The following is a 54308-nucleotide window of genomic DNA, read 5'->3' on the forward strand; positions in this document are numbered from 1 at the left end:
CCGGCAGGGCTTGCCCGTTGCCGGTGCAACGACCATAGGCGCGTCGTACCGCCCGTGATCGCAGTTTCGCATGAGGTGTCTTTTCCGCGCCGCCATGTGCGCGAACGACCGACTTTTCAGGATGGTTGAACCATGTCCAGATTTCCCATGCCGGCGCAGACGCGTCGAGCCTTTCTTGCATCGGCAGCCGCGAGTACGGCGGGTGCGGTGCTTCCCGTGTTGTGGCGGTCGCCCGTCCATGCCGCGGCTCCGCACGAGGTGCAATTGCGGGTGGCGCCGGGTCGTACGCGGCTTATGCCCGAACCATCCGGCGAGATTGCCGCCTGGTGCTACGGCGGGACTGTTCCCGGTCCCGAGATACGGGTCCGGCAGAGCGAGCGGCTGCGGGTCGTGGTCGAGAACGGCCTCGCCGAGGAAACGACCGTGCACTGGCATGGCGTGCGCGTGCCGCACGCCATGGACGGCGTCCCGCACCTCACCCAGAAGCCGATCGGAGCGGGAGAGCGCTTCGTCTACGAATTCGATGCGGTCGACGCCGGCACCTTCTGGTATCACCCGCACCAGCGGAGTTTCGAGCAGGTCGAGCGCGGGCTTTACGGACCGCTGATTATCGAGGAACGCGAACCGGCGCACGTCGACCGCGACGTGACCTGGATGCTCGACGACTGGCGATTGACCAAATCGGGCGCAATCAGCGAGGATTTCGGCAACCGGCACGACATCCACCACAACGGCCGCGTCGGCAACACGGTTACCATCAACGGTCGCGTGCCGGATACCTTCGCCGTCAGGGCGGGTGAGCGCATCCGCCTGCGGTTGATCAACGCCGCCAATGCGCGCATCTTCAGCCCCGACTTCACGGATCTTCAGCCCATCGTCATCGCGCTCGACGGCCAGCCGGTCGCGCCATACCCGCCGGATGGCGGGCTGGTGGTGCTTGGCCCGGCCATGCGCGCCGACCTGATCCTCGACATGACGGGCAAGCCCGGTAGACGGGTTTCGATCTTCGACCGGTTCTACGAAGGGCTGGAATACAAGCTCGTCGATATCGCTTATTCCGACACTCCGCTCCGCGAGGGCGCGCCCGACTGGCCGCTGGCCTTGCCGGCCAACCCGCTACTGGAGCCGGACCTGGAAACCGCGTCCCGCAACGAGGTCGTTTTCACCGGCGGCATGATGGGCCAGATGGTCGCCCAGGGCATGGGTGAAATCATGGGCCCGGGTGCGCCGGGCGGCATGACGCGCGACATGAATTCGATGATGGGCGGAGGGATGATGCAGATGATGAATTCCAGCACTGCTTGGTTCATCAATGGCATCGCCGCCGACCAGGCTCGCCACGACATGAAACCGGCGCTGACGCTCGCGCGGAACAAGAGCCATGTCATCGCCATGACCAATGCGACAGCCTGGCATCATCCGATCCATCTCCACGGCCATTCGTTCCGGGTGATTTCCCGCAATGGCCAGCCCACCCGTCATCGCGAATGGCAGGACACAGTGCTGGTTTCGCCCCGCGAAAAGGTCGAGATCGCCTTCGTCGCCGACAACCCCGGCGACTGGATGTTCCACTGCCACATTCTTGAACACCAGGCTGGTGGCATGATGGCGGTCTTCCGCGTCGCCTAATCGTCCGAAAAACCGAAAGGAGAAAAACATGTCCAATATTCTGAAAGCTCTCGCCCTTGCGTCCTTGCTCTCCAGTGCCGCTCCGGCGCTTGCCGGCGAAAAGGACGTCACGCTTTACAAGAACCCGCAATGCGGCTGCTGCGAAGGCTATGCCGATTATCTCAGGGAGAACGGCTTCGCGGTCACCGTCAAGCCGACGCACGACCTTTCTGCCATGAGCCGGGAAGCGGGCATTCCGGCGGAAGCCGAGGGCTGCCATCTTTCCTTCATCGACGGCTATGTGGTGAGCGGCCATGTGCCGGTCGGCACGGTCAACAAGCTCTTGACCGAGCGGCCCGACATCAAGGGCGTGACGCTGCCTGGCATGCCAATGGGCTCCCCCGGCATGAGCGGCACGAAAGAGGGTCCGTTCGAGATTCTCGAAATCCAGAAGTCTGGTGGGACCGGCGGCGTCTACGCCAAGGAATAGGAGGCTGCGATGATGGAAGGCACGAGCGGAATGATGATGTGGGGCATGAGCTTCGTGTGGCTGCTCGCCGTGCTTGTGCTCGTCCTTGGGGTGGCCGCACTGGTCAAGTACCTGTTCTTCGGCGGCGGCAAATGAAAAGGACGTCGGTCCTCTTCTCGATGCTCGGCATGGCTGCGGCCGTCCTTGGATTTTCCTGGCCCTGGCTCGCGGACCGGATGGCCGGTGGCGCCTCGGCTGCCACTGTCGCGCTCGGAAAGACGATCTATGCCGAGCGTTGCGCCACCTGCCATGGCGCCAACCTCGAAGGACAACGCGACTGGAAAAGCCCGCTGCCTTCGGGACGCATGCCGGCACCGCCGCACGATGCCTCCGGCCACTCCTGGCATCATCCGGACGGCGTGCTCTTCCGTGTCACCAAAGAAGGAGCGGCCGCAGTCGTCGGCGGCGGCTACGAGAGCGACATGCCGGCATTTGCGGTTGTGATGACTGACGACGAAATCCGCGCCGTGCTCACCTTCATCAAGAGCACTTGGCCTGAACGGGAACGGCAATATCAGGCGGAGATGAGCCGCCGGGAGCAGGAGCAGGCGCGATTGGACCGCGCCCCGCCAAATCCCTCCTCGACTGGAAAGCATGGGCTATGAAAGCAAGAATCCTGATCGCAACGCTTTTTCTGTTGCTGGCCGCCGCGCCGCCCGCGCGGGCGCATCATCCGGGCGCCGATCTCGACGAGATGATGGGCAGTGAGGAGAAGTTCTTTCAGATCATCGACGAACCGGCTGCGCCGCCGTTCGAACTGGCCGACGCGAACGGAAAGGCCGTCCGCCTTTCCGATTTCTCGGACAAGATCGTCGTGCTCTACTTCATCTTCGCGAGTTGTACCGATCTGTGTCCAATCCATTCCGAGGTGATCGCGGACATTCAGCGCAAGGTCAACGCTACGCCGATGAAAGACAGGGTGCAGTTCCTGGCAGTGACGACCGACCCGGTAAGGGACACGTCCGAAGTCCTCGAGGCCTATGGTCCAGCGCATGGATTGGATGCGGGCAACTGGATGTTTTTGACGACACGGCCGGGCCAGCCGGATGACACGACCCGGAAACTGTCAGAGGCTTACAATGTACGCTTCGAGCCGCTGGAAGACGGCCAGCAGATGCATGGGGCCGTCACCCACGTCATCGATCGCGGCGGACGCTTCGCTGCCAAGTTCCACGGCCTCAGGTTCGACCCGCTGAATATGGTTCTTTATATCAACGGCATCACCAACAACGTCCGGAAACCGGCAAAACCCGAGCCCGGCTGGTGGGACAGGCTCAAGGTAATGTTCCGATGAACATTGACCCACTGAAAAGGCACTTTCGGCGATGCCGCGGTTCACGACAACATATCCATGAGGAAGCGCTGCAAGGCATGAATGATCGCGGTTCCTCATCAGAAGCCTCTAGGGAATCAGAACCGAAATGGTCCTCCCGGTCCTAGCCTACAACATCATCCGCAGCATCAACCTCAGATCAGCCCAACCCGCATAGGGCTGCATCATCGAAACGACCCCGCCAATCAGCGGGATCGTTTCTATTCTCACACAGCCTGCGCAGCGCCCTTTAAATTGCTTATCCGGTACCCGGCATCAGCTGTCGAGGAAGCTCCGCAGCTTGCGCGAGCGGCTCGGGTGCTTGAGCTTGCGCAACGCCTTGGCTTCGATCTGGCGGATACGCTCGCGGGTGACCGAGAACTGCTGGCCGACTTCCTCCAGCGTGTGGTCGGTGTTCATGCCGATGCCGAAGCGCATTCTGAGCACGCGCTCTTCACGCGGGGTGAGCGAAGCAAGCACCCGCGTCGTCGTCTCGCGCAGATTGGCCTGGATCGCCGCGTCGATCGGCAGGATCGCCATCTTGTCCTCGATGAAATCGCCGAGATGCGAATCCTCCTCGTCGCCGACCGGCGTTTCGAGCGAGATCGGCTCCTTGGCGATCTTCAGCACCTTGCGCACTTTTTCCAGCGGCATGGCGAGCTTCTCCGCCAGTTCCTCCGGCGTCGGCTCGCGGCCGATCTCGTGCAGCATCTGGCGCGAGGTACGCACGATCTTGTTGATCGTCTCGATCATGTGCACCGGAATGCGGATGGTACGCGCCTGGTCGGCGATCGAGCGGGTGATCGCTTGCCGGATCCACCACGTCGCATAGGTCGAGAACTTATAGCCGCGGCGGTATTCGAATTTGTCGACCGCCTTCATCAGGCCGATATTGCCTTCCTGGATCAGATCGAGGAACTGCAGGCCGCGATTGGTGTATTTCTTGGCGATGGAAATGACGAGGCGCAGATTGGCCTCCACCATTTCCTTCTTGGCGATCGCGGCTTCGCGCTCGCCCTTCTGCACCTGGTTGACGATCTTGCGGAATTCCAGGATCGAGATCGCCGTTTCGGTGGCGAGGTTCTGGATCTCGGCGCGCAGGTCGCGGATCGCGTCCTTCTCGTTCTTGGTGAATTCCTTCCAGCCGCGCGAGGTCAGATTGCCGATCGAGCGCGTCCAGTTGGGATCGAGTTCCGAGCCCTGATACTCCTTCAGGAATTCCTCGCGGCGCACGCCATAGCTTTCGGCCAGCCGCAACAGCTTGCCTTCGTTCTGCACCAGGCGCTTGTTGATGTCGTAGAGCTGCTCGACCAATGCCTCGATGCGCGCCGTGTTCAAGGACAGCGACTTCACCGCCTTGATCAGCTGATCCTTCAGCTCCTTCAGCCGGCGGTCCTGGCTGGGGGACAGCGTGCCGGCGGCAGCCAGCCGGTTCTCGACCTGCTGGTCCTGCAGCTTGCGCAACTTCTTGTAGGTGTCGGCGATGACGTCGAGCGTCTCCATCACCTGCGGGCGCAGCTCCGCTTCCATCGCCGCCAGCGACAGGCTGGCTTCGTCCTCGTCTTCCTCGTCGTCATCAGTCAGACCGCGCGTGTCGCCGCCGACATTGGTGATGTCGTCCTCGTCCTCGCGCGAACGGCGCGGCTTGTCCTCGGTCTTGGCTTCCTCGATCCGCTCGACCACCGGCGCCTGCTTGGCCTCCGGTCCGGCATAGGTCGCTTCGAGGTCGATGATCTCGCGCAAGAGGATCTTCGATTCGTTGAGCTCGTCACGCCAGATGATGATGGCCTGGAAGGTCAGCGGGCTTTCGCACAGGCCCGCGATCATCGTCTCGCGGCCAGCCTCGATGCGCTTGGCAATCGCGATTTCGCCCTCGCGCGACAGAAGCTCGACCGAGCCCATTTCGCGCAGATACATGCGAACCGGATCGTCGGTGCGATCGGTCGGCTCTTTCTTGGTGGTCGTCGCGGCAACGGCGGTACCGGTCTGCTCGGCCAGTTCGTTGGCGTCTTCCTCGGCGTCGGCAGCCGCGTCGGCGGCTTCGGGCTCCTCGCCCTGCTCGTCGTCCTCGACCACGTTGATGCCCATGTCGGAGAGCATGGCCATCGTGTCCTCGATCTGCTCGGAGGTCACTTCCTCCGAGGGCAGCACCGAATTCAGTTCGTCCATGGTGACATAGCCGCGCTTCTTGGCGGCTTTGATCATCTTCTTGACAGCATCGTCGGAAAGGTCGAGCAGAGGGCCATCGGTGGCGCCTTCACGTTCGGTCTCGACCTCTTCCTTTTCTTTTGTCGCCATTCTTTATTTTCTCCAAGCGGCCAAGGATCAAGCCGCGTAAGCTGCCGTACCGGTTAAATCAGATGCGCTCGCTCTAGAACGCGCTTGCCCGGGCCCGTAACTGCATCTCTCGTTAAGTCCAGATTAACCCTGGTATCTGTGGCAGGCTGACTGCCTGTCCAGTGACCGGTACCTCACATCGCTGCATTTCCCGTCGACGCCGGCACGGGTTAACGTTTCGAATCGTCCTGATTCCGTCATTCTGCCCGAAGGTCAAGCGCCTCTCGCATGATTCGCATGAAAAAAGCGAATCAATTACCCGACTTAAAGCGCCGCGGCTGATTCGACGCGCAAGCACGGTTCTGCACTTTCACTCTTTCGTAACCTTCGACCTACACCCGCCCGGCCCTGCCCGAAGACACGCCGAACCCTTCGATCAGCGCTTCCGTTGCCTGCACATCACGAAATTGCGCCTGGATCTCGACGAGATGCCGGTAGTTTTCGTCCGTGGGATCGCTGGCGAGCGCCGCTTCCGCCTGTTTCAGCTCCTTATGTAAGGTGCGCGCGCTGCGCTGCAAGTGGAGCGCCTGGCTGAAGGCGTCGCGGGCATCGTCAAGTCCGGCTGTTTCCAGCGCCGGCCATTGCCGCGCCCGTTTGATCAGCGCCACCACGCGCGCCCAGATCTCGCCGCAGCCCGCCCGTTCGATGGTCGCGATCACCGCGTTGCGGTCGTTGGCCATGTCATGCGCCATCGCATCGAGAATGGCCGCATGCAATCGCTTCAGATCGGTGTTGGCGAGGTCGAGGAACTCGACATGTGCGAAATTCTCGTCGATCAGCGCCGGATGATTGACAAGGGCTGCGATGATCGTCGCCTCGCGCACCGACATCCCCTCGCCGCCGCGCTTGACCAGCGCCGAGCGGCCAAGGCTTTCGGTAATCGCGGTGCGTCCACCGGCATTGCCGCCGCGTGCGAACTGTCCGCCAGGAGCTGAGCCCTTGCCCTGAAAGCGCCCGCCGGGCCGGCCATCTTGCCGCCCCCCTGGATAGCCTTGGCGCGCGCCACGCTGGGTGCCGAAAAAGCTTAGCACCCGCTCGCGCATTTCCTGTTGGTAGTGATAGCGCAAGCTCTCGTCGCGGATGCGGCTGGTCAGTTCGCGCAGCGTCTTTTCCAGTTCCGCCCGCCGCTCCGGCGTGTCGAAGATGCCGCCGGCCGTTTCGCGCACCCACAAAAGGTCGGCGAGCGGCCGCGCCTCGGAAAGCACGGCGCGAAACGCGTCCGGCCCATCGGCCTTGACCAGATCGTCGGGGTCCTTGCCTTCGGGCAGAAGCGCAAAGCGCACCGAGCGGCCTGCCTGGACCGCCGGCAGCGCCATGTCGGCGGCGCGCCACGCCGCCTTCAGTCCGGCCTGGTCGCCATCGAAGCACAGCACCGGCTCGCCGGCCATCCGCCACAGGAGTTCGAGCTGATTTTCCGTCAGCGCGGTGCCGAGCGGCGCCACGACATTCTCGAAACCGGCCTGCGCCAGCGCAATCACGTCCATATAGCCCTCGACGGCGATGACCGTGCCGCCCTTGGCCAAGTCCTTGCGCGCCCGGGCGAAATTATAGAGCACGTTGCCCTTGTGGAAGAGCTCGGTGTCGGGCGAATTCATGTATTTGGCAAGCGCATCGGGTGCCAGCGCACGCCCACCAAAGGCGATTGTCTTGCCTCTGGAATCCGGGATCGGGAACATGATGCGGTCGCGGAACCAATCGTAGGAAACCGGAACGTCGTCGCCATGGCGCACCAGCCCGCAGGCCTCGATATCGGCCTTGGGCACGCCCTTGGCTGCAAGATGCTCCTTCAGCGCGTTGCGGCTGTCGGGCGCATAGCCGAGCCGGAACGACTGCTGCGTCGCCGGCGTCAGCCCTCGGTCGCGCAGATAGGCGCGGGCTTTTGCGCCTTCCGGCCCTTGCAGCCGCTCCTGGAAGAAGGCGGTCGCCATTTCCATGATTTCGGTCAGGCTGGCGCGTTCCTTTTCGCGCCGTTCCTCCTGGGCATCGCGCACCGGCATCGGCACGCCGGCCATGTCGGCGATCTTCTCGACTGCTTCGGGAAAGCTCATCCCGTCGAGTTCGGTGAGGAATTTGAAGTGGTCGCCCGAAACCGAGCAGCCGAAGCAATGGTAGCGGCCCTTCTTGTCCTCGCAATGGAAGGACGGGCTCTTCTCGCCATGGAAGGGACAGCACGCCCAATAATCGCCGCGCGGCGCGTTGGTCTTCTTCCTGTCCCACGCCACGCGCTGGCCGATCACCGATGAAATCGGCACGCGGTCGCGTATCTCGTCGAGGAAGGCAGGTGGAAAGCGCATCGGGAACGGCTCGTTTGTCCTCCATATAATCACGCCGGCGAAACCCGACGACTCTTAATGCGGACCATACCCGGTTTTCACAGGGCAAAAGAAGACGGCCGTTGCGGGCCGCCTTCTTTCCTATTCCGGCATAGTGCCGGTCGACGTTTTTGACGGTCAGTGCGCGGCGATCGCGCCGAAGATGATGCCGGAGACGACGCTGACCAAGAGATAGTCGTTGCCGACGCGGATCCATTCCTGGCCACGGCCCGGACGACGCAGGCCATAGTGGCGATAGTCGCGGATCGGCTGGTGACGCTTCCAGCTCGAATATTTCTGGCCGTTGCGCCAATGGTTCCCCTTCACGATGACTTTCTTCTTCACCACGACGCGCTTCTTCACGTGCCTGTCCGGCTTCTTCCAGTCGACCTGGCTGTGGGTCGACTGCGGCGCGTTCGGTGCGTTCAGCGGCGCGGCCTGGCCCTGCAGGGACGTGGCAGCCAGCATCGAGACGGCGACTGCGGAAAGAATGATGTGTTTCATCACGGGGTACTCCTTGGTTGTCGATGCCCAAGCAATAGAGCCCGAAGAATGAACCGAAACTGAATATGAGAATTACTTTTTTGTAATGATTTCATATATTTAGAATAGCTAATCCAAGACTCCACTCAAACCGGATCTGAAGGTGTCGCCTGCACTTGACCGCGCGGTCATCCGGAAGCCGGCCGGCAATGCAACCATTTTGCGATCCATCCATTTCCGACACGCCCTGTCGCGCACCAACAGCCCGCCGAATTGGGCAAAATTTATTATCCGGCTAAAATTAATCGGAGTAGCATCAATCTTTATAATGCCCTTGATTCGTTCCCTCTTTTGCCCCTTTGCCGTCACGGTGCCCGTATCGCTGGCGCCCGTCGGGCTGCGAGCCTGATATGAGCGGTTCGGTCGTTTTGCTGCATCTTGCCGGCGCGGTGGCGCTGATGCTGTTTGCCACCCGGTTGGTGAAGACCGGCGTCGAGCGCGCCTACGGCGATGTGCTGCGCCACAAGCTGCGCGCCACCATGCGCAATCCTTTCATGGCGGTTCTGGCCGGCTGTGGCCTGGCGATCGCGCTGCAAAGTTCCACCGCCGTTACCTTGCTGGTCGGCTCCTTCGCCGGCGCCGGCATTGTCAGCGGCATATCGGGCCAGCTTGCCGTGCGTGGCGCCGAGATCGGCTCGGCGCTGGTGGTCAAGCTGCTCACCTTCGACCTGTCGCTGCTGGTGCCGATCTGTCTTGTCGCCGGCACTGTCATGTTCATGGCCACCGAGCGGCGAGATTGGCGCCAGTTCGGCCGCATCCTGGTCGGCATCGGCCTGCTGGTATTGTCGCTGGAGATGATCGGCCAGGCATCGGAGCCGCTGCGCCAGAGCACGCTGATGCCGGTCATCGTCGATTACTTCTCCAGCGACCCGGTCACCGCCTATCTGCTGGCGGCGCTGGTCACCTGGCTGTTTCATTCCTCGATCGCCGCGGTGCTGCTGATGGTGACGCTGGCCGGTCGCGGCTTCATCCCGCCCGAACTCGGCATCGTGCTGGTGCTCGGCGTCAATCTGGGCTCGTCGATCATCGCGCCGCTGCTCACCCGCAACGCAGACCCGGGTGTGCGTGTCGTACCGATCGGCAATCTCCTGATGCGCGGCATGGGCTCTCTGGCCATGCTGATACTGTTCCTGTGGTTGAAGCCGCCGGTCGCCTTTCTCGGCGCCACCGTGCCCGACCAGATCGTCAACGCGCATATCCTGTTCAACATCCTGATCCTGGTTGCCGGCCTGCCGCTGGCCGGCCTCGTCTACCGCGTTTCGGAAAAGATCGTGGCGCTCGGCACCAAACCGGCCCCGGCCGAAGCGCTCGACGTCGTCGAGCTTTCCGCGCTCAACGACAGCGCCCTGGACATGCCGAGCCAGGCGCTGGCCAACGCCACCCGCGAGGTGGTGCGGGTCTGCGAGACGGTCGAGATCATGCTGAAGCGCATCATCGAGCTCTATGAGAGCGCCGACGCCGACAAGATCAAGGCGCTGGCCGCGCTCGACGACCGCGTCGACAACAAGCACGCGTCGATAAAGCTCTACCTGGCCAAGGTTACCAGGAACCCGCTGAGCGAAGACGAGGCGCTGCGCTGCCAGGAGTTGATCGGCGCCTGCGTCAAGCTCGAACAGGTCGGCGACATCATCGTGCGCAACATGCTGGTGCATGTCAGGAAGAAGCTCGAGCGCGGGCTGGAGTTCACGCCCGAGGGCTGGCGCGAGCTTTGCGCCTTCCACGCCTCGGTGCTCGCCAACGCACGGCTTGCCTTCAACGTGCTGGTCTCGCGCGATCCGGAGACCGCCCGCCAGTTGGTGCTCGAAAAGGATCGGCTGCGTGACCGCGAGAAGGAGACCAGCGCCAGCCATTTCGTGCGACTGCGCGACGGCACCGCGAAGAGCGTCGAGACCAGTTCCATCCATCTCGACACCATCCGCGACCTGAAGCAGATCAACTCTCTGCTCGCCTCGATGGCCTATCCCGTGCTCGAGGAACGCGGCCTGCTCACCGGCTCGCGGCTGAAAGCGGGATAGACTGGGCCTGCAGGCGGAAGCCAATTGCCCGACCATCAGCGCGGCAATTGCTTCGAGCCAGCCGCGAAAATTAGCCTTTGCTCAACCTCCCGTCGGTCGGCTAGAGCATTTTGCAGCCAGACGCCTTCATTTGGCGTCCGACAGAGAATGCCTCAACAAAGACGTGGGGCGCGGTTTTGGTTCCACCAAACGCAAAGCGCTCTAAGGATCGGTCAATCCGCCGGGAGAAAAGTAAATGGACACCCACTCGCGCAGTTTCGCCAAGGCGCTTTCCTGGCGCGTCACCGGCACCATCGACACGATGATCATTTCGCTCGTCGTGACAGGCAGCATCAAGCTCGCTGCGGCCATCGGCCTGACCGAAGTCATCACCAAGTCGCTGCTCTATTATTTTCACGAGCGGGCGTGGCTGAAAATTCCCTATGGGAGGGAGACGACCATCTAGCGCTTGCCGGATGCGGCCGGAGCCTGCCTGAACCGATCAAGAAAACCTAAAGCGGCGTCGACAATTTCTGGATTGCCCGCGGCTCTCGTTCGTGATTTGAGGCCATCTCATTCAAGGATCGCCTCCCAGCGCCATGCTTCCCCTTATCGCCCTGTTCATCGCTGCGTTCGCATTCGGCACCACCGAATTCGTCATCGCCGGCGTGCTGCCGCAAGTTGCCGATGGCCTCGGCGTCTCCATCCCAACTGCCGGCTACCTCGTCTCCGGCTACGCCGGTGGGATCGCGATCGGCGGACCGCTGTTGACGCTCGCCACCAAGACGATTTCCCGCAAGGCCTTGCTGGTTGGCCTTGCCGCAGCCTTCACCATCGGCCAGGCCGCCTGCGCCCTTGCACCCGACTTCGCCTCCATGTTGCTGCTGCGGATTGCAGTGGCCGTGGCGCACGGCGCCTATTTCGGCGTCGCGATGGTGGTCGCGGTCGGCCTGGTCCGCCAGGACCAGCGTGGAATGGCCGTGGCGCTCATCCTGTCGGGCCTCACGGTCTCCAATGTCATCGGCGTGCCGGCCGGCACGGCGATCGGCAATGTCTGGGGGTGGCGCGCGACGTTCTGGGTGATGTGCGCGCTTGGCGTGGCGCCCATCGCTGCCATGACCGTGCTACTGCCGCGCAAGACGGGATCGTCGCGCCAGTCCGTCAGTTTCGGCAGCGAGGTTCGCGTGCTCGCACGCCAGCAGGTCTGGACGTCGCTGATCCTCATGCTGATGCTGATGATCGGCCAGTTCGACCTCTTCACCTACATCACGCCGACGCTGCTTGAAGTCACCGGCCTCGATGAGGCTCTGGTGCCGTGGGTGCTGCTGCTCAACGGCGTCGGCGCGACGATCGGCGTCTTCCTTGGCGGGCGGCTCGCCGACTGGAAACTGATGCCGTCGCTCATCACAATGCTTTTCATGCAGGCGGTGACACTTGCCGTCATTTACGCCGTCAGCCCGTACCCGGTGCCAATGGTGGTGGCGATCACTATCTGGGGCGGTCTCAGCTTTGCCATCGGCACGCCGATCCAGACCCGGATCCTGACCTGGACGGCGGATGCCTCCAACCTCGCCTCATCGCTCATCCCGGCCGGCTTCAATGTCGGCATCGCGCTGGCCGCCTCGCTCGGTGCCGCCATGCTCAATACCGGTTATGGCTATCGCAGCCTGCCGGTGGTTGGCGCCATAGCCATGCTGGTCGCCGTGGCGGTCGCGCTTGCCTCGCATGTCTGGGAGTGGCGCCGCAACACGACGCCGCCGCTGCCGGCCGCAGCAGAATAGACGGCAGACTCTACAGATCGATCCGGTAGCGCAGGCTTTCGGCGCCGGGTCGCCTGCGCGACGTCTGCCTTTTGGAGAGAAAGCCTCTGCCTGTGCGCTTGTGGGTTTGGCGGAGATCAACAGGATTCGGAAGTTGATCTTCAGGGGCGGCTTTCTAAAATCGAGTATCATCGATTACCACTTGGAGTGAACACAATGGCCGACCACACGTCCGAGAAATCGGCGAAGGCCGCCGCCGAGCGGGTCGCGGCGACCAAACCGCGCAAGGCGACGCCGAAGCCGCAGTCCGGCAAGGCCGCGAAGCCGACACTCCTCGCAGGCGGCAACCCCCAGATCGCGAAGGCTGAAGGCGACGCCCCCGTGCAGGCCTACATCGCGGCCATGCCGGGCTGGAAAAGCGACATCGGCCGCCGCCTCGACGCGATCATCGCACGCACCATGCCCGGCGTGCACAAGGCGGTCAAATGGAACTCGCCATTTTACGGCATCAAAGGCCAGGGCTGGTTCCTGTCGTTCCACGTCTTCACCCGCTACGTCAAAGTGACCTTCTTCCGAGGCACGTCGCTGCGTCCTCTTCCTCCCGGCGAGTCCAAGCACAAGGAAGTGCGCTATCTAGATATTTATGAGGACCAGCTCGACGAAGCTCAGTTCGCCGCTTGGGTGAAGCAAGCCAGCCAATTGCCAGGCGAACGACTGTGAGATGCATCGCGAATTAGCCAAGGGCGTCTGCAAGAACCTCATTCAAGCGTGCAAACGCGGTGGGCTCGTCTGGCGCATGGGCCGGATTAACTTCTGTGACGGTCAGGCCGCGCCATTGCTGCAGGGCGGTCAACTGCTTTAGCACGAAGGCGGCTTGCTCCAGTTTGAGACCGTCGCAACGGCGCACATTCTCAGCAATCGGGAAATCGATAAAGGAGAGTACATCGACATCGAAGTGAATAAGCACGCAGTCAAAGCGCGCCGCCCATTCGGCCGCGCCCGCCGCCGCCGCCTCGATATCACTCAAAGCTTCCTCACGCGATATGACCTTGATCGCATTATCCCTGATGGCGGCGGCTTCGGGCGGAGTGATATTCTCGACGCCGAAATAGAGGAGTTGCTGAGGCACGAGCATCGGACGGGTTGGACCGAGCCCGGCGAGCGAAGGCTCGCATCCCGGGATGTTGAGCAGATGAGCGACACCAGTCCAGTCCAAGGCGCCGTCGCTCGTGTCAGGTGTGTTGAGATCGGCGTCAAAGTCTATGTAGACGAGTCCGATCCGCGCGCCGGCCGCGTTCGCTCCAGCGACCGTTCCCAGCTCCACAGTACAATCGCCGCCTAAGACAAGCACGTCTTCCTGCGCCGAAATCGCCGTCGCCACGTGGCTTGCGACCAAGTCACAGGCCCCGCGCACGGCCTCCAGGTTCATGGCCTGCGGCCGCGAGGGATCCGGTCGCCATCGGAACGATGCAACATCGCCGTGATCCCTGATGGTTCTGCCTCGGCTCGCGAGCGCCCCTGCGAGCCCATGTCGCCGAAACGCCGCGGGGGCTCGTTCCTGCCCCGGCGAATAGGCGCCGGCGCTGGTGGCGGCGCCGACAATGTTCAACAGACGCGCCGCCAAATCGAAGCTCCATTTTCGTATGATCCTCGTTGCAAAACGGGTCTGGAGGGAGGAAGGTTCCTCCTCAACGTCGAGAGTTTGTCGCCCGCGCCGGAACGGCAAACGGCTTGCCGCATTGATGCCGTCGTGAGACGCCGGACGCCGAACGTTCACAAAGCCACTGGGACCAATCGTGACAAAAGCGACAACAGCCATGAAGAAGAGCGGCTCGATGGAAGGAGCAGGAGGAGACACTCCCTCTCAGTTGATAGATGCGAGAATCAACGAACTGAGCGATTGGCGGGGCGAGATGCTCGCTCGGGTCAGAACCCTCATCAAGCAGGCCGATCCCGAAGTGGTCGAGGAGTGGAAGTGGAGAGGGGTTCCGGTGTGGGAGCACGCCGGAATAATCTGCACCGGTGAGACGTACAAGAATGTCGTGAAGCTGACCTTCGCCAAGGGCGCCTCGCTGGAGGACCCTTCCGGCCTCTTCAACTCCAGCCTCGAAGGCAACACCAGGCGCGCCATCGACATCCATGAGGGCGACAAGATCGATGAAGAGGCGCTGAAGGCGCTCATTCGCGCCGCCGTGGCACTGAACATGTCGGTGCGAGCTAAACCGCGCTCTCAGAAACCAAAGAGCGCTTGAGGATCGTCCACAACCGGCAGCGCTGGCTCCTCGCGATCGCCCCCAAATGCCTTACGACCTCGCTGCAGCGGGAAAATCCTACTGCAGCAGTTCCTTGACGATGCCGCTCGCCCTGGAGAAATCCATCTGGCCCGCGTATTTCTCCTTGAGCACGGCCATCACCTTGCCCATGTCCTTGACGCTGCTGGCGCCGGTCTCGGCGATGGCGGCGCGAATCGCCGATTCGGTCTCTGCCTGGCCCAGTTGCGTCGGCAGGAAATCGCGGATGATGGCCATCTCGTCCCGCTCCTGCGCGGCAAGCTCCGGCCGCTTGCCGTCGTCGAAAGCCTTGGCCGACTCCTCGCGCTGCTTCACCATCTTGGCCAGGATCTGCAGGATCTCGTCATCGCTGGCCGGCTCTTTGCCGGCGCCGCGATTGGCGATGTCGCGATCGTGAATGGCCGCCTGGATCAGCCGCAATGTGGGCAGCCGGCGCTTGTCCTGCGCCTTCATCGCGCTCTTCAGGGATTCGGCGATTTTGCCGCGCATGATGCTTCCTCCTTCGAATGCGACGGACAATAGCCGTGCCGAAAGCCCAAGGCAATTCGACGCCGCCCGGCAAACCGCTGATATTGTTCGACGAAATAAATCGCGCCTGCGGACGTAGCGTCATTGACCGCTCTGGCGCCTTCCCCTATGTACTGGGCCTTGCATGAACTGAATTCTAGTGCACGTCGCCCAAAAGTGCGTAGCGGTTTGGGGCAACGACGCACATTCGAAAAACTTGCGCGCGCTGGCTGCGAAATCGCCGCTGCGCGCGGTTTGCTGCGCAGAATGGTTCGCCGGACCGATTGAAGGGCGCAGCCTTTTAGGAGTGCCGCCATGGCAACGATGACCGCCGCGTCGACCCCCCCTTGGGCCACCGAGAAGCCGACCGCCTTGCTGGTGCTGGCCGACGGCACCGTCATCGAGGGCCGCGGCCTTGGCGCCACCGGCTCCGCCGTCGCCGAGGTTTGCTTCAACACCGCGCTGACAGGCTATCAGGAAATCCTCACCGACCCGTCCTATGCAGGCCAGATCGTCACCTTCACCTTCCCGCATATCGGCAATATCGGCACCAATGACGAGGACATCGAGGATCTCAATCCGGTTGCCCGCGCCGGCGCCGTCGGCGCCGTGTTCAAGGCCGACGTCACCAATCCGTCCAGCTATCGCGCCGCAGCTGGTCTCGACCAATGGCTGAAGAAACGCGGCATCGTCGCGCTTTCTGGCATCGACACCCGTGCGCTGACCGTGCTGATCCGTGAAAAGGGCATGCCCAACGCCGTCATCGCGCATGCGCCCGACGGCATCTTCGACATCGATGATCTGAAGCGCCGCGCCGCCGCCTGGTCCGGCCTGATCGGGCTTGACCTGGCCAAGGACGTCACTTCCGGCCAGTCCTCGGTCTGGCGCGAGACGCCCTGGGTCTGGGACGAGGGTTTTGGCGAACAGGTCGATCCGTCCATGCATGTCGTCGCCATCGACTACGGCGTCAAGCGCAACATATTGCGCCTGCTTGCCGGTCTCGGCGCCAAGGTCACCGTGGTGCCGGCCAACACCGGCGCCGAGGAGATCCTCGCCATGCGGCCCGACGGCATCTTTCTTTCCAACGGTCCCGGCGACCCGGAAGCCACCGGCGACTATGCCGTTCCGGTCATCCAGGACCTGCTGAAGACCGACATCCCGGTCTTCGGCATCTGCCTCGGCCACCAGATGCTGGCGCTGGCGCTGGGCGGCAAGACCGCCAAAATGCATCAGGGCCATCACGGCGCCAACCATCCGGTCAAGGATCACACCACCGGCAAGGTCGAGATCGTCTCGATGAATCATGGCTTTGCCGTCGATGCCGACTCGTTGCCCACGGGAGTCGAAGAAACCCACGTCTCGCTGTTCGACGGCTCGAACTGCGGCATCACGCTGACAGGAAGGCCGGTGTTCTCGGTCCAGCATCATCCCGAAGCCTCGCCCGGCCCGCAGGATTCGCACTATCTGTTCCGCCGCTTCGTCAATCTCATCCGCGAAAAGCGCGGCGAGCCGGCACTGGCGGAGCGCTGACTATCTGTACGCGAGAAGCCTCGGCAATAATATCGCTTAACTTTCTGCGATAAACCTGCGATATCATCACCGTGAAGACGATCATCCTCTCGGTGTCGGCGGCTCGCGATCTCGACAACCTGCCGGCCGATGTCCGCGAGCAGATCGCCGAAGGCCTGATCTCCTATGCCGTCAGCGGGCGGGGAGATATCAAGCGCCTTGCTGGCAGGGACGGCTACAGACTGCGGATCGGTCGCTACCGGGTCATATTCGATGAAGACCGCACGACGATCCTCGCGATCTATATCGGCAAACGCGAAACGACAACCTACCGTCGGTCATAGCAGGACAGGACACCATGAACGCCCCGCAAATCATAAAGACGCCAACCGGAGAAGAGCTGGTCGTTATCCCAAAGGCGGACTACGAGGCTCTGTTGCACGCGGCCGAAGAGGCTCTTGAAGACGCTGCGGATGTGGCGATTTACGACGAGCGAAAGGCTAGTCTCAAAACGGAAAAACCCCTGCCTGCGGATGTGACCATGGAAATTCTGCGGGGCTCTAGCCGGCTCAAGGCGCTGCGAAACTGGCGGCGCCTGACGCAGGCCGAATTGGCGACCACGGTCGGTATCAGCCAGGGTTTTCTGTCGGATCTTGAGTCCAATCGCCGTAAGCCATCGGCGCAGACCAGCGCGATGCTGGCGAAGGCACTGGATATTCCGGGCGAATGGATTGAATCCTAGTGCGCATGGCCCAATGCATGTCGCGCAAAAGTGCGCAGCGGTTTTGCGACAACGACATGCATCAAAACAAGAACCTAAAGCGCGTCGCATGAATCCCTTCAAACGCGTCGCGCTTTAGGCCACCGTCGCCGTCGTGACGTCCCTCACCGCGCTCGGCCTTTCGACCCTGAGCACGAACGCGATCAGCGACAAAGCAAGAAAAATGCCGCCGAGCACGAAGGGCGCCCCGCCGAACGCCACCGGCGCGCTTGGCCCGGTGAACCAGGCGAAGATTCCCGTATAAAGCAACGGCGTGATGATGCTGGTGATCGAAAACACGCTCGTCATCGCACCCTGCAATTCGCCTTGCGCGGAGGGCGGCACCTTGGCCGCCGCCAGGCTCCGCAGCGGCGGGTCGGCCAGCGCCTCGAGGCAGGTCGCCACGATCACCGCATAGATCATCCAGCCCTTCCATGCCGCGGCATAGCCGAAGGCGGCGAGCGCGGTAAAAGCAAGGCCGATGGCGGCGGTCCGCCATTCGCCGAGCCGTAGAATGACGCGCGGCAGGACAAAGCCCATCACCAGTGCGCCGCCGAGGCCGAAGACGCCGAGCGAGAAGCCGATCTGCTGTTCGCTCCAGCCGTAGCGGTAGCTGCCGACGAACGACCACACGGCAGGGTACATCATGTGGCCGAGCGTCATCAGGAAGAACACCAGCCCGATCCAGCCGATGCCATGATAGTTGCGCATCTGCTTCAGGGCGCCGAGAGGATTGGCGCGGCGCCACTCGAATCGCCGACGGTGGTGCTGCTCCAGGGTTTCCGGCAGGAAGAACCAGCCAACGATGAAGTTGATGAGAGCAAGCACCGCCGCGCCCCAGAACGGCACCCGCGGCCCGAACTCGCCAAGCAACCCGCCCAGCACCGGGCCGATGATGAAACCGACACCGAAGGCGATGCCAAGCAGGCCGAAATTCTTCGCCCTGTTCTCGTCGGTGCTGACATCGGCGATGAAGGCGGAGGCAGTCGAATAGCTGGCGCCGCTGATGCCGGCCAGCACCCGGCCGATGAACAGGACCGAATACGACCAGGCCACCGCGCAGATCAGGTTGTCGATGGCGAAGGTCAGCACCGAGGCCAGCAGGATCGGGCGCCGGCCAAAGCGGTCGCTGAGATTGCCGACCAGCGGCGCGAACAGGAACTGCATGGCCGCGTAGACGAAGAACAGCCAGCCGCCCTCGATCGCCGCTTCGCTGACGCCGACGCCGGTCAGTTCCTGCAGATAGGCCGGCAGCACCGGCATGATGATGCCGATGCCGGTGATGTCGAGCAGCAGCGTGGTGAAAACAAGCGAAAGGCCCCGCCTGGCGGTTTTGGCTTCGATCATGACGGTATCGACTCCTGGAGCCGCCTCGGAGCGAAGGCGGAAGGGCTCGATATAGACGAGTCAGCCGCACAGAACAATAAGGGAACACGTCAGCAATTTTTATCCTGACATCACCGCCCGCGCTTCAATTTCGACAGGAAAAAGCCCGAATACCTCAGATCGGAGTGTTGAACGTATCGCAGTCTGACAGCTTGCCGCTTTTGTAACCACGCGCCAGCCAGGTCTGCCGCTGCTGCGAGGTGCCATGATTGAAACTTTCCGGCACGACATAGCCCTGCATCTTCTTCTGCATCGTGTCGTCGCCGATCTGCTGGGCGGCGTTCAGCGCCTCGTCCATGTCGCCCTGCTCGAGGATTCCCTTCTGCCCGGTGAAATGCGCCCAGACGCCGGCGAAGCAATCGGCCTGAAGCTCGACCTGCACCGACATGTGGTTGGCCTCGGCCTCGCCCATCTGCTGCCGCATCTGGTTGAACTTGGGCAGGATGCCGGTGAGGTTCTGCACATGGTGGCCGACCTCATGCGCGATCACATAGGCCTGGGCAAAATCGCCAGAGGCGCCGAATTGCTGGTCGAGTTGCTGGAAAAAGGTGGTGTCGAGATAGACCTTGCGATCGCCGGGACAGTAGAACGGTCCGGCCGCGGAAGAGGCAAAGCCGCAGGCCGAGCGGATCTGGCCGCTGAACAGCACCAGCCTCGGATCCTCGTACGTCAGGCCCTCGGCCTGAAAAATGCCGCTCCAGGTGTCCTCGGTCTCGGCCAGCACCGTGGAGACGAACTGCTTCATCTCGTCGGAGGCCGGCGCACCAGTGCCCTGCCCGCTATTGTCGGTGATCTGACCGCCGCCCGGCCCCACGCCGCCACCGCCGCCGGCCAGGATCTGCAGCGGGTCGATGCCGATGGCCTTCAGCCCGAAATAGAGAACCACGAGAATGATGATGGTCGACAGCGACATTCCGCCGCCGGAACGGCCGCCGATCGGGATGCGGAGACGGCCGGGGCCGCCGCGCGGCAGGTTGAACCCGCCGCCCTGGCCGCGTTGGTCCTCGACATTGTCACTTTGACGACGACCCTTCCAGAGCATGGCAACTCTCCGCGACACGCGTATCGGTAACCTGCCGATCTCATGGCCCGATCCGACCCAACAAACAATTATCTCAATGGTTGCGCCAAGTCACAGTATTTTTCGTATGAAGGGCCGCAGGCTCTGGGGTGGATCGATGCACGACACCCGCGGCTGAGAAGCCTGCCGGCGCCTTTTTTGGTCCGTACTTGGCGTTACGCTCAGATCTTCTGCTTGGTACCCGCGCTCTTGCCGTCCGAGCTCTTCGAGCGCTCCTCGAAGCGGGCCTCACCCTTCTTGAGCGGGCGTCCAGTATCCGCTTCGGTCTTGCGTTCGTCCTTCGCCGCAGCCTGCTTCAATCCCTTGGCCGCTTGCTTGCCCTTCGCTGTCGGTGCCTGTTCAACGCCCATGGTATCCTCCTCGGTCTCGCGCCAATCGCGTGGCACGATCTCAAACGCAGCGGCAACGCGGCGGTTCCGGCAGGACTGTCGGCAATGGCGGTAGACTTAGCGTGTCGCCGTCATTGCCTTGCGAAACGCTTCTAGCGTCTCGGCGCTGACATGGTGCTCGATGCCCTCGGCACGGACGCGACAAATCGGCAGTCTGCGCTATCTTGATGCCATGACCGATCTTGCCGATGTGCGCCGCTTTTATGCGCGACTGATGGCTGCCAATGCAGGTTGGGCCGATCCACGTCTCGAAGCAGCTTTCGCCGCGGTGTCGCGCGAAGCTTTTCTTGGGCCCGGGCCGTGGACGGTCGTCGCCGGCAACGGCAAGGTAGAAACGCCGAGCGCCGATCCTGTTCACATCTATCAGAACGTGCTGGTGTCACTCGACGCCGACAAGGGCATCAACAATGGCGAGCCGTTTCTGCATGCCATGTGGATCGGCAAAGTGGCGCCAAAACCGGGGGAGACGGTCACCCATGTCGGCGCCGGCACTGGCTACTACACGGCTCTGCTGGCACAGCTGGTTTCGCCGGACGGCGCAGTCGCCGCCTTCGAACTGGAATCCAGTCTCGCCGACCGCGCGAGAAAGAATCTCGAAGCCTATGGCAATGTGACCGTCATCCATGGCGATGCGGTCATCGGTAGCCTGCCACCGTCCGACGTCATCTATGTCAATGCCGGCGTCGCAGCACCACCGGCCGAGTGGCTGAAGGCGCTGAAGCCCGGCGCCCGCATGGTCTTTCCGTGGCGTCCAGCCGAGCGCGTTGGCCTTGCGGTGATGGTGACCCGCACCCAACAGGGCTTTGCCTGCGACCCGTTCATGCGGTCATGGTTCATCCCTTGCATCGGTGCCTCGGCAGCGACACCCGCAATGAAATTCCCCAATCGCGACAAGGCGGCACGCAGCCGTTCGATCTGGCTGACGGCCGACAAGGCGCCGAACCGCACCGCTACTGCTGTCATCGGCGACGTCTGGTTCTCGTCGCAGGATGTTGGCGGCAGGCGGTCGCAATGACATCGCCGAGGCGAGGCATCCGAGGCTTGCCCGTCGCCGGCTGCAGCGCAGGAACTTTTTTCCGGCCCTGTCGGACCGGCGTCCGCTCGCACGTCCTTTGGCCGAAATCCGGCACCGACGGCCCGGATAATGAAAAGGGAGAATCCAATGAGGAAGATCATCACTGCGACATTCGTCAGCCTCGACGGCGTCATGCAGGCGCCTGGCGGGCCGGAAGAAGACCCGGTCGGCGGCTTCGAATTCGGTGGCTGGACGTTCCATTACTGGGACGACGTCGGGGGCGCCTTTATCGGTGAGATCTTCGCAAAACCCTTCGCGCTGCTCCTCGGCCGCAAGACCTACGACATCTTCGCCGCGCATTGGCCGTACCAGAAGAGCGGTCCGATCGCCGACAGCTTCAACGCCGCCACCAAATATGTGGCCACCCACCGGCCCGATACGCTGTCATGGCAAAACAGCCAGTCGCTGGGCGACGACGTCGTGGCGGCACTGCGCCAGCTCAAGCAGGAGGACGGCCCCGACCTGCTCGTCCAGGGTTCGAGCGAGCTGATCCAGACCTTGCTCGCCAACGACCTTATCGATGAGATCAGCCTGTTGACCTTCCCGCTGGTGCTGGGCAAGGGCAAGCGGCTGTTAGGCAGCGGCGCAATGCCGGCGGCTTTCAAGCTGAACCGCTCACAGGCATCGACCACCGGCGTCATTATGGCGACCTACCAACGCGCCGGTGAGATCAAGACTGGATCCTTCGCCCAGGAACAGCCGTCCGAAGCCGAGATCGAGAGACGCCGAACCTGGAAATAGACGACCGCACAAGCGCGCACCGCGTTAACGGGATGGCCGAGCACCGGCTGTCCCCTTGCTATTTTGCCGATCACGCCGCCTGTTGCCGCCGGGCCAGTCCGTCGCGGATACACGCGGCAAATTCCCGCGCCGCCGGCCCGACCCCATGCTTCGGCAGATGCAAATTGATCGAGAAATTCGGCAAGGCCGGCAGCTCCGGATCGGCGGACAGAATATCAAGATCGCTGGGCACCGTGGAGGCCAGCCAGGTCGTGACGGCCAGATCCGAACGCACAGTCGCCGTCGTCGCGTCGAGGTTGCCGTTCTCGAACACGGTCCGCCATTCCAGCCCGTGCTCGTTGAGCGCCGCCAGCACCGCAGGGCGGAAGGCACAGGTGTCGGCCACCATCGAAACCGGCAAGGGCCGCTTGCGGCGGGCTATGCCGCCTTTGGCGCCGACCCAGACCAGCCGGTCGATGGCGAGACATTCGCCGGCGGACGGACCGACCGGTTCCTCGATCACGGCAAGGTCTATCGTGCCAGCTGCCAATGCCGCCGCAAGCTCCGGCGACGAGGCGCAGACCAGCGAAATCTCGACCTGCGGATAGGTCTCAGCATAGGTCTTCAGCACCGGCGCAAGCATGGTGCCAACCAGATCATACGGCACGCCGAGCCGCACCTCACCCGCGACCGCGCTGATCGCCATCTCGGCCCAGATCTCGTCATTCAGGGAGAGCAGGCGCTTGCCCTTACCGAACAGTCGCTCCCCGGAACGGGTCAGTCTCAGGCCGCGCCGGTCGCGCTCGAATAGGCTGCAGCCGAGAACCTCCTCCAGCCGCTTGATCTGCTGGCTGACGGCGCCCTGCGTCAGGTGCAGCGCGTTCGCCGCCGCCGTCATGCTGGCCGTGTCGGCGACGGTGGCGAAGGTCCGGATCAGGGCCGTGTCGAGATTGCGGATCATAGTTGCATTATATTCTCTAATGCCAACCATGACAAACATTGCATTTACTGATGCACGCTCATGCTTAGCATGCTGGTTCCCAACAGAGGAAACAGCATGCTTGAGGCCATCCTTCCGCTCGTCCTGTTTGCGCTGGTCTCGACCTCCACGCCCGGCATGGCCACGACCTTGTCGACAGCGTCCGGGGCACAGTTCGGCTTTCGCCGCTCGGTTCCGCTGATGGCCGGCAGTGCGGCCGGCCTAGCCACGGTGGCTGCGGCAGGTGCGGCCGGGCTCGCCGGCCTGTTGGCAGCCGCTCCGTCCCTGCAGCTGGCGATGAAGATAGCCGGATCACTCTATCTGATCTGGCTCGCATGGAAGATCGGCCGCAGCGGTCCACCCAATCTGGACGTGTCCATGTCCAAGCCGAACAGCTTTTTCGGTGGCGCAGGCCTGCAATGGATGAACCCCAAGGGTTGGGCCATGGGTCTGGGAGCGGCGGCATCCTTTGCCGCCCTCGCCAACGGACCGCTGCAGCTCGCCTTTCTGCTCGGCACGGTCTTCGGCCTGGCAGCCGCGCTGTCACTGTCGGCGTGGTGCGTGGCGGGCACGCTGCTCGCGCGGTTGCTCAGAACCGAGCGGCAGTGGCGCGTGCTCAACGCCGTGCTTGGGCTGCTGCTGGCCGCCTCGATCATTCCGATGTGGCAGCCAGCATAGATGCTGATGTTCAGGCGGCGTAGCCCAGCAGCGTTTCGAGGACATAGTCGACAAGGAGCAGGCGGCAAGCCTGCGCGCGGCGCTGGATGACATCGCCGCGCTGGATTTTGGTATACCGCCGGCGGCGCCCCTGAGGTCTCGGACGGCCGGCGGTAGCCACACTTACTCCGCCGGCATGGCAATCGCCCGCGCCGCCCGGTGGCGGGCCAGCATGACGCCAAGACCCAGAATCGGGAACACTGCTGCGACCAGGCCGAGATCGGCTGGCGCGCCATAGCGCAGCACCGCGCCACCGACGACGGCGCCCAGCGCCACGCCGAGATAGAGCGCCGACCCGTTGAGCGACAGCACGATGGGCGCGGCGTCGGGCGCCAGCCTGATGATGCGGCTGGCCTGCGCCGGAGGGAAGGCCCAGCCGACGACGCCCCACGGCACCATCATGGCCATCAGCGCCGGCCCGGCGATGCTGTGCGGCAGGAATGCCGGGATGACCGAAAGCATGACCAGCATGACCGCACTCAGCGCCAGCGACCAGCTGACGGTGCGCGTCGCGCCGAAGCGATCGGCAGCCTGCCCGCCGGCGATGTTGCCGATAACGGCGCCGACGCCGAAGGCAAGCAGCATGCCGGGCAGCGCGATCGGGCTCAAGCCGCCGCCTTCGATGGCTAGCGGCGCGACAAAGGCAAAGACCGTGAAGGCGCCGGTGAGCGCCAGCAGCGTGGTCAGCAGGATCGATGGCACGCCGGGGCGAAGGATTGCGGCCAGCCGCTGCCTGAGCGGCAGCTTGGTGCCAACAATGCCGCGCGGCAGCCGGTACCACAGGATTGCGCCGGCCAGTGCGCCGAGCCCGGCGATGGCAAAGAACGTGCCGCGCCAGCCGGCAACGGTCGCGACAAGCGCGCCAAGCGGTGCGCCGACCGCCACCGCCACCGTAGTGCCGCCGACAACGACGGCAATGGCGCGGGCGCGGTGATGATCATCGACAAGCGCCACGGCCGTCCCCTGCGCCGTCGCCGCAAACAGGCCGGACGACAGCGCCATGACGATGCGCGCGATCAGCAGCAATTCGAAAGAGGAACTCAGAGCCGCCGCCAGATTGCCCAGCACGAAAAACACCAGCGTCCATAAGATGACGCGCCGCCGGTCCCATTCGCCGGTGAGCGTCGCCAGGATCGGCGTGCCGAGCGCATAGGCGAGCGCAAAGGCGGTGATCAGCGCGCCGGCGAGTGGAACGGAGATGGCGGCATCGGCCGCGATGTCGGGCAACAGGCTTGAAATGACGAAGCCTTCGGTCGCGATCGTGAAAGACCCGAGCGCAAGCCAGATGAGGCGCTTGTCCATGGCAACAAATCCTTAGTTCAAAAGTTATTGAACAATTGTACATAATGGGGCATGGTGTCAATGAAGCCACCCGAGAATAGCGGAACCCTCCTGACAGCTCTATGTCAGGACAAGGTGGCGGGAGGTAGAAACTGCGTGCATCCGCCAGGAGAGATGCGTTGAAATCGGCCCTGATTGCGCTTAGTTCTCCGGCATGACACTGCCCCACCCTGCCGCCGACCAGATCAGCCTGTCGAACGTGCTTGCCGTGCTCGGCGATCCGACGCGGCTGGCCATCGTGCGCTATCTCGCCAGCAAGGAAGGCGTGCCGCTGAATTGCAGCCAGTTCCTCGATCTCGGCTCAAAAACCAATCTCAGCTACCACCTGGCCAAATTGCGCGAGGCCGGCGTCACCCGCACGGAAGTGGTCGGCACCAGCCGGCTGATCACGCTGCGCCGCGACGATCTCAATGCCCGCTTTCCGGGCCTGCTCGATAGCGTCATTGCCGCCGCCGTCGATGACCCAGCTCTGCCCGCGGTCGGCGCCTCCGAGATCGAAGTCCGCGCCTGAGGCCGTAACTCGCCCCCGTGTAACAGGCAGGGCAACCGCGTTTGGGATTCTTGCGAAGGTGGACCCCCACCCTAACCCTCCCCACAAGGGGGAGGGAACGCTGCCGCGCGCCTTTAACTTCCCCTCTGGCTCCGAAAGGCAGGCAATTTGCCGAGGTCCGTGCCAACGGAAGTCTCCCTCCCCCTTGTGGGTGGTTGGACTGGGGACATCGCGCTTCTGTCCTTGAACGGCATCCCGAACCCCTCGCGCACAATGCGCAAAACTGTTCGCGATGTCCTCGCACACCTGTTCGCGATGTCCCCAGTCCAAACAGTGGGGAGGGTTAGGGGTGGGGTACATCGTAGAGCGAAAGCCTCGGCTTTCCAGCTGCGGTAGCCCTGGTGTAACAGGGGAGAGGAACCAAAGTCTGCCAGGCCCGCCCTTCCCGACCAGTCATTCGTCGACCCTACGGAGCTTCCCATGCGCATTGCCGTCCTCGCCGATATTCACGGCAACATCGTCGCCCTGGACGCCGTGCTCGACGATCTCAGCCAGCGCGGCAGTGCTGACCTCATCGTCAATCTCGGCGATTGCGTCTCCGGCCCGCTCTGGCCGCGCGAAACCATGGAGCGGCTTGAAGCGCTCGCCTTGCCGACGGTGCGCGGCAATCACGACCGCCGCGTCGCCCGCGACGCCGCCGATGAAGCCATGTGGCCGTCCGACCGCTACGCGCAGGAGCGGCTGACATCGGCGCAGCGCGAGGCGCTGTTCGCCTTGCCTCTCACGCTGGAGATCGCGCCTGACGTGACCGCCTTCCATGCCCGGCCCGACCACGACGAAAAATATCTGACCGATACGATAGAAGATGGCCGGCTGGTGCGAGCACCACTGGCCGCCATCAAGCGACGGCTGGCCGCGCTCGATCCGGCTTGCCGCATCGTGCTGTGCGGTCACAGTCACCGCAGCGAGCTGATCCGAATCCCAGGCGGCCCGGTCGTCTTCAATCCGGGCAGCATCGGCTGTCCCGCTTATGGCGATTCGACACCGCCGGCGCATGTCTCCGAGCAAGGCTCCCCACATGCGCGCTACGGCATCGTCGACCTGGGTGAGCCGGGCCGCCCCGCCCGCTTCGAGGCCATTGCCGTCGACTATGATCACGAGGCGGCGGCGCGGCAAGCCGAACAGGCGGGGCGGCCGGAATGGGCCTACGCGCTGCGCACCGGATTTATGTCCGGCTGAACGCAACGCGTTCATGTCCGGCTGAACGCGGAAACGCGTTCATGCCGCACGCTGAGCTTGCTCATGCCGCACACTGAACACGTTGACGTCGCAGCCGCATTTTCGGGCTTACATAGCGCCACGTCGTCGCTTATAAAATCGACTTGGCCAGCGGTGGCGTTTCCGTACCTGGCCGCGCCTTCGGTAATGAATCTATCGCCACGGCCAACATAATGAGGCGCACAGTTACGCTCCGAACGACACTGTACGCGCTCACTGCCCCTCTCCTGCTAACGGCGCTGCTGCCGGCCAGGGCCGAGGAGGCGCCGGTCGTGTCCATCGTGACCGACCTCGCTCCAGGCGATCTCCTGAACGTCCGCGCCACGGCGTCGGCGATAGGCAAGATCAAGGCTCGGCTGCCGAATGGTACGAGCGTGAACAATCTCGGCTGCAACGACGTCAATGGCCACCGCTGGTGCAAGGTTGCAGAAATCGACAACCCGCAACTGACCGGATGGGCTCCTGCGCGCTACCTGAACCCTGAGAATCCGGTGGCCGTTTCGGATGCGGATACTGATCCGACCGGCGAAGGCACCGCCTCTGCAGCCGAGGCCGCGAACCCGGCAACCGCAGACCAGCCGCTGCCCGACCTGACAGCGCGCCTGGGCGCGACCGATCCCGAAACCACAATGACAGCCGCTGAGGCAATCGGCAGGGCCGCCATCGAGGACGCTTACCGCCTGGCGCTCGCTACCAGCGGAAATCCTTCGATCGAGGAGATGCAGACGGCCGCGGCGGCGAAAGCGAGCCAAAATCGCGCCGCCAATGCAGCGGCTCCGGCCAACGCACAAACCGTTGCGCGGCTGCAGCCGCCGGGGCGGCCCGCGCCGGCGCTGGGTGCCCGCAACGAGATTCCTTGCGCGCGCTATGTCGGCCAGCCGATGACCAGCTGCAAGGCGGGCGTTGTCCACACCGGCGACAAGGCCGAGGTGACCGTGACCTGGCCCGATGGCGGCACGCGCGTCATCAGCTTCCAGGCCGGTCGGCCCGCCGGTTCGAATGCATCAGGCGAATTCCGCTACACCCGCGAGGGCAGCCTGAACCTGATCCGTGTCGGCGTTTCCGAACGCTTCGAGATTACGGATCAGTTGGCGCTGGGGGATGAGTGGCTAAGGGGAATAAGGCAGTAGGGCAGTAGGGCAATATGTTTAAAGGGCGCTCGAACGTCTGCCCTACTGCCCTACTGCCCTACTGCCCTACTGCCCTACTGCCCTACTCGCATTTTAGGGGGTTACATCAGGCAAAACTCTTCCCTATAAGGCCCTCCTAGCCTGATACCAGAATCGCGAGCACAACCGGCCGGGTCTTCCCGTCCGGTTTTTCGTGCAAGCCGCCTGCCGAACGGACCCTCGATATGCCAAGACGCACCGACATCAAGTCGATTCTGATCATCGGGGCCGGCCCCATCGTCATCGGTCAGGCCTGCGAGTTCGACTATTCCGGCACCCAGGCCTGCAAGGCGCTCAAGCAAGAGGGTTTTCGCGTCATCCTGGTCAATTCCAACCCGGCCACCATCATGACCGACCCGGAATTGGCCGACGCCACCTATATCGAGCCGATCACGCCGGAAGTGGTGGCCAAGATCATCGCCAAGGAGCGGCCGGACGCGCTGCTGCCGACCATGGGCGGCCAGACCGCGCTCAACACCGCACTGTCGCTGCGCCGCATGGGCGTTCTCGAGCGCTACAATGTCGAGATGATCGGCGCCGACGCCACGGCAATAGACAAGGCCGAGGACCGCGCTTTGTTTCGCGAGGCGATGAAGAAGATCGGCCTGGAAACGCCGAAGTCGATGCTGGCCAACGCCACCGACGTCAAGAACGCCGACCGCAAGACGCACGAGGCCGAACGCGCCGCGCTGAAGGCCGAGAAGCCCGAAAACCTCGACGCCGCGCTCGACGCGCTCGAAACGCGCTGGAACCTCGGCGAGGGCGACCGCAAGCAGCGCTACATCAGCCACGGCATGGCGATCGCCGCACAGGCGCTCGACCATGTCGGCCTTCCCGCCATCATCCGCCCGTCCTTCACCATGGGCGGCACCGGCGGCGGCATCGCCTACAACCGCGCCGAATTCTACGAGATCGTCCAGTCCGGCCTCGACGCCTCGCCGACCACCGAAGTGCTGATCGAGGAAAGCGTGCTCGGCTGGAAGGAGTACGAGATGGAGGTCGTCCGCGACAAGGCCGACAACTGCATCATCATCTGCTCGATCGAGAACATCGACCCGATGGGCGTGCACACCGGCGATTCGATCACCGTCGCCCCTGCCCTGACCTTGACCGACAAAGAATATCAGATGATGCGCAACGCCTCGATCGCGGTGCTGCGCGAGATCGGCGTCGAGACCGGCGGTTCCAACGTTCAGTTCGCCGTCAACCCGGCCGACGGGCGCCTGGTGGTGATCGAGATGAACCCGCGCGTCTCCCGCTCGTCGGCACTGGCATCCAAGGCGACCGGCTTTCCGATCGCCAAGATCGCGGCCAAGCTCGCCGTCGGCTACACGCTGGACGAGCTGGAGAACGATATCACCGGCGGCGCCACGCCCGCCTCGTTCGAGCCGTCGATCGATTACGTCGTCACAAAAATCCCGCGCTTTGCCTTCGAGAAATTCCCCGGCGCCGAGCCGGTGCTGACCACGGCGATGAAGTCGGTCGGCGAGGTCATGGCCATCGGCCGCACTTTTCAGGAATCGCTGCAGAAGGCGCTGCGTGGGCTTGAAACCGGCCTGACCGGTCTGGACGAGATCGAGATCCCCGGCATCGCGCACGGCGCAGCCAGCCACGCCGACGACCGCAACGCCATCCGCGCCGCGCTGGGCACGCCGACGCCCGACCGGCTGCGCATGGTGGCGCAGGCCATCCGCATGGGCACCTCGCTCGAAGACGTCCACGCCATGTGCAAGATCGACCCGTGGTTCCTCGAGCAGATCGCCGGCATCCTGGCCATGGAAGACCGCATCCGCGAGCACGGCATTCCCGAGGACGCCGCCAATCTGCGCATGCTGAAGGCGATGGGTTTCTCCGATGCCCGCCTCGCGTCGCTGGTCCGGAAAGACGTCGAAGATGTACAAAGGATACGCGAAAAGCTCGACGTTCATCCGGTTTACAAGCGCATCGACACCTGTGCCGCCGAGTTCGCCTCGCCCACCGCCTACATGTATTCGACCTATGAGACGCCTTTCGCCGGCGCGCTCGCCAACGAGGCGCAGGTCTCGTCGCGCAAGAAGGTTGTCATCCTCGGCGGCGGCCCGAACCGCATCGGCCAGGGCATCGAGTTCGACTATTGCTGCTGCCACGCGGCCTTCGCGCTGCGCGATGCCGGGTTCGAGGCGATCATGGTCAACTGCAATCCGGAGACCGTCTCGACTGACTACGACACGTCGGACCGGCTCTATTTCGAGCCGCTGACGCCGGAGGACGTGCTGGAGATCCTGCGCGCCGAACAGGCGTCGGGCGAGTTGGTCGGCGTCATCGTCCAGTTCGGCGGCCAGACGCCGCTGAAGCTGGCGGATGCGCTGGAGAAGGCCGGCATCCCGATCCTCGGCACTTCGCCCGACATGATCGATCTCGCCGAAGACCGCGACCGTTTCCAGAAGCTGCTGCACAAGCTCGGCCTCAGCCAGCCAAAGAACGGCATCGCCTATTCGGTCGAGCAGGCCCGCCTCGTCGCCGGCGAGCTCGGCTTCCCGCTGGTGGTGCGCCCGTCCTATGTGCTCGGCGGCCGCGCCATGCAGATCATCCACGACGAAAGCATGCTGCAGACCTACCTGCTCGACACCGTGCCCGGCCTGGTGCCGGAGGACATCAAGCAGAAATACCCCAACGACAAGACCGGCCAGATCAACACGCTCCTGGGCAAGAACCCGCTGCTGTTCGACACTTATCTCTCGGGCGCCATCGAGGTCGATGTCGACTGCCTGTGCGACGGCAAGTCGACCTTCGTCTCCGGCATCCTGGAACATATCGAGGAGGCCGGCATCCATTCGGGCGACAGTGCCTGCTCGCTGCCGGTGCACGCCCTGCCTTCCGACCTCGTCGACGAGTTGGAGCGCCAGACGGCGGCGCTCGCCCGCGCGCTCAATGTCGGCGGGCTGATGAACGTGCAATATGCGATCAAGGACGGCACCGTCTATGTGCTGGAGGTCAATCCGCGGGCGTCGCGCACCGTGCCCTTCGTCGCCAAGACCATCGGCCGTCCCATTGCGAAAATTGCCGCCCGCATCATGGCCGGCGAGACCCTCGAAGACGCCTTCGCCCACTATGGCGCCATGCCCGACCCCAGAAATCCCGGCCACATCGCGGTCAAGGAAGCAGTGTTCCCCTTCGCCCGCTTCCCCGGCGTCGACATTTTGCTCGGCCCGGAAATGCGCTCGACCGGCGAGGTCATGGGCCTCGACCGCGACTTCGCGCTGGCCTTCGCCAAGAGCCAGTTAGGGGCCGGCGTCGACCTGCCGCGCTCCGGCACGCTGTTCGTCTCGGTGCGCGACGACGACAAGAAGGGCATCTTGCCGGCGGTCAAGCGCCTTGCCGGCCAGGGTTTTAAGGTAATGGCCACCTCAGGCACCGCGCGCTTCCTCGCCGAGAACGGCGTCGTCGCCGAGAAAATAAACAAGGTGCTGGAAGGCCGCCCGCACATCGAGGACGCCATCCGCAACCGCCAGGTGCAGATCGTCTTCAACACCACGGACGGCCAGAAGGCGGTGTCGGACTCAAAGTCGCTGCGCCGCGCCACGCTGATGCAGAAAGTGCCGTATTACACGACGCTGTCGGGTGCGGCTGCGGTGGCTGAGGCTATTGCGGCGCTGAGGGCGGGGAGCCTGGAGGTTAGGCCGCTGCAGGAGTATTTTGCCTGAGGCGACTAGCCAATCTCCCTCCTTGTGGGGGAGATGGCCGGCAGGCCAGAGGGGGGTGCTGTCCCGCCAACGCTGCGATTTCTACAGCACCCTGATCCGTCCAGGGCAATCGAACCGAGCCGACGCTCACCTCAGTTGAGAAACCCAATAAACCGTCCGGCGAACAGGACCGACGTCCACAGAGCCATCGACAGCACCGCCAGGATTGTGACGGTCCCGCCGGCCGGCTCGTCACCGCCTTTTGCGCGGCGCATGAAGACGAAGAAGTTGGCGCCGGCGAGAAGGATAAGTGTCATCTTGGTGAGGAAAATCGGCATCGCCGCGTACTCGCTCGCCCTGACTGAAAAGAGCAGCGAGCCCGTGACAAGCGCGCCGGCGAACGCGGCAAATGCAGTGCGGCGCAGCAGCGCAATGAACTCCGCGTAGGGCAGCGAACGGAAGGCGCCGAGGATCCTGAGGTCCATCAGCCAGACGCTGGTCAGCAGCGCGCCGATCGACATGATGTGCAGCGCGTTGACTATGGGATAGGCGACGAAGGAGGCCTTCAGTGCCCGCACCAAGGCGAGTTGCTCGATGCCGGCGAGGAGCTCGTCCATTCAGGCCGGCGGCACGCGGTCGGGATAAACATCATAAGTCTTGCCATTGACGATGATGCGGGATGCTTTCATCCACTTCTCGGTCTCGTCGCGCGAGCGGTGGCCGATCGCGGTCACCTCGTCGCCGACTTTGGCGACCTCCTCGGTGAAGCCGGCGGCGATCGTCCGGGACGGCGGCGCCAAATCCACCCGCCAGACCTCGCCCTCTGCGTCGACATCCAGCGTGGCGTGCGGATTGCCGATATAGATGGCCGTGATCTTGCCCCGGAGTTCGAAAAAACCTTCCTCGGTCCACGACCAGCCGTGATGGGCATAGGCTGCGGTGGCGGCGGTAAGCATCACTGCTGCTGTCAGCGCGACGCTCCGAATCCCGTTGAAAGGTGACTGCATCGCTCGTCTCCTCGGCTCATGCCGTCAGTATTCGAGAGTAGGTCACCGCGCGGCAACGTCAAATCACATCGGTGCGAAGGCCTTCCGCGACGGCCGCCATGTGCCGTTCGTCCAGGCGCTGCCCGATCAATCACCGGCCCGATCAATCACTGGAATGAACGGTCCGGTCTTGCTTATGACATCTATGCGCGCCATGTTCGGGCCCCACCCGCCGCTCTTCTTCTCCATCGGATGAAGGTCGGAGACTCACACCTGAACGAGGCACACCATGAGCAGTATGAGAGACCGTCAGGAAGGCTTCGAAAAGAAGTTTGCGATGGACGAGGACACGAAGTTCAGGGCCATGGCGCGCCGTAACAAGCTGCTCGGCCTATGGGCCGCCGAAAAACTCGGAAAAACCGGTGCGGACGCCGACGCTTATGCGAAAGAGGTGGTGCGCGCGGACTTCGAAGAGGCCGGGGACGACGATGTGTTGCGCAAGATACGCGCCGATTTCGACGCGGCGGGCGTCGCCCAGTCGGATGTTCAGATTCGCGGCGTCATGGACGACCTGCTGGCGACGGCGGTCGAGCAGATCAAAAACACCTGAGAGCGCCAGCGTAAAGCGCGTCGCGACGCGCTTTAAGTTCTTGTTTTTTGTCGCCCAAAACCGCTGCGCACCCTCGGGTCAGGCCCAGGGTCAGGCCCGAGGGCATGCTTTTGGGTGACATGCATTAGCTGTGGGCGGCCACCAGATCCTTTAGGCGCTCTTCGTGCATCCGCAGCGTCGGTAGTGTCTTCTTGGCGAATTCCTTCAGCGCCGGGTCTTCGCCCGACTGCGCATAGGTGGAAAACAGCGCCAACGCCTGCTTGTGCGCCTGCGTCTGCAGGACGATGTATTTCGCCTGGAAGGCATCGCCGTCGAGCTCCTTGAGCTCGTCCAGCATCGCCTGATCCTTCGACAACAAAGCGGGGCCGCTCGCTGTCACCGAGGCCGTGATCTGGCTCTGTTCTAGAGCTGCCTTGAAATCCTCGCCAGCCTTGGTGTGATCCCTAATCATCAGCGAGGCGAAATCCTTCACATCGGCGGCGACATTCCTTTGTTCGGCCAGCTTGCTGCTTTCAATCTCGAACCGGTTGGCGCTGGGGACCGTTTTGGTGAAGGTCTCGGTCTCGATCTTGGTTTGGCCGACAGCAGGTATATCGGCCGGCGTGGCGGATTGGGCGAAGGCCGCCGGCGCGCCGGCCAGCAAGGCGACCATGGCAAGCGTGAGATGCGTTTTCACAGGAAATCTCCTGATTTGTGATCCTCCGAGAGACCAACGCGACACAAGCGGCGAAGTTGCGCGACGGAGACAGGAAGGTGTCAGCGATCCTGCCAACACCCCCCGCTCGGCGCCGATACGCCGGAAATATGCTTGGCAAAGCTCAGTGGCAGCACGCGCCGGCATATTGCAGCTGTTCGTTCCAGTCCGGCCGGCCCTCCGGCGTGAAATCCATCAGGTTCCACAAGGGCTCGCAGGTGCCGATGGCGCGCGGATCCTGGCCGGGTTCGGACGGCGCGAAGCCAAGCTCCGAACTCCAGAAATGCCGGATGCCGTCGGCGTCGCGATGGAACACCGACAGCATCGGAAGTTGCGCGCCGTCGTCGGCCTCGGCGTGATAGTCGCGCTTGAAGCTGTTGCCGGCCGACGAGAGCAGCCGCATGTTCGTCCAGCCGCGATCGCGGCCAAGCGTGATCAGGTTTTCGAGCGCGGTCTTGCCCACCACGGCGAAATTGAAGCCGGCGGCCTCGAGATGGCCAATGGCACCGTCGAACTGGTCGAGCAGCGCCGTGCAGGACGGGCATGGCTGGTCGGCCCGCGCGAGCTTGGCCGTGCCGCCGCTTGTCGCCACGTCGCGCGCCTCCTGCGGGTGGCGCGGAAACATCATCGAGTAGACGATCAGCGTGTCTTTGCCAGGCGAAAACAGCTCCGACAGCTTTATCCGGGCCGGCTTGCCGTCGGCGCCAAGCCCGTCAAACACATAATCCTGTGGCACCAGCCCGCCCGGCGGCAGTGCACGGCGGGCGACGGCCACATCCTCCATGGCGCGGCGCAGCTCGATTTCCTTTTGCAGCAGCGTTTCGCGGGCGGCGCGATATTCAGCGGATTCGTTGGGAAAGGTGATCATCGTCATCTCCATCAGCCGTGCTTGTGGCGGCGCGCCCTACGCGCACCTTGCCTCTCAAGGACGTATTGCGAAGCAGAGTTCCGACATTTTGCACACCTGGCCCAGCGATGAGGCCTTAACGGCTCCGCCTTCGCCAGGGACAGAGGCTACTGCGGCGGCACCGGGCAGCTCGTGTCGCCCTCCTCGCAGTTGAGATAGCCCTGAAAATCCTTCAGCCTGATGTTGGTGAGGCTCTCCTTGCAGTCGGCGATAACCATCGGATACATGCTGCCTGCCATATCGGGCGGGCCGCCCTGGAAAGCGCATTCGGCATCGCGGAAGGCGGCCCAGGCGCGCTGCGCACTTACCAGCAGCTTCTTCGTCGCCGCATCATCCTTCAGCCGGCCCTCGATCTGCCTGTAGGCGTGGTTGAGCTTCTTGTCGGCTTCGGTGAACGACTTGCCGGCGCATTCGTTCATGGTCGCCTGGTCCTGCGCGTTGGCGCAATCGTCGGCGTGCGCAACGCCCGCAAGAAGCGGAATGGCGAGGATCACCAGACCTGTTTTGGCCATACCCGTTTTGGAAAGCAAAAGCCGCATCGTGTTTCTCCGGTTTCGGTCGAGACCCCGCCCGCGGCACGAAAGCCGCAGGATCGCAGATCAACGCCCGAGCGGTTGCCGGCAAGATGCAGCCTGCCGCCTTGGTGGATACTTCCTTTCCACACTTTGCCCCTCGGCCGCTCGCTCGCTGATCGGCTTCGCCGACCGCCCCTCACCCCGCCCAATCGACTTCGAACATCCCCAGCCGCTCGTAGAGCCTGACGGCGGCGGCGTTCTCCACCGTGCTGGTTTTGAGATCGACATGCTCAGCGCCCCGTGCGCGAAAGGCGGCGAAGACGTGCCACATCAGCGCTTCGGCGATGCCTCGGCCGCGCGCCTCGGGGTGGACGGCAAGGTCTTTGACGAACGCCCTCGTCCAGCACAGTGCCGCGCCCGCCAGCCGACCCTTGCTGTCGATAACCAGGAAACACAAGGCAGCGTCGAATTCCGCGTCGCTTGAAATGCGCGGCCACCATTCCTCGAACGGCCCATCGGCGCCATCGTCGAAGACGGTGGTCAGCAGCGCATGCAAAGCGAGCGCGTCGGCGGCCTCGAAGCCGCGCATGACAAAACCTTCCGGCCAGCGCGGCGGAGCAAGCGTGTCGTCGAGGATCTTGCGCAGCCTTATGTCGTTCGGTGCCGGCGGGCGCGGCTCAGGCATCTGTTCAGGCATCCGGCTGCAGGCGACGCCGACCGCGGTCGCGGCCAAGGCCGGTTTCTCCCAGCATGCCCTTGCGCTTGGCGTCGTAATAATAGCCGCTCTGGTAGAGCCGGTCGGCGCGCTTGGCGTTGCCGCCGGCCACCAGCCAGGCGCCGCGCAGATATTTCACCGCATATTTCAGATTGGTCTCGGCGTCGAACAACCCGCTCGCCGGCCCGTCATAGCCCATGCCGCGCGCCGTCGCATGCTTGATCTGCATCAGCCCCCAATGGCCGCGATTGTAGGCCTTGGGATTGAAGGTGCTCTCGCGCCTGACGACACGGCGCACCAGATCGACCGGAACCTCATAGAGGATGGCATATTTCTCGATCAGCCGCTCGATCTCGCCGCGCGGGCCCGCCGAATACTCCTTGGCAGGGCTGGTCGAAAGCAGGGCGGACGGATCCTCAGGCACGACATAGGCGGCCTGCTGAACGCCGGGCATTGTCTTGCCTGTCTCGCCGGTGATCGGCATGGCGACAGCGGCCGTCGCATAGACAGGTGGTGCGCCGGCTGACGCGGCATCGGCCGTCATGGCTGCAGGTGCAGTCGCGTCCAGCGGAGTCGGGCCGGCAAAGGCGGCCGGCTGGGCAGGCATCGCGGTGGGGTCGACAGCCAGCGCCGCCATCTGGACAGGCGCGATGCCGGACGATTCCGGCAGCACCGAAACCGTGTCGGGTAGCGCTAGCGTAAAGCCGGCATCAGCGCCTGCGGCGGTGGTTTCAGTCAGGGAAGGCACGGCCTTCGTCTGCGAGGTCGAAGTGCAGCCGCTGAGACCGGCCGCAGCGAGCATCACGCCGATCGCGGGAAAGATGATTTTTGCTGGCAAGCCGCGCTCGGGTCCGGTTCGTCTGTTAAGAAAGTCCTTACACCAGCGCCTTTGCCCCGGCAATCCGCCGCCAGTCGGGACCTCGAATGGTTTTTGGGTGGCAACACCAGCCTGAAAATGCGATATCTCGTTCTCGATATGTACTGGATTGCCATCCGTTTCTGCGGAAAGGAGCACATCATGGAAGGCACCTCTCAAGCCGTCGCCGGCCACACGGTCTTCGAAACCGTGATCGGCTTCATGGGCATCGCCTGGAGCGAGGCCGGATTGACCCGGCTCTGCCTGCCCCAGCGCAACCGCGACGCGGTGGAACGCCAGCTTTTGCGTCATGCCGGCAGTGCCGCTTCGAGCGCCCAACTGCAATGGATTAGCGAGCTGATTCTGTCGATAAAGGCCTATGCAGCCGGCGAGGACGTCGATTTCTCCGGTGTGCCGGTCGATCTCACCGGCGTCGACGATTTCCGCCTCGCCATCTACGACGCGGCGCGAAAGCTCGCTTTCGGCGAGACCACCACCTATGGCGAACTGGCCAAGCGCGCCGGGCATGCAGGGCTCGCGCGTGAGACGGGCGCCGCACTCGGCGCCAACCCGGTGCCGCTGGTCATCCCTTGCCACCGCATTCTTGCCGCCGGCGGCAAGATCGGCGGTTTTTCTGCGCCCGGCGGCTCGACCACCAAGGAAAAAATGCTGGCGATGGAAGGCGTGCGCGTCGGTCCGCCGCCTCCGGCGCAGGTCTCGTTCGGCTTCTAGGGTGTGTTGATTTTCAGGTGCTGCCGGCCTGCAAACGGCGGCTTCCTGCGCTTCCGGTGCTCACGTACCCAAAAGTACGCTCCGCTCCGGTTCTCGGAATCCACCGCTTTCGGCTCGGCCTGACGTAAATCTCAACACACCCCGGCGCAGATCTCGAAGACCTAGTTCGGAAAGATGCGCCGGCGGAAATGCCGGTCTGTTTCCACGCGCTTGCACTTGTAGACGATGCAGGACCTGGTATCGGCGCTCGGCACCGAGGCGCGTGCCCTGACCTCCCCCATGTTGCAGAAACGCTGGCTTCGCACATAGCGGTCGTAGAGCGGCAGCCCCGGCGTGCGCGTCGACTGGTAACGCAGGATGACGGCGCCTTCACGCGCGATCGTCGCCCGCACCGTACCGCAACTCATGCGGCTCGGGTCGTAGCGCGAGATCGCCTGCGCCTCGGCGGCCACCAGCGTCAGGCAGGCGGCAAAGCAGAACAGTTTTCATGGTCCTCTCCCCAAACAGGACCGGGCGCTCGAAGGCGGCGCGATCCTTCCCCGCAACGTGCGCGATAGGGATTCGACCCTCCGCAACGCGCGACGTTGCAAGGCTTTCAGGCGATTGGGGCGGCCATTGGGCAGCGCCGCATCAGCACCTTTTTTCGTGCAGTCTTGTTTTTTGCGGAGAAGCAGACTATATGAGGTCCATTGATATTTCGGCCGATCGATCCGGGCCTCGCGATATTCGCGTTTGCTGACGTCTATCCCCAAAATCTCGATACAAACCGGCTGGACTTAGGTTCGGTCAAGCTAAAGCAAACGTATAAGGACTATCGAAATGGCAACAGGTACGGTCAAGTGGTTTAATTCCACCAAGGGTTTCGGCTTCATCCAGCCTGACAGCGGCGGCGCGGACGTTTTCGTCCACATCTCTGCAGTCGAGCGCGCTGGGCTGTCGACCCTGGTCGAAGGCCAGAAGATCAACTTCGAGATCGAGCAGGACCGCCGCACTGGCAAGTCGTCCGCTGGGTCTCTGAGCAAGGCAGCCTGATTTTGCGAATGGCGCGCGCCGGGCGACAGCTCGGGGCGCGCGGCAAGTCACGGATGTAGTGACGGTCGCGCGAGAAGCGCACCGGAGCGGAAAGACACCGACAAGCCGAAGCAGCAGATTGCTGCCGGCCCGGACCAAACGCTCCCGATCAGGCTACCAAGCATGGGAAGGCGGGATTTTGTCCCGCCTTTTTGCTGTCCGGATTCCGGATGAAACAGCCACCTTGGCCTTATTGTACCAGTCATGGTATTTTTAGCCTATGAGCAAGCTCGAACAGATCGAAAAATCCGTTGCCGAACTAAGCCCTGAGGAGCTGAAGGCGTTTGCCGCCTGGTTCGAGGCGCTGCAAGCGGACATATGGGATCGGCAGATCGAAACCGACGCCAAGGCCGGCAGGCTGGATAAACTTGCCGAGCAGGCCTTGGCTGACCATCGCGCCGGCCGGACCCGGTCTCTGTGAATCATTTCGCCACTCCCTCATTCTGGGAGGCTTATGCAAAACTGCCCTCGTCGATCAGAGCAAAGGCGGACAAATGTTTCGCCAAGCTACGTTCTGATCCGTTTCACCCGTCGCTGCATTTCAAACAGGTCGGACGCTATTGGTCGGCCCGGGTTGATCTCAGCTACCGCGCCGTAGCTGTCCGCGACCACGATGACGTGATCTGGTTTTGGATCGGCACCCACTCCGAATATGACCACCTGCTGAAATAGCCGTAAGGACAGAACTACCCCAGCCATTCCATCGACACATGCCCCGGATCGGCCTCGACTCGTTTCAGCCAGGCCGCCACCGCTGGATAGGCGTCGAGCTGGAAGCCGCCCATCTCGGCCGTATGCGTATAGGCGTAGAGCGCGATGTCGGCGACGCTCAATGCCTCACCGGCAAAGAAGGCACTGCCCGCCAGATGCTTGTTCATCACGCCGAGCGCCTTGTTGCCGCGCTCCAGCGTCACCGCCAGCCGTTCCGGCGTCGCATCCTTGGCCCGTTCGGGAAAGGTGAGCAGCGCCTTGCGCACCGCGATATAGGGTTCGTGGCTGTACTGCTCGAAGAACAGCCACTGATAGGCCAGCGCCCGCTCGTATTTGTCGGCCGGCAGGTACCGAGTGCCCTCGGCGAGATAGAGCAGGATGGCGTTGGATTCGGCAAGCCGCCAGCCGTCGTCGAGTTCGAGCAGCGGCACCATGGCGTTCGGGTTCTTGGCGACATAGTCCGGCTTGCGCGTGTCGCCGGTATGCGAACTCACCTCGACATTGGTGAAGGCCATGCCCAGCTTGCCCATCAACAGGCGCGGCTTGTAGCAATTGCCGCTGTCGATCATTCCGTAGAGTATGGTCATTGGCGCTCCGCTCGCTCGTGCAACGACAGCCCTTGGGGCCTGAGTCCGGTCTCAAGGCTCTATCCCGGCGGCAACGGCTTCATCCAGTGATTTGTTTTGGCGCAACCATCAGCGCCGCTGATGGATCACCCAAACAACGGCACGACGTTATTGTCCCTGCCAAGCAGCCTGTCGATCGATAGCGGTTCCTCATCGAACAGCGTGCCGGCCAGCGCCGGCCGGGCAAGGTAAAAACCCTGCAAAAGATCGACGCCGCCGTCCAGCGCGACGCGCAGATGCGTGGATTGCTCGATGCCTTCGACCAGCACCTTGGTGCCGCGGTCGTGCAGCGCAGAGACCAGCGGCCGGAAAAACCGCTCGGCGGCGGCATGGCGGCAGAATTCCGCGAACCAGGTGCCGTCGATCTTGACGATGTCGGGCTGGACAAGCGCGACCCGTTCTTCCGTCGAATGCCCGGTGCCGAAATCGTCGATGGCGATGCGGATGCCGTCACGCCGCATCTCGCGCGCCAGGCTGACGAGCACCTTGTCGTCGGCCGCCTGTTCGGTGATTTCGCAGACCAGCATGCCGGGGTAGAGATCGAACTCGGCGAGATGCCTGGTCATCAGCCTGATCTCAGCCAGCGCTCGCCCGGGGTCATCGTTGATCAGCGGATTGTAGTTGAAGAATAGGTCGAGCCCATCGACGCCGATGTTGCGGAAGTTCCGGAGATGCAGCACCCGGCACATCGTCTCGACGAACAGGCGATCCGCCACGGGGACGCCCTCGAAAAATACGCGCGGCGCGACCGACCTGCCGGCGCGGTGCGGCTCGATCAGGCCCTCGACCGCGACGGCCTTCAAAAACCTGCCGCGCGGGGCAAAAATCGGCTGATAGGCGCTTCTCAACCGGAACGCGCCATAGACGCCGTATTCGATACCGACCTCATCGGTAAAGATTGCTTCGCCGACATTGCGCCGCCTGTCCGGCCGCCCGGTCATGGCACCGCCTTGCGCCCGAAAGCCCGTTTCGGCCGCGGCGAAGGCGAGACAGTCGCAGGCGCCTCGCCGGCATCTGGCACTGTCACCGGCATCTGCCTGTCCTTGCCGAAGGCGTGAAAGCTGGTCGGTGCAAGCTCGGGGCGCGCCAGTGCGAATCCCTGCACCATCGAGGCTCCCGATTTCTCGGCCAGTTCAAGCTGCCAGCCCTCCTCTATGCCCTCGAACACGGTGCGGATGCCTTGCTGTTCGAAACTTGCCACCATGGCGGTCAGCAGTGCGAAACCGGCGCCGGACTCCATCAGCTGCATGACCCAGCGGGCATCGAATTTGACGATGTCCGGCCGGAGCTCCTTGATGCGGTTGATGTCGGACTCGTCGGCGCCGTAGTCGTCGACGGCTATGCGAAACCCGTTGGCCCTGAGTGCCTCGACGAAATTGTAGAGCGTTTCTTGCGACGCTGATTTTTGCTCGGTCACCTCGCAGACGACGCGGTTCGCATCGATCTCAGCCTCATGCAGCACCAGCCGCATGTCGCGCAGCGCCTTGTCGGCGATGCTGCGGTCGGTGAACACCGAAGGATCGAAGTTGATGAAGATGGATGCCTCTTGCGGCAGGCAAGCGCCGGCGTTCAAAAGATGCAGCGTCCTTGTCAGCGCCTCGATATGCAGGCGGTCGACCGTCGGACAGGTGTTGAAAAAGCTCACCGGCGACTGCGGCTCGCCGTCGCGGAACGGCCGGATCAGCCCCTCGAATCCGGTGACGGACAATTTGCCGTTGCTGAAGGCGAAGATCGGCTGGAAAGCGCTCTGCAGCGTATAGATGCCCCAGACACCGCTGGCGGTGCCGTCGTCATGACGGACGATATGGGCATGCTCGATGCTGCGCGACACGGTTCCTCGCTCTGCGAGACTGGCGGAATGGGTCGTGGATCCAGCCACTCGGGGTTTTACCGCCTGCAGGTGAATTTATTGTTGCCGGATTTGCCGGGGTTTGTGATCTGGCTCATCCGACAATGCTTGCGCTTGGCGGAATGATGCGACATGAGAAGCGCCGCGGTTGGATGGACCGCCTGCATCCCCAAGGAGATAACATCGTCATGGCCTTTCTTGCTGACGTCCTTTCCCGCGTAAAGCCTTCCGCGACCATCGCGGTGACGCAGAAAGCGCGCGAGCTGAAAAACGCCGGCCGTGACGTGATTGGGTTGGGTGCCGGCGAACCGGACTTCGACACGCCGGACAACATCAAGAACGCTGCGATCGAGGCCATCCGCCGCGGCGAAACGAAATATCCTCCTGTTTCCGGCATCGTGCCGCTGCGCGAGGCGATCGCCAAAAAATTCAAGCGAGAAAACAATCTCGACTACCGGCCGGAGCAGACCATCGTCGGCACCGGCGGCAAGCAGATCCTGTTCAATGCCTTTATGGCGACGCTGAATCCCGGCGACGAGGTCATCATTCCGAGGCCGTACTGGGTCAGCTATCCCGAGATGGTGGCGATCTGCGGCGGCACCCCGGCATTTGCCGACACCTCCATCGACAACGGCTTCAAGCTGACGGCGGCGGCGTTGGAAAAGGCGATCACGCCGCGCACCAAATGGCTGTTGATGAACTCACCGTCGAACCCGTCGGGCGCCGCCTACACCGAGGCTGAATTGCGCGCGCTGGCCGACGTGCTGCTCGAACATCCCCATGTCTGGGTGCTGACCGACGACATGTACGAGCACCTGATCTACGGCGATTTCGTCTTCAGGACCATCGCCGAGGTCGAGCCGAAGCTTTATGAGCGCACGCTGACGATGAACGGCGTGTCGAAGGCCTATGCCATGACCGGCTGGCGCATCGGCTATGCGGCCGGGCCCGTGGCGCTGATCAAGGCGATGGATATGATCCAGGGCCAGCAGACCTCCGGCGCCTGCACCATTGCCCAGTGGGCATCGGTGGAGGCGCTGAACGGTTCGCAGGATTTCATTGCGAAAAACAAGGCGATCTTCCAGGCTCGGCGCGATCTCGTCGTGTCGATGCTCAACCAGGCGCGCGGCATTACATGTCCCTCGCCGGAAGGCGCCTTCTATGTCTATCCGTCCTGTGCCCAGTTGATCGGCAAGAAGACCAAAGCCGGCAAGGTGATCGACAGCGACGAAGCCTTCTGCTCGGAGCTGCTCGAGGCCGAGGGCGTCGCGGTCGTGTTCGGCTCGGCCTTCGGCCTCGGCCCGAACTTCCGCATCTCCTACGCCACATCGGAGGCGCTGCTCGAAGAGGCCTGCACACGAATCCAGCGCTTCACCGCCTCGCTGATCTGATCAGGCGCATCTCAAACACCAAAACCCTGCCGCGAGCCGGGTTTTCATCACGATAGGCACCAGCCTCATCCCCGCTGATTGGTTTCGCGTGCCGAACGTGCCTCGGCCGGCGCCAGAACGGTGACCAGAAGCCCGGCCGTGACGAACGAAACGATGGCCGCCGTCAGCATCGCCGCATGGAAACCGCCGGCATAAGCGGCTGCGAACAGATCGCGCAGGCTCTCCTCGCCCATCGCCGCATCGGCTGCGAAATCGTACCTTGAAACGGCGGCGCGGGCCACCGCTCCGGCGTTGGCGACACCGGCATTTTCAAGATGCGCCGTCAGCAGGGCTGTTGCCCGCATGCTCATCAAGGCGCCGAGCAGGGCGATGCCGATGGCGGTGCCGCCCTGGCGGGTTGCGTTGATCACCGCCGACACCATGCCCGAACGCTCGCGCGGCGCAAACGACATCGCGGCAGCGCTGCCGGTCGGGATGGACAGCGCATTGCCGAGGCCGCCGACGGCAAACAGCAGGCCGATCGTCACATGGGTTGTCGAGGGTCCAACCCAGCACATTCCCAGCATGGAAAGACCGCTCGAAAGATAGCCCGATGTCATCAGCGCCGAGTGTCCGTAGCGCTGACTGAGCCTGCCGATCGCCGGCGACACGACCATTTGGACAAGGAACAGCGGCGCCATGCGCAGGCCGGTCTGTGTCGGCGACCAGCCCTGCGCCTGCTGCAGGAACATCGAATAGAGGAAGACGCTGGTGTAGGAGGTGAGGCCGAGCGCGAACGAGGCGACATTGGCGACGGCAAAGCGAATGTCGCGGAACAGGCCAAGCGGCAGCATCGGCCGCGGCGTGCGTGCCTCGAAGACAAGGAATGCCACTAGGCCGGCGAAGCCGACGACAAGGGCGATAACAGCCTCTCGATCGCCCCAACCTTTTTCGCCTGCCGAGATCAGGCCGAAGGTCAAGGCGCCCAGCCACAGAATGCTAAGCGCCAGGCCGACAAGGTCGAGATGGGCATGCTCGGGGTGTGAAGTCTCTACGATCGAAGCCGCACCGAGCACGATCGTGGCCAGGCCGAGCGGCAGGTTGATCAGGAAAATGCTCTGCCATCCGGCGGTTTCGACCAGGATGCCGCCGAGGACCGGGCCGGCGAGCAGCGAGACAGCGGCGAACGACGCCCAGCCTCCGATAACGCCGGCACGCTCGCGACCGTCGGGAAACGCCTGCGTCAGAATCGACAGCGCACCCGGAATGATCAGCGATCCGGCTATCCCCTGCACCACCCGGCCCACCAGCAGCACCGGCAGGTTGGGCGCGATTGCACAGATGGCGGAACCGGCCACGAAAATGCCGATGCCTGCCAGCCAGGAGCGCTTGCGCCCGTAGCGGTCAGCGATCAGGCCTGCCGACAGCATGAAGGCCGACAGGCAAAGCGTGTAGGCGTCGATCACCCATTGCAGCCCGGCGAAATCGATGCCGAGCGCAAGCTGGATCGTCGGCAGCGCGACGTTGACGATGCTGATGTCGAGCAGTGCGACGAATGTGCCGAGATAGACGGCGGCAACAAGAGGCAAGCGACGCTTCGACATGTCGACTCCAAACCTGAGTATGGAAAATCACCTATAATGATCGGACGCGGCGCGCTTTTAGGTCCGATCAACGCCGCCATACTGAACGTCTGTCACCGTCTCCAGCCAGTCGGCATGGACGCCGTCGAGCGCCTCCTGCATGGCGATATGCGCCATCGCCGATTTCGGGCCGGCGCCATGCCAGTGCTTTTCCTCAGGCGCGAACGAAATGACGTCGCCGGCCCTGATCGCCTGTACCGGCTCGCCCCAGCTTTGCGCGAGGCCGGCGCCTGATATGACATAGAGCGTCTGGCCGAGCGGATGCGTATGCCAGTGGGTACGCGCGCCGGGCTCGAAACTGACGATGATGGCGCGCAGCCGCGCTGGCGCTTCCTTCTCGATGATCGGCGTCTGCCACACACGTCCGGTGAAGTACTTTTCCGGCGCAATGACGGTCGGCACGCTGCCGCAGGCAATGATTTTCATCGTCGCGAGTCCTCAAGCTGATGGCGGATCGGTCGGCGACGGCCGTTCCTTTTTGTCGCAAGAAGCAGGCACTTTCGTCCGATAACCATCATGGCGCAACCGCTTTTGCGGCTGTTCGGCGACGGGCTCTGTCGCGGGATTTGATAGGAGGCTAGGCTCGCATCCAACGGCTTCGCCGATCACGGCTCAACATCCGCGACATCAGGCGATCCTCAAATCCCCGATTCTCAAATCACTTGCCCTCCCGGCTAACCCGTGGGACGATGCCTTTGGGTAGGTGGCAAACTGAAAAAAGCCCCGCCCGCGACGGTCGACAGGCCGGCCGCCGCTCCCAGGGAAACGCCTGAGTGGAGGTCAGTCATGGGAACTCGCGCCGGAGGACGACGCACGGGACCGAAATGCATTGCCATAGTCGGTCCCTTTGCAAGCGGTAAGACGACACTTCTCGAAGCCATATTGGCCCGCACGGGCGCCATTCCCCGCCAGAATCCCGTTTCCTCGGGAAATACCGTTTCCGATCATTCGCCCGAGGCACGCGCCCACGCCATGAGCGTCGAGGCGACCTTTGCGACCACCGAATTCATGGACGAGCAACTCACCTTCGTCGATTGTCCCGGTTCCATCGAATTCTCTTTCGAGGCAGAGCCGGTGCTTGCCGCCTGCGACATCGCCGTGGTCGTCGCTGAAGCCGACGCGAAGAAGATCCCTGCCCTGCAGCTGATCATGCGCAAGCTCGACGATCTCGGCGTGCCGCGCATCATGTTCCTCAACAAGGTCGATAAGGCGATATCAGGCGTGCGCGACACGCTGAAGATGCTGCAGCCGGCAAGCTCGGTGCCGTTGCTGCTTCGCCAGATTCCGCTGCGCAAGAACGGTGTCGTCATCGGCTCGATCGATCTCGCTCTGGAGCGCGCCTACATCTATCGCGAATATGCCGAAAGCGAGGTCGCCCAGATTCCCAGCGACGACAAGGCGCGCGAGCTGGAGGCGCGCTTTTCCATGCTGGAGACACTTGCCGACCATGACGACCAGTTGATGGAGCAGCTCCTCGAAGAGATCGAGCCGCCGAAGGACGCGATCTTCGACGACCTCGCCGCCGACCTGCGTGACGGCGCGGTGACACCGGTGCTGATCGGCACCGCCGAGAAGGGCAATGGTGTGCTGCGGCTTCTAAAGACGATCCGCCACGACGCGCCTGATGTTGAAGCAACGCGCAAGCGCCTCGGTGCACCTGACGGCAATACGACCGTAGTCCAGGTGATGAAGACCATCCATACTGCGCATGGCGGCAAGCTGTCGGTCTCGCGCATCCTGTCCGGTCAGCTTGCCGACGCCTCCGAGCTGTTCCTTTCGAATGGCGCCACGGCAAAGGTGTCCGGCATCTACAGGATGCTCGGCAAGGACCAGACCAAGCTCACCTCGGCCAAGGCCGGCGACACGGTCGCGCTCGGCAAGCTGGACGACGTCACGACCGGTCAGACGCTGAGCTCGGCCAAGGGCGGCATCAAGCCGCTGGTGACGCTGGCGCCGCCGCAACCAGTCTTCGCCTTCGCGCTGCGGCCGAAGGAACGCAAGGACGAGGTGAAGATGTCCGCGGCCATCCAGCGCCTTGCCGAAGAAGATCCCTCGCTCAGCCTGCGCCACAATCAGGATTCGGCCGAAACCGTGCTGTCGGGCCATGGCGAGATGCATCTGCGCGTCGTGCGCGAGCGGCTGGAAGGCAAGAACCAGATCCCGGTCGAAGGTCATCCGCCGGCGGTGCCTTATCGAGAGACGATCCGCAAAACGGCGCAGCAGCGTGGCCGCCACAAGAAGCAGTCGGGCGGCCATGGCCAGTTCGGCGATGTGGTCATCGAGATCAAGCCGCTGCCGCGCGGCTCCGGCTTCCAGTTCACCGACACCATCACCGGCGGCGCCGTGCCGAAAACCTATATCCAGTCGGTCGAGACCGGCGTGCGTGACTATCTGAAATCCGGCCCGCTCGGCTTTCAGGTGGTCGATGTCGCGGTCAACCTGTCCGACGGCTCCTATCATGCCGTCGATTCCTCGGACATGGCCTTCCAGATGGCGGCGAAGCTGGCGATGAAGGAAGGTATGGCCGCCTGCTCGCCAGTGCTGCTCGAACCTATCATGAAGGTCGAGATCGTCACGCCGTCCGACGCCACGTCGAGGATCATCGCCCTGATCCCGCAGCGGCGCGGCCAGATCCTCGGCTACGATGCGCGGCCCGGCTGGCCGGGATGGGATGTCGTCGAGGCGACCATGCCGCAGGCCGAGATCGGCGACCTGATCATCGAGTTGCGTTCGGCCACCGCGGGCGTGGCCAGCTATCGTGCCACCTTCGACCATATGGCCGAACTCACCGGTCGCCTGGCCGATGAGGCGTTGAACGCCAATGGCAAGGCCGCCTGATACTGGATTTTGACGCCGGTATCGCAGGCTGCAGAACACAGGGAAACGGCGTCCGGAGTGATCCGGACGCCGTTTCCTTGCGGACCGTCTTCGTGGGAGGCGAAAACGGCAGGTCCGCCGCACATGCCGCCAGCGCCTGACGGCCTCAGCGGAAGAATGGTTCGGACGCGGTAGCCGCCTGAGCCCGGATCGTCCGAGTGATGCCCCCATCTCCCGCACGAACCACACCGCGTCCTATGATCTGCTTAGTCGATGATGGGCGCCTAGGATATGTTACCTGAGGTTACATGTCACTGTTACGTGACAATTTCGGTCGGCTTTCCCTGGGCGCCAGCAGGTTTCAGGCAACAAAAAAGCCGGATCAATGAAGATCCGGCTGAGTTTGATTGGAAGTGCCTGTTAAGGCTAACCTCCAGAGGGGAACACTCGAGGGCGCTAATGGGAGGAGAACGCGCCCAGGAGATGATCTATATATGTGCTCATCATGCCCAAGAAACAAGCATCTATTTTGCAACACACGCATGCAAAATGACACAGGCTGTGGTCTAACCCATTCCTTGGCCCCGTAGGACCAGCAGAATCGTCGAAATGCGGTGCACAGCCAGGCAAAAACCATCGCGAAATAGCGAATCAGAGCCAATTCTCGGCCCGGAATGCAGAAACAACGAATGACGTCGAATCAGGCAGCACGCGTTTATTTTTGCAGCAGCCGCGCATCGGCCCGAAAATTGGCATCGATGTTCGGAAAGCACGGTGCGCAGATCCAAAGTGCTAAAGCGTATTTGTGCGTCCAAGCAGGCGCACGCCGCTCTAATGCATGTCGCCCAAAAGCATGCCCTCGGGCCCGACCCGAGGGTGCGCAGTGGTTTTGGGACAACGACATGCATAAAAACAAGAACTGAAAGCGCGTCGCATGAATCCCTTTGAATCCTTCAGACGCGACGCGCTTTAGAAGGAAGCCTCGATGAGGACACGTCAGGCGATCGCCGGCAGCGCGCTATTCTTCATCGCAGCGCCCGGCGTGGTCGCGGGATTGCTGCCCTGGCTGTTGACCGATCGCTATCGTCTGCCATGGTCGACCCGGCCCGGCTTGGTCCCCGTCGGCTGGGTCCTGATTGTCGTCGCAGCGGCCTTGCTGCTTCATGCTTTCGCCCGTTTTTCCCTCGAAGGCCGGGGCACGCCCGCCCCGGTCGCGCCAACCGAGCGACTGGTTGTCGGCGGCATCTACCGCCATGTCCGCAACCCGATGTATGTGGCGGTGCTGGCGATCATCCTTGGCCAGGCGCTGCTGTTTTCGAGCTGGGCTCTCGTCGCCTATGCCGCTATCGCCGCCATCGCCATGGTCTCCTTCGTGAAGTTCTATGAGGAACCGACGCTTGCTCGGCGCTATGGCGCCGACTACGAGGCCTACCGCCGCGCCGTCCCCGGCTGGCTGCCCCGCCTGACGCCATGGCGCGGGTGAGCCGGAAAGCGGAGATGGCGCCGTTTCAGGGTGTGTTCAGGTCAGGCCGAGTCGAGAATGGTGGGTTCCGAGAAACGGAACGGAGCGGACAAGGGTCCGTAAGTACCGGAAGCGCAGGTATCAGCCGTTCGCAGGCCGGCATCACCTGAATATCGACATACCCTAATGCGTGTCGCCCAAAAGCTTGCCCTCGGGCTTGACCCGAGGGGCGCAGCGGTTTTGGGATAACGACATGCATAAAGACAAGAACCTAAGCGCGTCGCATGTATCCGTTCAAACGCGACGCGCTTTAGAACGACCAGCTGCGCGCCTTGGCGATGATAAAATCGCGGAAGACGTGCAGTTTCGCTTGGTTCTTCATCGCATCGGGATAAGCGAAATAGGTGTCGAAGGACGGCACTTCGGTCTCCGGCAGCAACTGCACCAGCCCTGAGTCCTTGCTGACCACATAGTCGGGCAGCATGGCGATGCCGGCACCACCCTGAACCGCGCGCTTGATCGACAATATGTCGTTGATCTGCAGCGTCGGCACCCTTTGCCCGCCTTCGAAATCGCCGACCGTTTCCAGCCAGTTCAATTCCGACAAATGCGCCGGCACCGGCACGCCGAAGGTGACGATGCGATGGCTCTTCAACTCGGCGATCGACGCCGGCTTGCCATACTTGTTGACGTAAGAAGGGGCGGCGTAGAGATGGAAATGCACGGTGAACAGGCGGCGCTGGATGAGATCGGGCTGCTGCGGCTGGCGCAGCCGGATCGCGCAATCCGCTCGGCGCATGGTGAGGTCGAGTTCCTCGTTCGCCAGGATCAACTGCAGGCTGATCTCAGGATAGAGCTCGATGAATTCCTGCACGCGCTCGGTCAGCCAGCCGGCACCGAGCCCCACCGTGGTCGTCACCCTGAGCACGCCGGAGGGCCGGTCCTTGGCCTCGGTCAGCCGCGATTTGATCGTCTCCAGCTTCATCAGCACGTCATGCGCCGTGCGGAACAGCATCTCACCCTGCTCGGTCAACACCAGGCCGCGGGCATGGCGATTGAACAGCGGCACGCCGACGTCATGTTCGAGCGCGCTGACCTGCCGCGAGATCGCCGATTGCGACAGATGCAGTGTCTCGGCGGCATGGGTGAACGACCCAGCTTCCGCCGCAGCGTGAAACACGCGTAGCTTGTCCCAGTCCAACGCCATGATGCCCCCGTTCTGTTTTCTGGCGTCTGAATGAAAAATCAGGCTTTTGCGCGGCTTTTCTCGGCCGCTTCCTTACTCCGCCGCTTCGCGGTGAACTTCGATCCCGGCGAGGTACTTTTCCGCCTCGAGCGCGGCCATGCAGCCGAGCCCCGCCGCCGTCACCGCCTGGCGGTAGATGTCGTCGGTCACGTCGCCGGCGGCGAACACGCCCGGCACGTCGGTGCAGGTCGAATCCGGCGCCGTCCACAGATAGCCGTTCGGCTTCTGCTTCAGCTTGCCGGCGAACAGCTCGACTGCCGGCGCATGGCCGATCGCCACGAACACGCCGTCGACCGTCAGATGCATCTCCTGGCCGGTCACCACATTGCGCAGCTTCAGCCCTTCCACCGACGGCGGCAGCGGCGTCTTGCCGGACTGGCCGGTGATCTCGTCGACGACGGTGTCCCAGATGACGCGGATATTGTCCTTCTTGAACAGCCGCTCGCTAAGGATGCGCTCGGCGCGGAAGTCGCTGCGCCGGTGGATGACCGTCACGCTCTTTGCCAGGTTGGAAAGGTAGAGCGCCTCCTCCACCGCCGAATTGCCGCCGCCGATCACCGCGACATCCTTGCCGCGATAGAAGAAGCCGTCGCAGGTGGCGCAGGCCGATACGCCGAAGCCCATGAAGGTCTGTTCGCTCGGGATGCCCAGCCATTTCGCCTGCGCACCGGTGGCGATGATCAGCGCGTCGGCGGTATAGGTGGTGCCGGAATCGCCCTTGGCACGGAACGGCCGCACATTGAGGTCGACTTCGGTGATGATGTCATTGATGACGTCGGTGCCGACATGCTCGGCCTGCTTCAACATTTGTTCCATCAGCCACGGACCCTGGATCGGATCGGCGAAGCCCGGATAGTTTTCGACGTCGGTGGTGATCACCAGCTGGCCGCCCTGCTGCAGCCCGGCGACCAGCATCGGCTTCAGCATGGCGCGGGCGGCGTAGATTGCCGCCGTATAGCCGGCGGGGCCGGAGCCGATGATGAGAACGGGTGCGTGCTTGGTGATCATGGACAGGCTTTCACAACAACCGGACGCGAATGAAGCGTCCGGCACAGGGTTCGATATCGGCCCTAATCTAGGTGTTGCAGGCGACGCCAGCAAGACGACCTGGCCTTCGTCCCCGGAAAGCTTGCCCGCAAACAGACGATCCATGAACATCTTGCGCGGCGACTGTCCGAAAATCAGCGACTGAAGGGATGGAATGGACACCAAAGTCGTTTAATTACAAAATTACGAAAGATTCTTGCGTGAAGCGCCGAAGGTATCCATGCCGCTCAAAGCCGATCTCGATGCCATCGACTGGAAAATCCTGCGCGAGCTTCAGCAAGACGGGCGCATGACCAATGTCGAGCTGTCCGGCCGCGTCGGCATTTCGGCGCCGCCATGCCTGCGTCGCGTCAGGCGGTTGGAAGAGACCGGCATCATCCGCGGCTATCGCGCCTTGCTTAATGCCCCGGCGCTCGGCCTGGATGTCGTCGCCTTCTGCCTTATCGGCCTGCATCACCAGGCCGACGCGGAGCTGAAAACCTTCGCCGAACGCACCCGCGGTTGGCCGATCGTTCGCGACGCCTGGATGGTGTCGGGCGAATCCGACTTTTTGCTGCATTGCGTGGCGAGCGACCTCGGCGCCTTCCAGACCTTCGTCATCGAGGAACTGGCCTCGGCGCCGAATGTCGACACGGTGCGGACGGCACTGACCATCCGTCGCGTCAAGGACGAGGGCCTGGTGGCTTTCAGCGAAGTGAGAATCTAATCCCGGCCGAGTTCGCCGATGGCGCCGCAGAGTTTGCTGTGATCGTTACCGGTCGTCAGTTTGCGCGTCGTGAACATGCCATCGCTAGAAGTCCGATTGGATCTGCCGTGCACCAACCAGCCCTCCCACAGCCCGGCTCGCCGTCCGGCCTCCATGTCATCGGCCTTGTCGCCGACGATGATTGACCGGCTGATATCCACGCCCAGCAGATCGCGGGCGCGCAGAAGCATGCCCGGATTGGGCTTGCGCATCGGATGATCGCCTACTGCCAGTTCACCCGTCCCGCTCGAATGGTAGGCGCAGGCGAGCACCAGATCGATCCGGCAATTCTGTGCTTCGAAAAGTGTCAGCAGCCGAGCATTGACTGCGGCGAACTCCGGCCAGCCGAAATAGCCACGGGCTATACCTGACTGGTTGGAGACCACGATCGCAGGAAGGCCGACGATGTTGGCCGTTCGGATCACCGGCAGCATCTCCGGCCGCAGCACGATGTCAGCCGGATCGCTTGGATAGCCGCTATCGACATTGATGGTGCCGTCGCGGTCGAGGAACAGCGCCGGCGTGCCAGCTGCAAAAACCGAGGTACCGATCCGCTCGACCCACAGGCCCGGCTCTTCGAGCGGGTACGGCTGCGAGGTCCTGACAGCGTCCCTATCAGCCATCACAGAGGCGCGCTTCGACCATTTCGCACAGATGATGATAGAGGCACAGATGCCCCTGCTGGATGATCGGCGTCGAGGTCGAGGGCACGTTGAGCAGGATGTCGGAGAGCGGCTTGAGCTTGCCGCCGGTGTCGCCGGTCAGGCTGATCACCGTCATGTCCATCGTGCGCGCCTGCTCGGCAGCGGCAAGGATGCTGGCCGAGTTGCCGCTGGTCGAGATGGCGAGCAGCACGGCACCCGATGCGCCATGTGCCTCGACCTGGCGTGAAAACACCGTGTCGAAGCCGTAATCATTGCCCCAGGCGGTCAGCACCGCCGCATTGGCCGGCAGCGCGATGACGTTGTAGGCCTTGCGCTCCTTCAGGAAGCGGCCGACCAGTTCACCGGCGATGTGGATGGCGTCGCTGGCCGAGCCGCCATTGCCGCAGATCAGCAGCGCCTTGCCCTGCGAAAGCGCGGCGACGACGGCGGTCACCGCCCGCTCCATCTCGCTGGTGAGGTCGCGCTCGACCGTCGCGGTGATCGCGGCCGCCGAGCGGACCAGGTATTCGTTCAGTTCGGACATGAAACCCTCAGTTTGTACTTCCGGCGCGCAACTTGCCGATGGTGCCGGTCGTGCTTTTGCCGGCGACGAGATCGACCAGCACGACGCGGCCGCCCGCCTTTTGCACGATTTCGGCGCCGACCACCTGATCGATCGTATAGTCGGCGCCCTTGACCAGTATGTCGGGCTTGAGCGCCTCGATCAGCGCGAGCGGCGTGTCCTCCTCGAAGACGACGACGGCATCGACCGAGGCAAGCGCCGCCAGCACGCAGGCGCGGTCATGCTCGTCATTGACCGGGCGCCCCGGCCCTTTCAGCCGGCGCACCGAGGCATCGCTGTTGAGGCCGAGAACCAGCCGGTCGCATTGGCTGCGCGCCGCATGCAAAAGGCTGACATGGCCGGCGTGAAGGATATCGAAGCAGCCATTGGTGAAACCGACGCTCAGGCCTTCGTCCTTCCACGTCGCCACCAGCCGTGCAGCGGCAGCGGCATCGAGAATTGCATCCTTGTGGGCAATCGGTCCATGCGAGCGAAACAGCGCCCCGGTAAGCTCTTCGACCGTCAGCCGCGCGGTACCGCGCTTTCCCACCACCACGCCACCCGCCGCGTTGGCGATGGCGGCGGCCATGATGCGGTCGGCGCCCGCGGCCAGAGCCAACGCAAACGTCGCAATGACAGTGTCGCCGGCGCCGGAAACGTCGAACACTTCCCGCGCCTGCGTAGCGATGTGGCGGGCATCGTCCGCGCCGACGACGCTCATGCCCTTTTCGCTGCGCGTCGCGACCACGAA

At 63.2% G+C, this 54308-nt stretch carries 57 protein-coding genes and 1 pseudogene (1 of these 58 cut by a window edge); 29 read left to right on the top strand and 29 right to left on the bottom strand.

The genetic code is table 11. From position 1 onward, the window contains the following. Nucleotides 1-132: 132 nt before the first annotated feature. The 5 genes from BQ8482_RS15140 to BQ8482_RS15155 are packed head-to-tail and all read left to right on the top strand — an operon-like array spanning nt 133 to nt 3431. Nucleotides 133-1629, top strand: a complete 1497-nt coding sequence (locus tag BQ8482_RS15140; protein WP_208867699.1) for a multicopper oxidase family protein — start codon at nt 133-135, stop codon at nt 1627-1629. A 28-nt stretch (nt 1630-1657) separates the two neighbouring features. Next, nucleotides 1658-2098 carry a DUF411 domain-containing protein gene (locus tag BQ8482_RS15145; RefSeq protein WP_123148359.1) on the top strand — a complete coding sequence of 147 codons (441 nt, stop codon included), beginning with the start codon at nt 1658-1660 and terminating at the stop codon, nt 2096-2098. A 9-nt stretch (nt 2099-2107) separates the two neighbouring features. Next, on the top strand, nt 2108-2233 hold the full coding sequence (locus BQ8482_RS40080) for a hypothetical protein (RefSeq protein ID WP_280178830.1): 126 nt from the start codon (nt 2108-2110) through the stop codon (nt 2231-2233). Further along, a complete protein-coding gene (locus BQ8482_RS15150) occupies nt 2230-2742 on the top strand; it encodes a c-type cytochrome (protein WP_123148360.1) in 513 nt (170 codons plus the stop codon). The genes BQ8482_RS40080 and BQ8482_RS15150 overlap by 4 nt, the downstream gene beginning before the upstream one ends. Then, on the top strand, nt 2739-3431 hold the full coding sequence (locus BQ8482_RS15155; RefSeq protein ID WP_123148361.1) for an SCO family protein: 693 nt from the start codon (nt 2739-2741) through the stop codon (nt 3429-3431). The genes BQ8482_RS15150 and BQ8482_RS15155 overlap by 4 nt, the downstream gene beginning before the upstream one ends. A 294-nt stretch (nt 3432-3725) precedes the next feature. On the opposite strand, the gene rpoD is transcribed toward BQ8482_RS15155, so the two are convergent. The 3 genes from rpoD to BQ8482_RS15170 all read right to left on the bottom strand — a co-directional run bounded on the left by rpoD (nt 3726) and on the right by BQ8482_RS15170 (nt 8602). Continuing rightward, nucleotides 3726-5747, bottom strand: coding sequence for an RNA polymerase sigma factor RpoD (gene rpoD, locus BQ8482_RS15160; protein WP_029350162.1), 2022 nt, complete (start codon nt 5745-5747; stop codon nt 3726-3728). Between the two features lie 371 nt (nt 5748-6118). After that, nucleotides 6119-8080 carry a DNA primase gene (gene dnaG / locus BQ8482_RS15165; protein ID WP_123148362.1) on the bottom strand — a complete coding sequence of 654 codons (1962 nt, stop codon included), beginning with the start codon at nt 8078-8080 and terminating at the stop codon, nt 6119-6121. Nucleotides 8081-8236: 156 nt separating this feature from the next. Further along, complete coding sequence (locus BQ8482_RS15170) at nt 8237-8602, bottom strand: RcnB family protein (protein WP_123148363.1); 366 nt, start codon at nt 8600-8602, stop codon at nt 8237-8239. Nucleotides 8603-8991: 389 nt separating this feature from the next. On the opposite strand from BQ8482_RS15170, the gene BQ8482_RS15175 reads away from it, so the two are divergent. From BQ8482_RS15175 to BQ8482_RS15190, 4 genes are all read left to right on the top strand, one after another. Next, nucleotides 8992-10656, top strand: a complete 1665-nt coding sequence (locus tag BQ8482_RS15175) for a Na/Pi cotransporter family protein (protein ID WP_123148364.1) — start codon at nt 8992-8994, stop codon at nt 10654-10656. A gap of 235 nt (nt 10657-10891) precedes the next feature. Beyond that, nucleotides 10892-11101, top strand: a complete 210-nt coding sequence (locus BQ8482_RS15180; RefSeq protein ID WP_123148365.1) for a DUF2061 domain-containing protein — start codon at nt 10892-10894, stop codon at nt 11099-11101. Nucleotides 11102-11234: 133 nt separating this feature from the next. After that, nucleotides 11235-12416, top strand: coding sequence for an MFS transporter (locus BQ8482_RS15185; RefSeq protein ID WP_123148366.1), 1182 nt, complete (start codon nt 11235-11237; stop codon nt 12414-12416). Between the two features lie 195 nt (nt 12417-12611). Next, nucleotides 12612-13115, top strand: coding sequence for a DUF1801 domain-containing protein (locus BQ8482_RS15190; protein WP_123148537.1), 504 nt, complete (start codon nt 12612-12614; stop codon nt 13113-13115). Nucleotides 13116-13128: 13 nt separating this feature from the next. Here BQ8482_RS15190 and BQ8482_RS15195 read toward each other — a convergent pair whose 3' ends face one another. Continuing rightward, entirely contained in the window at nt 13129-14214 is a 1086-nt protein-coding gene (locus BQ8482_RS15195; RefSeq protein WP_123148367.1) for an arginase family protein, read from the bottom strand. Here BQ8482_RS15195 and BQ8482_RS15200 point away from each other — a divergent pair. Continuing rightward, nucleotides 14192-14647, top strand: coding sequence for a DUF1801 domain-containing protein (locus BQ8482_RS15200; RefSeq protein ID WP_123148368.1), 456 nt, complete (start codon nt 14192-14194; stop codon nt 14645-14647). The genes BQ8482_RS15195 and BQ8482_RS15200 overlap by 23 nt on opposite strands. A gap of 78 nt (nt 14648-14725) precedes the next feature. On the opposite strand, the gene BQ8482_RS15205 is transcribed toward BQ8482_RS15200, so the two are convergent. Further along, on the bottom strand, nt 14726-15175 hold the full coding sequence (locus tag BQ8482_RS15205) for a GatB/YqeY domain-containing protein (protein WP_123148538.1): 450 nt from the start codon (nt 15173-15175) through the stop codon (nt 14726-14728). Nucleotides 15176-15508: 333 nt separating this feature from the next. On the opposite strand from BQ8482_RS15205, the gene carA reads away from it, so the two are divergent. The 3 genes from carA to BQ8482_RS15220 all read left to right on the top strand — a co-directional run bounded on the left by carA (nt 15509) and on the right by BQ8482_RS15220 (nt 17444). After that, nucleotides 15509-16723, top strand: a complete 1215-nt coding sequence (gene carA / locus BQ8482_RS15210; RefSeq protein ID WP_123148369.1) for a glutamine-hydrolyzing carbamoyl-phosphate synthase small subunit — start codon at nt 15509-15511, stop codon at nt 16721-16723. Nucleotides 16724-16794: 71 nt separating this feature from the next. After that, nucleotides 16795-17046: a type II toxin-antitoxin system RelE family toxin gene (locus BQ8482_RS15215; RefSeq protein WP_123148370.1), complete on the top strand. Its 252-nt coding sequence runs from the start codon at nt 16795-16797 to the stop codon at nt 17044-17046. 14 nt (nt 17047-17060) lie between these two features. Continuing rightward, on the top strand, nt 17061-17444 hold the full coding sequence (locus BQ8482_RS15220; RefSeq protein ID WP_123148371.1) for a helix-turn-helix domain-containing protein: 384 nt from the start codon (nt 17061-17063) through the stop codon (nt 17442-17444). A gap of 114 nt (nt 17445-17558) precedes the next feature. Here the strand turns inward: BQ8482_RS15220 and BQ8482_RS15225 are convergent, their stop codons facing one another. The 4 genes and pseudogenes from BQ8482_RS15225 to BQ8482_RS39265 form a co-directional block, all read right to left on the bottom strand. Continuing rightward, nucleotides 17559-18809, bottom strand: coding sequence for a TCR/Tet family MFS transporter (locus BQ8482_RS15225; RefSeq protein ID WP_123148372.1), 1251 nt, complete (start codon nt 18807-18809; stop codon nt 17559-17561). Between the two features lie 154 nt (nt 18810-18963). Continuing rightward, nucleotides 18964-19890 carry a KPN_02809 family neutral zinc metallopeptidase gene (gene ypfJ, locus BQ8482_RS15230; RefSeq protein ID WP_123148373.1) on the bottom strand — a complete coding sequence of 309 codons (927 nt, stop codon included), beginning with the start codon at nt 19888-19890 and terminating at the stop codon, nt 18964-18966. A gap of 200 nt (nt 19891-20090) precedes the next feature. Beyond that, complete coding sequence (locus BQ8482_RS15235) at nt 20091-20279, bottom strand: hypothetical protein (RefSeq protein ID WP_123148374.1); 189 nt, start codon at nt 20277-20279, stop codon at nt 20091-20093. Nucleotides 20280-20375: 96 nt separating this feature from the next. Then, nucleotides 20376-20459: pseudogene (locus BQ8482_RS39265) on the bottom strand (manganese-binding transcriptional regulator MntR); the annotation flags it as partial. Nucleotides 20460-20490: 31 nt separating this feature from the next. Here BQ8482_RS39265 and BQ8482_RS15245 point away from each other — a divergent pair. Continuing rightward, nucleotides 20491-21333, top strand: a complete 843-nt coding sequence (locus BQ8482_RS15245) for a protein-L-isoaspartate O-methyltransferase family protein (protein ID WP_123148539.1) — start codon at nt 20491-20493, stop codon at nt 21331-21333. A 147-nt stretch (nt 21334-21480) separates the two neighbouring features. Further along, nucleotides 21481-22134, top strand: coding sequence for a dihydrofolate reductase family protein (locus BQ8482_RS15250; RefSeq protein WP_123148540.1), 654 nt, complete (start codon nt 21481-21483; stop codon nt 22132-22134). A 70-nt stretch (nt 22135-22204) separates the two neighbouring features. Here BQ8482_RS15250 and BQ8482_RS15255 read toward each other — a convergent pair whose 3' ends face one another. After that, nucleotides 22205-23074 (bottom strand): LysR family transcriptional regulator, encoded by an 870-nt coding sequence (locus tag BQ8482_RS15255; protein WP_123148375.1) that lies wholly within the window; start codon nt 23072-23074, stop codon nt 22205-22207. Nucleotides 23075-23170: 96 nt separating this feature from the next. Here BQ8482_RS15255 and BQ8482_RS15260 point away from each other — a divergent pair, with 96 nt between their 5' ends. After that, nucleotides 23171-23770, top strand: coding sequence for a LysE family translocator (locus BQ8482_RS15260; RefSeq protein WP_123148541.1), 600 nt, complete (start codon nt 23171-23173; stop codon nt 23768-23770). A gap of 162 nt (nt 23771-23932) precedes the next feature. On the opposite strand, the gene BQ8482_RS15270 is transcribed toward BQ8482_RS15260, so the two are convergent. Further along, the gene (locus BQ8482_RS15270) at nt 23933-25111 is read right to left on the bottom strand and encodes an MFS transporter (RefSeq protein ID WP_123148376.1); all 1179 of its coding nucleotides are present in this window, start codon (nt 25109-25111) and stop codon (nt 23933-23935) included. Nucleotides 25112-25304: 193 nt separating this feature from the next. Between BQ8482_RS15270 and BQ8482_RS15275 the strand changes: the two genes are divergently transcribed. The 4 genes from BQ8482_RS15275 (at nt 25305) to carB (ending at nt 31770) form a co-directional block, all read left to right on the top strand. Then, nucleotides 25305-25661, top strand: a complete 357-nt coding sequence (locus BQ8482_RS15275) for an ArsR/SmtB family transcription factor (RefSeq protein ID WP_123148377.1) — start codon at nt 25305-25307, stop codon at nt 25659-25661. 459 nt (nt 25662-26120) lie between these two features. Next, entirely contained in the window at nt 26121-26879 is a 759-nt protein-coding gene (locus BQ8482_RS15280; protein ID WP_123148378.1) for a metallophosphoesterase family protein, read from the top strand. A 212-nt stretch (nt 26880-27091) separates the two neighbouring features. Further along, nucleotides 27092-28048, top strand: coding sequence for an SH3 domain-containing protein (locus BQ8482_RS15285; RefSeq protein WP_208867701.1), 957 nt, complete (start codon nt 27092-27094; stop codon nt 28046-28048). Between the two features lie 224 nt (nt 28049-28272). Next, complete coding sequence (carB, locus tag BQ8482_RS15290; RefSeq protein ID WP_123148379.1) at nt 28273-31770, top strand: carbamoyl-phosphate synthase large subunit; 3498 nt, start codon at nt 28273-28275, stop codon at nt 31768-31770. A gap of 131 nt (nt 31771-31901) precedes the next feature. Here the strand turns inward: carB and BQ8482_RS15295 are convergent, their stop codons facing one another. Together BQ8482_RS15295 and BQ8482_RS15300 are read right to left on the bottom strand one after the other, a co-directional pair. Beyond that, nucleotides 31902-32366, bottom strand: a complete 465-nt coding sequence (locus BQ8482_RS15295; protein ID WP_123148380.1) for a DUF6644 family protein — start codon at nt 32364-32366, stop codon at nt 31902-31904. Beyond that, entirely contained in the window at nt 32367-32756 is a 390-nt protein-coding gene (locus BQ8482_RS15300; RefSeq protein WP_123148381.1) for a DUF6152 family protein, read from the bottom strand. Nucleotides 32757-33024: 268 nt separating this feature from the next. Between BQ8482_RS15300 and BQ8482_RS15305 the strand changes: the two genes are divergently transcribed. Next, entirely contained in the window at nt 33025-33345 is a 321-nt protein-coding gene (locus BQ8482_RS15305) for a DUF1476 domain-containing protein (protein WP_123148382.1), read from the top strand. A gap of 124 nt (nt 33346-33469) precedes the next feature. On the opposite strand, the gene BQ8482_RS15310 is transcribed toward BQ8482_RS15305, so the two are convergent. The 5 genes from BQ8482_RS15310 to BQ8482_RS15330 all read right to left on the bottom strand — a co-directional run bounded on the left by BQ8482_RS15310 (nt 33470) and on the right by BQ8482_RS15330 (nt 37014). Beyond that, on the bottom strand, nt 33470-34021 hold the full coding sequence (locus BQ8482_RS15310; protein WP_123148383.1) for a DUF4142 domain-containing protein: 552 nt from the start codon (nt 34019-34021) through the stop codon (nt 33470-33472). A gap of 142 nt (nt 34022-34163) precedes the next feature. After that, nucleotides 34164-34907 carry a DUF899 family protein gene (locus tag BQ8482_RS15315; protein ID WP_123148542.1) on the bottom strand — a complete coding sequence of 248 codons (744 nt, stop codon included), beginning with the start codon at nt 34905-34907 and terminating at the stop codon, nt 34164-34166. A gap of 146 nt (nt 34908-35053) precedes the next feature. After that, nucleotides 35054-35485, bottom strand: coding sequence for a lysozyme inhibitor LprI family protein (locus BQ8482_RS15320; RefSeq protein WP_244602818.1), 432 nt, complete (start codon nt 35483-35485; stop codon nt 35054-35056). 172 nt (nt 35486-35657) lie between these two features. Then, nucleotides 35658-36146 (bottom strand): GNAT family N-acetyltransferase, encoded by a 489-nt coding sequence (locus BQ8482_RS15325; protein ID WP_123148543.1) that lies wholly within the window; start codon nt 36144-36146, stop codon nt 35658-35660. Nucleotides 36147-36150: 4 nt separating this feature from the next. Then, on the bottom strand, nt 36151-37014 hold the full coding sequence (locus BQ8482_RS15330) for a lytic transglycosylase domain-containing protein (protein ID WP_123148385.1): 864 nt from the start codon (nt 37012-37014) through the stop codon (nt 36151-36153). Between the two features lie 180 nt (nt 37015-37194). Here BQ8482_RS15330 and BQ8482_RS15335 point away from each other — a divergent pair, with 180 nt between their 5' ends. Beyond that, nucleotides 37195-37764 (top strand): methylated-DNA--[protein]-cysteine S-methyltransferase, encoded by a 570-nt coding sequence (locus BQ8482_RS15335; protein ID WP_123148544.1) that lies wholly within the window; start codon nt 37195-37197, stop codon nt 37762-37764. A gap of 161 nt (nt 37765-37925) precedes the next feature. Here the strand turns inward: BQ8482_RS15335 and BQ8482_RS15340 are convergent, their stop codons facing one another. Then, nucleotides 37926-38216, bottom strand: a complete 291-nt coding sequence (locus BQ8482_RS15340) for a hypothetical protein (protein WP_425294104.1) — start codon at nt 38214-38216, stop codon at nt 37926-37928. A 367-nt stretch (nt 38217-38583) separates the two neighbouring features. Between BQ8482_RS15340 and BQ8482_RS15345 the strand changes: the two genes are divergently transcribed. From BQ8482_RS15345 to BQ8482_RS15355, 3 genes are all read left to right on the top strand, one after another. Then, on the top strand, nt 38584-38796 hold the full coding sequence (locus BQ8482_RS15345) for a cold-shock protein (protein ID WP_023678332.1): 213 nt from the start codon (nt 38584-38586) through the stop codon (nt 38794-38796). A gap of 259 nt (nt 38797-39055) precedes the next feature. After that, nucleotides 39056-39256, top strand: coding sequence for a hypothetical protein (locus BQ8482_RS15350; protein ID WP_123148387.1), 201 nt, complete (start codon nt 39056-39058; stop codon nt 39254-39256). Next, entirely contained in the window at nt 39253-39507 is a 255-nt protein-coding gene (locus BQ8482_RS15355) for a type II toxin-antitoxin system RelE family toxin (RefSeq protein ID WP_123148388.1), read from the top strand. The genes BQ8482_RS15350 and BQ8482_RS15355 overlap by 4 nt, the downstream gene beginning before the upstream one ends. A gap of 14 nt (nt 39508-39521) precedes the next feature. Here BQ8482_RS15355 and BQ8482_RS15360 read toward each other — a convergent pair whose 3' ends face one another. From BQ8482_RS15360 to BQ8482_RS15370, 3 genes are all read right to left on the bottom strand, one after another. Next, on the bottom strand, nt 39522-40133 hold the full coding sequence (locus BQ8482_RS15360; protein ID WP_123148389.1) for a glutathione S-transferase family protein: 612 nt from the start codon (nt 40131-40133) through the stop codon (nt 39522-39524). A 125-nt stretch (nt 40134-40258) separates the two neighbouring features. Continuing rightward, on the bottom strand, nt 40259-41113 hold the full coding sequence (locus tag BQ8482_RS15365) for an EAL domain-containing protein (RefSeq protein ID WP_123148390.1): 855 nt from the start codon (nt 41111-41113) through the stop codon (nt 40259-40261). Beyond that, nucleotides 41110-42003: an EAL domain-containing protein gene (locus tag BQ8482_RS15370; protein ID WP_123148391.1), complete on the bottom strand. Its 894-nt coding sequence runs from the start codon at nt 42001-42003 to the stop codon at nt 41110-41112. The genes BQ8482_RS15365 and BQ8482_RS15370 overlap by 4 nt, the downstream gene beginning before the upstream one ends. A gap of 206 nt (nt 42004-42209) precedes the next feature. Between BQ8482_RS15370 and BQ8482_RS15375 the strand changes: the two genes are divergently transcribed. Further along, nucleotides 42210-43412, top strand: a complete 1203-nt coding sequence (locus BQ8482_RS15375) for a pyridoxal phosphate-dependent aminotransferase (protein ID WP_123148545.1) — start codon at nt 42210-42212, stop codon at nt 43410-43412. Between the two features lie 65 nt (nt 43413-43477). On the opposite strand, the gene BQ8482_RS15380 is transcribed toward BQ8482_RS15375, so the two are convergent. Further along, complete coding sequence (locus BQ8482_RS15380; protein WP_123148392.1) at nt 43478-44995, bottom strand: DHA2 family efflux MFS transporter permease subunit; 1518 nt, start codon at nt 44993-44995, stop codon at nt 43478-43480. A gap of 57 nt (nt 44996-45052) precedes the next feature. Then, nucleotides 45053-45460, bottom strand: coding sequence for a (R)-mandelonitrile lyase (locus BQ8482_RS15385; RefSeq protein WP_123148393.1), 408 nt, complete (start codon nt 45458-45460; stop codon nt 45053-45055). Between the two features lie 360 nt (nt 45461-45820). Here BQ8482_RS15385 and BQ8482_RS15390 point away from each other — a divergent pair, with 360 nt between their 5' ends. After that, nucleotides 45821-47872: an elongation factor G gene (locus BQ8482_RS15390; RefSeq protein WP_123148394.1), complete on the top strand. Its 2052-nt coding sequence runs from the start codon at nt 45821-45823 to the stop codon at nt 47870-47872. Between the two features lie 964 nt (nt 47873-48836). Beyond that, nucleotides 48837-49334, top strand: coding sequence for a methyltransferase family protein (locus tag BQ8482_RS15395; protein WP_123148395.1), 498 nt, complete (start codon nt 48837-48839; stop codon nt 49332-49334). Nucleotides 49335-49623: 289 nt separating this feature from the next. Here the strand turns inward: BQ8482_RS15395 and BQ8482_RS15400 are convergent, their stop codons facing one another. Then, nucleotides 49624-50520 carry a LysR family transcriptional regulator gene (locus BQ8482_RS15400; RefSeq protein WP_023799796.1) on the bottom strand — a complete coding sequence of 299 codons (897 nt, stop codon included), beginning with the start codon at nt 50518-50520 and terminating at the stop codon, nt 49624-49626. A gap of 72 nt (nt 50521-50592) precedes the next feature. Beyond that, a complete protein-coding gene (gene trxB, locus BQ8482_RS15405) occupies nt 50593-51567 on the bottom strand; it encodes a thioredoxin-disulfide reductase (protein WP_123148546.1) in 975 nt (324 codons plus the stop codon). Nucleotides 51568-51826: 259 nt separating this feature from the next. Here trxB and BQ8482_RS15410 point away from each other — a divergent pair, with 259 nt between their 5' ends. Beyond that, entirely contained in the window at nt 51827-52312 is a 486-nt protein-coding gene (locus tag BQ8482_RS15410; RefSeq protein WP_095491530.1) for an Lrp/AsnC family transcriptional regulator, read from the top strand. Here BQ8482_RS15410 and BQ8482_RS15415 read toward each other — a convergent pair. The 3 genes in view from BQ8482_RS15415 to rfaE1 are tightly spaced (at most 7 nt apart) and all read right to left on the bottom strand, a layout consistent with a single transcriptional unit that may run on beyond the window. Next, nucleotides 52309-52974, bottom strand: coding sequence for a D-glycero-alpha-D-manno-heptose-1,7-bisphosphate 7-phosphatase (locus BQ8482_RS15415; RefSeq protein ID WP_123148396.1), 666 nt, complete (start codon nt 52972-52974; stop codon nt 52309-52311). The genes BQ8482_RS15410 and BQ8482_RS15415 overlap by 4 nt on opposite strands. Further along, nucleotides 52967-53539 carry a D-sedoheptulose-7-phosphate isomerase gene (locus tag BQ8482_RS15420; protein WP_123148397.1) on the bottom strand — a complete coding sequence of 191 codons (573 nt, stop codon included), beginning with the start codon at nt 53537-53539 and terminating at the stop codon, nt 52967-52969. The genes BQ8482_RS15415 and BQ8482_RS15420 overlap by 8 nt, the downstream gene beginning before the upstream one ends. A gap of 7 nt (nt 53540-53546) precedes the next feature. Beyond that, nucleotides 53547-54308 carry the 3' portion of a D-glycero-beta-D-manno-heptose-7-phosphate kinase gene (gene rfaE1, locus BQ8482_RS15425; protein WP_123148398.1) on the bottom strand. The gene runs 729 nt beyond the window's last position, so only the last 762 of its 1491 coding nucleotides appear in the window; the start codon falls outside the window, past its right edge; its stop codon occupies nt 53547-53549.

Origin of the sequence: Mesorhizobium delmotii, from assembly GCF_900149755.1 — a bacterium.
GTDB lineage: Bacteria > Pseudomonadota > Alphaproteobacteria > Rhizobiales > Rhizobiaceae > Mesorhizobium > Mesorhizobium delmotii.

What these genes read in the sequence shown, in the direction of transcription:
- BQ8482_RS15140 (WP_208867699.1), top strand. Translation starts at nt 133, where the DNA reads ATGTCCAGATTTCCCATGCCGGCGCAGACGCGTCGAGCCTTTCTTGCA.
- BQ8482_RS15145 (WP_123148359.1), top strand. Translation starts at nt 1,658, where the DNA reads ATGTCCAATATTCTGAAAGCTCTCGCCCTTGCGTCCTTGCTCTCCAGT.
- BQ8482_RS40080 (WP_280178830.1), top strand. Translation starts at nt 2,108, where the DNA reads ATGATGGAAGGCACGAGCGGAATGATGATGTGGGGCATGAGCTTCGTG.
- BQ8482_RS15150 (WP_123148360.1), top strand. Translation starts at nt 2,230, where the DNA reads ATGAAAAGGACGTCGGTCCTCTTCTCGATGCTCGGCATGGCTGCGGCC.
- BQ8482_RS15155 (WP_123148361.1), top strand. Translation starts at nt 2,739, where the DNA reads ATGAAAGCAAGAATCCTGATCGCAACGCTTTTTCTGTTGCTGGCCGCC.
- rpoD (WP_029350162.1), bottom strand. Translation starts at nt 5,747, where the DNA reads ATGGCGACAAAAGAAAAGGAAGAGGTCGAGACCGAACGTGAAGGCGCC.
- dnaG (WP_123148362.1), bottom strand. Translation starts at nt 8,080, where the DNA reads ATGCGCTTTCCACCTGCCTTCCTCGACGAGATACGCGACCGCGTGCCG.
- BQ8482_RS15170 (WP_123148363.1), bottom strand. Translation starts at nt 8,602, where the DNA reads ATGAAACACATCATTCTTTCCGCAGTCGCCGTCTCGATGCTGGCTGCC.
- BQ8482_RS15175 (WP_123148364.1), top strand. Translation starts at nt 8,992, where the DNA reads ATGAGCGGTTCGGTCGTTTTGCTGCATCTTGCCGGCGCGGTGGCGCTG.
- BQ8482_RS15180 (WP_123148365.1), top strand. Translation starts at nt 10,892, where the DNA reads ATGGACACCCACTCGCGCAGTTTCGCCAAGGCGCTTTCCTGGCGCGTC.
- BQ8482_RS15185 (WP_123148366.1), top strand. Translation starts at nt 11,235, where the DNA reads ATGCTTCCCCTTATCGCCCTGTTCATCGCTGCGTTCGCATTCGGCACC.
- BQ8482_RS15190 (WP_123148537.1), top strand. Translation starts at nt 12,612, where the DNA reads ATGGCCGACCACACGTCCGAGAAATCGGCGAAGGCCGCCGCCGAGCGG.
- BQ8482_RS15195 (WP_123148367.1), bottom strand. Translation starts at nt 14,214, where the DNA reads ATGGCTGTTGTCGCTTTTGTCACGATTGGTCCCAGTGGCTTTGTGAAC.
- BQ8482_RS15205 (WP_123148538.1), bottom strand. Translation starts at nt 15,175, where the DNA reads ATGCGCGGCAAAATCGCCGAATCCCTGAAGAGCGCGATGAAGGCGCAG.
- carA (WP_123148369.1), top strand. Translation starts at nt 15,509, where the DNA reads ATGGCAACGATGACCGCCGCGTCGACCCCCCCTTGGGCCACCGAGAAG.
- BQ8482_RS15220 (WP_123148371.1), top strand. Translation starts at nt 17,061, where the DNA reads ATGAACGCCCCGCAAATCATAAAGACGCCAACCGGAGAAGAGCTGGTC.
- BQ8482_RS15225 (WP_123148372.1), bottom strand. Translation starts at nt 18,809, where the DNA reads ATGATCGAAGCCAAAACCGCCAGGCGGGGCCTTTCGCTTGTTTTCACC.
- ypfJ (WP_123148373.1), bottom strand. Translation starts at nt 19,890, where the DNA reads ATGCTCTGGAAGGGTCGTCGTCAAAGTGACAATGTCGAGGACCAACGC.
- BQ8482_RS15235 (WP_123148374.1), bottom strand. Translation starts at nt 20,279, where the DNA reads ATGGGCGTTGAACAGGCACCGACAGCGAAGGGCAAGCAAGCGGCCAAG.
- BQ8482_RS15245 (WP_123148539.1), top strand. Translation starts at nt 20,491, where the DNA reads ATGACCGATCTTGCCGATGTGCGCCGCTTTTATGCGCGACTGATGGCT.
- BQ8482_RS15250 (WP_123148540.1), top strand. Translation starts at nt 21,481, where the DNA reads ATGAGGAAGATCATCACTGCGACATTCGTCAGCCTCGACGGCGTCATG.
- BQ8482_RS15255 (WP_123148375.1), bottom strand. Translation starts at nt 23,074, where the DNA reads ATGATCCGCAATCTCGACACGGCCCTGATCCGGACCTTCGCCACCGTC.
- BQ8482_RS15260 (WP_123148541.1), top strand. Translation starts at nt 23,171, where the DNA reads ATGCTTGAGGCCATCCTTCCGCTCGTCCTGTTTGCGCTGGTCTCGACC.
- BQ8482_RS15270 (WP_123148376.1), bottom strand. Translation starts at nt 25,111, where the DNA reads ATGGACAAGCGCCTCATCTGGCTTGCGCTCGGGTCTTTCACGATCGCG.
- BQ8482_RS15275 (WP_123148377.1), top strand. Translation starts at nt 25,305, where the DNA reads ATGACACTGCCCCACCCTGCCGCCGACCAGATCAGCCTGTCGAACGTG.
- BQ8482_RS15280 (WP_123148378.1), top strand. Translation starts at nt 26,121, where the DNA reads ATGCGCATTGCCGTCCTCGCCGATATTCACGGCAACATCGTCGCCCTG.
- BQ8482_RS15285 (WP_208867701.1), top strand. Translation starts at nt 27,092, where the DNA reads ATGAGGCGCACAGTTACGCTCCGAACGACACTGTACGCGCTCACTGCC.
- carB (WP_123148379.1), top strand. Translation starts at nt 28,273, where the DNA reads ATGCCAAGACGCACCGACATCAAGTCGATTCTGATCATCGGGGCCGGC.
- BQ8482_RS15295 (WP_123148380.1), bottom strand. Translation starts at nt 32,366, where the DNA reads ATGGACGAGCTCCTCGCCGGCATCGAGCAACTCGCCTTGGTGCGGGCA.
- BQ8482_RS15300 (WP_123148381.1), bottom strand. Translation starts at nt 32,756, where the DNA reads ATGCAGTCACCTTTCAACGGGATTCGGAGCGTCGCGCTGACAGCAGCA.
- BQ8482_RS15305 (WP_123148382.1), top strand. Translation starts at nt 33,025, where the DNA reads ATGAGCAGTATGAGAGACCGTCAGGAAGGCTTCGAAAAGAAGTTTGCG.
- BQ8482_RS15315 (WP_123148542.1), bottom strand. Translation starts at nt 34,907, where the DNA reads ATGATCACCTTTCCCAACGAATCCGCTGAATATCGCGCCGCCCGCGAA.
- BQ8482_RS15320 (WP_244602818.1), bottom strand. Translation starts at nt 35,485, where the DNA reads ATGCGGCTTTTGCTTTCCAAAACGGGTATGGCCAAAACAGGTCTGGTG.
- BQ8482_RS15325 (WP_123148543.1), bottom strand. Translation starts at nt 36,146, where the DNA reads ATGCCTGAGCCGCGCCCGCCGGCACCGAACGACATAAGGCTGCGCAAG.
- BQ8482_RS15335 (WP_123148544.1), top strand. Translation starts at nt 37,195, where the DNA reads ATGGAAGGCACCTCTCAAGCCGTCGCCGGCCACACGGTCTTCGAAACC.
- BQ8482_RS15345 (WP_023678332.1), top strand. Translation starts at nt 38,584, where the DNA reads ATGGCAACAGGTACGGTCAAGTGGTTTAATTCCACCAAGGGTTTCGGC.
- BQ8482_RS15350 (WP_123148387.1), top strand. Translation starts at nt 39,056, where the DNA reads ATGAGCAAGCTCGAACAGATCGAAAAATCCGTTGCCGAACTAAGCCCT.
- BQ8482_RS15360 (WP_123148389.1), bottom strand. Translation starts at nt 40,133, where the DNA reads ATGACCATACTCTACGGAATGATCGACAGCGGCAATTGCTACAAGCCG.
- BQ8482_RS15365 (WP_123148390.1), bottom strand. Translation starts at nt 41,113, where the DNA reads ATGACCGGGCGGCCGGACAGGCGGCGCAATGTCGGCGAAGCAATCTTT.
- BQ8482_RS15375 (WP_123148545.1), top strand. Translation starts at nt 42,210, where the DNA reads ATGGCCTTTCTTGCTGACGTCCTTTCCCGCGTAAAGCCTTCCGCGACC.
- BQ8482_RS15380 (WP_123148392.1), bottom strand. Translation starts at nt 44,995, where the DNA reads ATGTCGAAGCGTCGCTTGCCTCTTGTTGCCGCCGTCTATCTCGGCACA.
- BQ8482_RS15385 (WP_123148393.1), bottom strand. Translation starts at nt 45,460, where the DNA reads ATGAAAATCATTGCCTGCGGCAGCGTGCCGACCGTCATTGCGCCGGAA.
- BQ8482_RS15390 (WP_123148394.1), top strand. Translation starts at nt 45,821, where the DNA reads ATGGGAACTCGCGCCGGAGGACGACGCACGGGACCGAAATGCATTGCC.
- BQ8482_RS15395 (WP_123148395.1), top strand. Translation starts at nt 48,837, where the DNA reads ATGAGGACACGTCAGGCGATCGCCGGCAGCGCGCTATTCTTCATCGCA.
- BQ8482_RS15400 (WP_023799796.1), bottom strand. Translation starts at nt 50,520, where the DNA reads ATGGCGTTGGACTGGGACAAGCTACGCGTGTTTCACGCTGCGGCGGAA.
- trxB (WP_123148546.1), bottom strand. Translation starts at nt 51,567, where the DNA reads ATGATCACCAAGCACGCACCCGTTCTCATCATCGGCTCCGGCCCCGCC.
- BQ8482_RS15410 (WP_095491530.1), top strand. Translation starts at nt 51,827, where the DNA reads ATGCCGCTCAAAGCCGATCTCGATGCCATCGACTGGAAAATCCTGCGC.
- BQ8482_RS15415 (WP_123148396.1), bottom strand. Translation starts at nt 52,974, where the DNA reads ATGGCTGATAGGGACGCTGTCAGGACCTCGCAGCCGTACCCGCTCGAA.
- BQ8482_RS15420 (WP_123148397.1), bottom strand. Translation starts at nt 53,539, where the DNA reads ATGTCCGAACTGAACGAATACCTGGTCCGCTCGGCGGCCGCGATCACC.